The 57,671-nt window shown below is 55.0% G+C and carries 47 protein-coding genes (1 of these 47 running past the window's edge); 20 read left to right on the plus strand and 27 right to left on the minus strand.

The features are described from left to right. Nucleotides 1-337: 337 nt before the first annotated feature. The 3 genes from M3089_RS10295 to M3089_RS10305 are packed head-to-tail and all read right to left on the minus strand — an operon-like array spanning nucleotide 338 to nucleotide 2,972. Complete coding sequence (locus M3089_RS10295) at nucleotides 338-1,099, minus strand: MBL fold metallo-hydrolase (protein WP_249083917.1); 762 nt, start codon at nucleotides 1,097-1,099, stop codon at nucleotides 338-340. Further along, nucleotides 1,096-2,109 (minus strand): UDP-N-acetylmuramate dehydrogenase, encoded by a 1,014-nt coding sequence (murB, locus tag M3089_RS10300; RefSeq protein WP_249083918.1) that lies wholly within the window; start codon nucleotides 2,107-2,109, stop codon nucleotides 1,096-1,098. Before murB ends, M3089_RS10295 begins: the two co-directional genes overlap by 4 nt. A 17-nt stretch (nucleotides 2,110-2,126) precedes the next feature. Continuing rightward, complete coding sequence (locus tag M3089_RS10305; RefSeq protein WP_249083919.1) at nucleotides 2,127-2,972, minus strand: DUF4348 domain-containing protein; 846 nt, start codon at nucleotides 2,970-2,972, stop codon at nucleotides 2,127-2,129. 234 nt (nucleotides 2,973-3,206) lie between these two features. On the opposite strand from M3089_RS10305, the gene pheS reads away from it, so the two are divergent. The 5 genes from pheS to M3089_RS10330 all read left to right on the plus strand — a co-directional run bounded on the left by pheS (nucleotide 3,207) and on the right by M3089_RS10330 (nucleotide 7,962). Next, on the plus strand, nucleotides 3,207-4,244 hold the full coding sequence (gene pheS, locus M3089_RS10310; RefSeq protein WP_249083921.1) for a phenylalanine--tRNA ligase subunit alpha: 1,038 nt from the start codon (nucleotides 3,207-3,209) through the stop codon (nucleotides 4,242-4,244). Between the two features lie 97 nt (nucleotides 4,245-4,341). Beyond that, nucleotides 4,342-5,595 carry an MFS transporter gene (locus M3089_RS10315; protein WP_249083923.1) on the plus strand — a complete coding sequence of 418 codons (1,254 nt, stop codon included), beginning with the start codon at nucleotides 4,342-4,344 and terminating at the stop codon, nucleotides 5,593-5,595. 9 nt (nucleotides 5,596-5,604) lie between these two features. Further along, nucleotides 5,605-6,048, plus strand: coding sequence for a (deoxy)nucleoside triphosphate pyrophosphohydrolase (locus M3089_RS10320; RefSeq protein WP_249083924.1), 444 nt, complete (start codon nucleotides 5,605-5,607; stop codon nucleotides 6,046-6,048). A gap of 548 nt (nucleotides 6,049-6,596) precedes the next feature. After that, nucleotides 6,597-7,271, plus strand: a complete 675-nt coding sequence (gene trmD, locus M3089_RS10325) for a tRNA (guanosine(37)-N1)-methyltransferase TrmD (protein ID WP_249083927.1) — start codon at nucleotides 6,597-6,599, stop codon at nucleotides 7,269-7,271. A gap of 130 nt (nucleotides 7,272-7,401) precedes the next feature. Then, nucleotides 7,402-7,962 (plus strand): DUF805 domain-containing protein, encoded by a 561-nt coding sequence (locus tag M3089_RS10330; RefSeq protein WP_249083929.1) that lies wholly within the window; start codon nucleotides 7,402-7,404, stop codon nucleotides 7,960-7,962. A gap of 3 nt (nucleotides 7,963-7,965) precedes the next feature. Here M3089_RS10330 and M3089_RS10335 read toward each other — a convergent pair whose 3' ends face one another. Further along, nucleotides 7,966-8,814, minus strand: a complete 849-nt coding sequence (locus tag M3089_RS10335; RefSeq protein ID WP_205109867.1) for a patatin-like phospholipase family protein — start codon at nucleotides 8,812-8,814, stop codon at nucleotides 7,966-7,968. Between the two features lie 111 nt (nucleotides 8,815-8,925). Here M3089_RS10335 and M3089_RS10340 point away from each other — a divergent pair, with 111 nt between their 5' ends. From M3089_RS10340 to M3089_RS10350, 3 genes are all read left to right on the plus strand, one after another. After that, nucleotides 8,926-10,317, plus strand: a complete 1,392-nt coding sequence (locus M3089_RS10340; protein WP_249083932.1) for an aminopeptidase P family protein — start codon at nucleotides 8,926-8,928, stop codon at nucleotides 10,315-10,317. Nucleotides 10,318-10,367: 50 nt separating this feature from the next. Beyond that, a complete protein-coding gene (locus M3089_RS10345; RefSeq protein ID WP_205109871.1) occupies nucleotides 10,368-11,570 on the plus strand; it encodes a C1 family peptidase in 1,203 nt (400 codons plus the stop codon). Nucleotides 11,571-12,374: 804 nt separating this feature from the next. Next, nucleotides 12,375-14,216, plus strand: a complete 1,842-nt coding sequence (locus M3089_RS10350; RefSeq protein ID WP_249083933.1) for a rhamnogalacturonan lyase family protein — start codon at nucleotides 12,375-12,377, stop codon at nucleotides 14,214-14,216. Nucleotides 14,217-14,357: 141 nt separating this feature from the next. Here the strand turns inward: M3089_RS10350 and ilvC are convergent, their stop codons facing one another. The 5 genes from ilvC to ilvD form a co-directional block, all read right to left on the minus strand. Then, on the minus strand, nucleotides 14,358-15,407 hold the full coding sequence (gene ilvC, locus M3089_RS10355) for a ketol-acid reductoisomerase (RefSeq protein WP_205109875.1): 1,050 nt from the start codon (nucleotides 15,405-15,407) through the stop codon (nucleotides 14,358-14,360). A 117-nt stretch (nucleotides 15,408-15,524) separates the two neighbouring features. Further along, nucleotides 15,525-16,286 carry an acyl-[acyl-carrier-protein] thioesterase gene (locus M3089_RS10360; RefSeq protein WP_249083934.1) on the minus strand — a complete coding sequence of 254 codons (762 nt, stop codon included), beginning with the start codon at nucleotides 16,284-16,286 and terminating at the stop codon, nucleotides 15,525-15,527. 163 nt (nucleotides 16,287-16,449) lie between these two features. Beyond that, complete coding sequence (gene ilvN / locus M3089_RS10365; protein WP_205109879.1) at nucleotides 16,450-17,013, minus strand: acetolactate synthase small subunit; 564 nt, start codon at nucleotides 17,011-17,013, stop codon at nucleotides 16,450-16,452. A gap of 6 nt (nucleotides 17,014-17,019) precedes the next feature. Then, entirely contained in the window at nucleotides 17,020-18,732 is a 1,713-nt protein-coding gene (gene ilvB / locus M3089_RS10370) for a biosynthetic-type acetolactate synthase large subunit (RefSeq protein ID WP_249083935.1), read from the minus strand. Between the two features lie 192 nt (nucleotides 18,733-18,924). Further along, nucleotides 18,925-20,730, minus strand: a complete 1,806-nt coding sequence (gene ilvD, locus M3089_RS10375; protein WP_205109883.1) for a dihydroxy-acid dehydratase — start codon at nucleotides 20,728-20,730, stop codon at nucleotides 18,925-18,927. A 973-nt stretch (nucleotides 20,731-21,703) separates the two neighbouring features. On the opposite strand from ilvD, the gene M3089_RS10380 reads away from it, so the two are divergent. The 5 genes from M3089_RS10380 to M3089_RS10400 all read left to right on the plus strand — a co-directional run bounded on the left by M3089_RS10380 (nucleotide 21,704) and on the right by M3089_RS10400 (nucleotide 30,051). Continuing rightward, on the plus strand, nucleotides 21,704-23,596 hold the full coding sequence (locus M3089_RS10380) for a TlpA family protein disulfide reductase (RefSeq protein ID WP_249083936.1): 1,893 nt from the start codon (nucleotides 21,704-21,706) through the stop codon (nucleotides 23,594-23,596). A 501-nt stretch (nucleotides 23,597-24,097) separates the two neighbouring features. After that, nucleotides 24,098-24,601 carry an RNA polymerase sigma factor gene (locus M3089_RS10385; protein ID WP_249083937.1) on the plus strand — a complete coding sequence of 168 codons (504 nt, stop codon included), beginning with the start codon at nucleotides 24,098-24,100 and terminating at the stop codon, nucleotides 24,599-24,601. Next, on the plus strand, nucleotides 24,598-25,320 hold the full coding sequence (locus M3089_RS10390) for a hypothetical protein (RefSeq protein ID WP_249083938.1): 723 nt from the start codon (nucleotides 24,598-24,600) through the stop codon (nucleotides 25,318-25,320). The genes M3089_RS10385 and M3089_RS10390 overlap by 4 nt, the downstream gene beginning before the upstream one ends. Next, nucleotides 25,317-27,419, plus strand: coding sequence for a TlpA family protein disulfide reductase (locus M3089_RS10395; protein WP_249083939.1), 2,103 nt, complete (start codon nucleotides 25,317-25,319; stop codon nucleotides 27,417-27,419). Before M3089_RS10390 ends, M3089_RS10395 begins: the two co-directional genes overlap by 4 nt. 220 nt (nucleotides 27,420-27,639) lie before the next feature. Beyond that, nucleotides 27,640-30,051, plus strand: coding sequence for a glycoside hydrolase family 2 TIM barrel-domain containing protein (locus M3089_RS10400; RefSeq protein WP_249083944.1), 2,412 nt, complete (start codon nucleotides 27,640-27,642; stop codon nucleotides 30,049-30,051). Between the two features lie 127 nt (nucleotides 30,052-30,178). Here M3089_RS10400 and M3089_RS10405 read toward each other — a convergent pair whose 3' ends face one another. Together M3089_RS10405 and M3089_RS10410 are read right to left on the minus strand one after the other, a co-directional pair. Then, on the minus strand, nucleotides 30,179-30,349 hold the full coding sequence (locus tag M3089_RS10405) for a hypothetical protein (RefSeq protein ID WP_205109893.1): 171 nt from the start codon (nucleotides 30,347-30,349) through the stop codon (nucleotides 30,179-30,181). A gap of 349 nt (nucleotides 30,350-30,698) precedes the next feature. Beyond that, the gene (locus M3089_RS10410; RefSeq protein ID WP_249083946.1) at nucleotides 30,699-31,847 is read right to left on the minus strand and encodes an OmpA family protein; all 1,149 of its coding nucleotides are present in this window, start codon (nucleotides 31,845-31,847) and stop codon (nucleotides 30,699-30,701) included. A 201-nt stretch (nucleotides 31,848-32,048) separates the two neighbouring features. On the opposite strand from M3089_RS10410, the gene cobU reads away from it, so the two are divergent. The 4 genes from cobU to cobC all read left to right on the plus strand — a co-directional run bounded on the left by cobU (nucleotide 32,049) and on the right by cobC (nucleotide 35,012). Further along, the gene (cobU, locus tag M3089_RS10415; RefSeq protein ID WP_249083948.1) at nucleotides 32,049-32,576 is read left to right on the plus strand and encodes a bifunctional adenosylcobinamide kinase/adenosylcobinamide-phosphate guanylyltransferase; all 528 of its coding nucleotides are present in this window, start codon (nucleotides 32,049-32,051) and stop codon (nucleotides 32,574-32,576) included. 63 nt (nucleotides 32,577-32,639) lie between these two features. Continuing rightward, a complete protein-coding gene (cobT, locus tag M3089_RS10420; protein WP_205109900.1) occupies nucleotides 32,640-33,686 on the plus strand; it encodes a nicotinate-nucleotide--dimethylbenzimidazole phosphoribosyltransferase in 1,047 nt (348 codons plus the stop codon). Continuing rightward, the gene (locus tag M3089_RS10425) at nucleotides 33,661-34,458 is read left to right on the plus strand and encodes an adenosylcobinamide-GDP ribazoletransferase (RefSeq protein ID WP_205109902.1); all 798 of its coding nucleotides are present in this window, start codon (nucleotides 33,661-33,663) and stop codon (nucleotides 34,456-34,458) included. The genes cobT and M3089_RS10425 overlap by 26 nt, the downstream gene beginning before the upstream one ends. A 23-nt stretch (nucleotides 34,459-34,481) precedes the next feature. Further along, entirely contained in the window at nucleotides 34,482-35,012 is a 531-nt protein-coding gene (gene cobC / locus M3089_RS10430) for an alpha-ribazole phosphatase (protein WP_205109904.1), read from the plus strand. Nucleotides 35,013-35,648: 636 nt separating this feature from the next. Here the strand turns inward: cobC and M3089_RS10435 are convergent. From M3089_RS10435 to ffh, 9 genes are all read right to left on the minus strand, one after another. Beyond that, the gene (locus M3089_RS10435) at nucleotides 35,649-37,040 is read right to left on the minus strand and encodes an aldo/keto reductase (protein WP_249083950.1); all 1,392 of its coding nucleotides are present in this window, start codon (nucleotides 37,038-37,040) and stop codon (nucleotides 35,649-35,651) included. A 12-nt stretch (nucleotides 37,041-37,052) separates the two neighbouring features. Continuing rightward, nucleotides 37,053-37,961, minus strand: coding sequence for a helix-turn-helix domain-containing protein (locus M3089_RS10440; protein ID WP_249083952.1), 909 nt, complete (start codon nucleotides 37,959-37,961; stop codon nucleotides 37,053-37,055). Nucleotides 37,962-38,995: 1,034 nt separating this feature from the next. Continuing rightward, entirely contained in the window at nucleotides 38,996-39,538 is a 543-nt protein-coding gene (locus M3089_RS10445) for a 2-oxoacid:acceptor oxidoreductase family protein (protein WP_249083953.1), read from the minus strand. Nucleotides 39,539-39,586: 48 nt separating this feature from the next. Beyond that, complete coding sequence (locus M3089_RS10450) at nucleotides 39,587-40,345, minus strand: thiamine pyrophosphate-dependent enzyme (protein WP_249083954.1); 759 nt, start codon at nucleotides 40,343-40,345, stop codon at nucleotides 39,587-39,589. 12 nt (nucleotides 40,346-40,357) lie between these two features. Further along, on the minus strand, nucleotides 40,358-41,440 hold the full coding sequence (locus M3089_RS10455; protein ID WP_205109982.1) for a 3-methyl-2-oxobutanoate dehydrogenase subunit VorB: 1,083 nt from the start codon (nucleotides 41,438-41,440) through the stop codon (nucleotides 40,358-40,360). 5 nt (nucleotides 41,441-41,445) lie between these two features. Beyond that, nucleotides 41,446-41,676, minus strand: a complete 231-nt coding sequence (locus tag M3089_RS10460; protein ID WP_205109914.1) for a 4Fe-4S dicluster domain-containing protein — start codon at nucleotides 41,674-41,676, stop codon at nucleotides 41,446-41,448. A gap of 40 nt (nucleotides 41,677-41,716) precedes the next feature. Continuing rightward, nucleotides 41,717-41,896: a tetratricopeptide repeat protein gene (locus M3089_RS10465; RefSeq protein WP_205109916.1), complete on the minus strand. Its 180-nt coding sequence runs from the start codon at nucleotides 41,894-41,896 to the stop codon at nucleotides 41,717-41,719. Between the two features lie 13 nt (nucleotides 41,897-41,909). Continuing rightward, nucleotides 41,910-42,788 (minus strand): bifunctional methylenetetrahydrofolate dehydrogenase/methenyltetrahydrofolate cyclohydrolase FolD, encoded by an 879-nt coding sequence (gene folD / locus M3089_RS10470; protein WP_205109918.1) that lies wholly within the window; start codon nucleotides 42,786-42,788, stop codon nucleotides 41,910-41,912. Between the two features lie 14 nt (nucleotides 42,789-42,802). Then, nucleotides 42,803-44,149 (minus strand): signal recognition particle protein, encoded by a 1,347-nt coding sequence (ffh, locus tag M3089_RS10475; protein ID WP_249083957.1) that lies wholly within the window; start codon nucleotides 44,147-44,149, stop codon nucleotides 42,803-42,805. Nucleotides 44,150-44,833: 684 nt separating this feature from the next. On the opposite strand from ffh, the gene M3089_RS10480 reads away from it, so the two are divergent. After that, nucleotides 44,834-48,283: a DUF5689 domain-containing protein gene (locus M3089_RS10480; protein WP_249083959.1), complete on the plus strand. Its 3,450-nt coding sequence runs from the start codon at nucleotides 44,834-44,836 to the stop codon at nucleotides 48,281-48,283. 453 nt (nucleotides 48,284-48,736) lie between these two features. Here the strand turns inward: M3089_RS10480 and M3089_RS10485 are convergent, their stop codons facing one another. From M3089_RS10485 to M3089_RS10515, 7 genes are all read right to left on the minus strand, one after another. Next, entirely contained in the window at nucleotides 48,737-49,525 is a 789-nt protein-coding gene (locus M3089_RS10485) for a DnaJ domain-containing protein (RefSeq protein ID WP_249083960.1), read from the minus strand. A gap of 51 nt (nucleotides 49,526-49,576) precedes the next feature. Continuing rightward, nucleotides 49,577-50,368: a prephenate dehydrogenase/arogenate dehydrogenase family protein gene (locus tag M3089_RS10490; protein WP_249083962.1), complete on the minus strand. Its 792-nt coding sequence runs from the start codon at nucleotides 50,366-50,368 to the stop codon at nucleotides 49,577-49,579. A 136-nt stretch (nucleotides 50,369-50,504) separates the two neighbouring features. Beyond that, on the minus strand, nucleotides 50,505-51,569 hold the full coding sequence (locus M3089_RS10495) for a bifunctional 3-deoxy-7-phosphoheptulonate synthase/chorismate mutase type II (protein ID WP_249083963.1): 1,065 nt from the start codon (nucleotides 51,567-51,569) through the stop codon (nucleotides 50,505-50,507). Between the two features lie 97 nt (nucleotides 51,570-51,666). Continuing rightward, nucleotides 51,667-52,863: a pyridoxal phosphate-dependent aminotransferase gene (locus M3089_RS10500; protein WP_205109930.1), complete on the minus strand. Its 1,197-nt coding sequence runs from the start codon at nucleotides 52,861-52,863 to the stop codon at nucleotides 51,667-51,669. Continuing rightward, nucleotides 52,844-53,686: a prephenate dehydratase gene (locus M3089_RS10505; RefSeq protein ID WP_205109932.1), complete on the minus strand. Its 843-nt coding sequence runs from the start codon at nucleotides 53,684-53,686 to the stop codon at nucleotides 52,844-52,846. The genes M3089_RS10500 and M3089_RS10505 overlap by 20 nt, the downstream gene beginning before the upstream one ends. 913 nt (nucleotides 53,687-54,599) lie before the next feature. Continuing rightward, complete coding sequence (gene aroC, locus M3089_RS10510) at nucleotides 54,600-55,676, minus strand: chorismate synthase (RefSeq protein ID WP_249083964.1); 1,077 nt, start codon at nucleotides 55,674-55,676, stop codon at nucleotides 54,600-54,602. Between the two features lie 154 nt (nucleotides 55,677-55,830). Continuing rightward, the gene (locus M3089_RS10515; protein ID WP_249083966.1) at nucleotides 55,831-56,457 is read right to left on the minus strand and encodes an FKBP-type peptidyl-prolyl cis-trans isomerase; all 627 of its coding nucleotides are present in this window, start codon (nucleotides 56,455-56,457) and stop codon (nucleotides 55,831-55,833) included. Nucleotides 56,458-56,746: 289 nt separating this feature from the next. Here M3089_RS10515 and M3089_RS10520 point away from each other — a divergent pair, with 289 nt between their 5' ends. Both M3089_RS10520 and M3089_RS10525 read left to right on the plus strand, forming a co-directional pair. After that, a complete protein-coding gene (locus tag M3089_RS10520; protein WP_249083967.1) occupies nucleotides 56,747-57,154 on the plus strand; it encodes a hypothetical protein in 408 nt (135 codons plus the stop codon). Nucleotides 57,155-57,283: 129 nt separating this feature from the next. Continuing rightward, nucleotides 57,284-57,671, plus strand: partial view of a S8 family serine peptidase gene (locus M3089_RS10525; protein ID WP_249083969.1) — the beginning only. The gene runs 1,820 nt beyond the window's last position; 388 of the gene's 2,208 nt are visible here — the first part of the coding sequence; the start codon lies at nucleotides 57,284-57,286; the stop codon falls past the right edge of the window.

A 57,671-nucleotide genomic window follows, 5' to 3' on the forward strand; every position in this document is an offset into this window, starting at 1 on the left:
AAACGGCAAGCATTGCAACTCGCTGACACACATTCGGTTGTATACAACAGCCAAGGAAACAAAAGTATTCAACAAACAATAATCCATTAAGTTACATATTTCTACAGCCTGACGCATTTTAACAAAGCTGCTTACAACAAACCGCATTATGTTGTATCAGCACAGCAACACAGCCTCAACAACGACAAGGCACAAAAAAAGGAGTACCGCTGTACTCCCAACCATTTGTTAACCTTAAATCTAATACTATGAAAAACACAGTGCAAAGATAAGAATATTATTGCAATGCACAATATTTTATGATGCAAAGGCACAAAAGATTTATCATTATTTAACTTTAAATGTCGATTACTTGGCCGTCATACGCCATCTCAAAGCCTTCCGGCAACAAGTGACAGACCTCATCATGCAGGCCGATATGGTGGCAAGAGTGCATGAAATAAGTGTGGCGGGCACCGATACGGCGCGCAAAACATATTGCATCGTCAACCAACTGGTGTGAGTGATGCGGGCGTTCAAAACGCAAAGCATTGACAACCAGCACATCCACCCCGTCGAGATAGGCAAGCTCACCATCTCCAATGGTCTTCATGTCTGTTATATACGCCATCCGGCCGAAGCGGTAGCCAAGTATCGGCAGCTTGTCGTGCATCACTTCAACCGGCATTATGTCAATGTCGCCAATGCGCATCGGCTTGTGCGGCTCTATCACAATGAGGTTTATGTTTGGCACCCCGGGATACTTCTCCTTGTCGAAGCAATATGGTATAGCCCTCTTCAGGTTGGCAGCTGTGATGCGGTCTGCGTATATGTCTATGTCACCAAACTTGCAGAAAGGCCGCAAATCGTCTATCCCACCTACGTGATCATAGTGCGAATGCGTTAGCAGCACGCCGTCTATCTTCCTGAAAGGCATGTTCAGTGCCTGCTGCCTGAAGTCCGGCCCGCAGTCGATGAGCAGCCTCGTGGTATCGGATTCTACCAGCGCCGAGCTCCGCAGGCGGTGGTCTTTGGGGTTGTTGCTCCTGCACACTGCGCACTGGCACCCTATCATTGGCGTGCCGAAACTGCCTCCTGTACCAAGAAACGTAAGCCTCATCTGATGTTCACCTCCGGTTTAAGCATAATGCCAAACTTCTCGTTAACGTCGTGGCGTATGGTCTCGCACAACCTGACGACATCTAAGCCTGACGCCCCGCCAAGGTTGACGAGCACCAGTGCCTGCCTGCCATGCACGCCTGCCCTGCCCAAGGCCTTGCCTTTCCATCCGCACTGCTCTATCAGCCAGCCTGCAGGAATCTTTTCGTGGTTGCTGTCCACGGTGTAATGAGGCATGCCGGGGTATAGTGCCGCAAGCCCGTCATAGCACTGGCGGTCTACCACGGGGTTCATGAAGAAGCTGCCGGCATTGCCTGTCACCTTCGGGTCGGGCAGCTTTGCATTGCGTATGTCTATAACTACCTGCCGCAGTTGCCCGGCTGTTGGCACAACGATGCCTCGCTTTTGCAGTTCCGCCCTGATGTTGCCATAATCAAGGTGGGGCCTGAACTGCTTGCCCAAACGGTAGGTGACATGGGTTATGACATACCGTCCGGCCCACTCGCCCTTAAAGCGGCTGTGCCTGTAGGCATACTCGCAATCGGCATTATTGAAGCGTTCGAGGCTGCCGTCGGCCAACGACACAGCCTCAACCTCATAAATCAAGTCTTTCGCTTCGACGCCGTATGCCCCGATATTCTGCACAGCGCTTGCCCCAACTTCGCCCGGGATGAGCGACAGGTTCTCGGCCCCGTACCATCCGTTGGCCACGCATGTGCCGACAAATCCATCCCAGTCTTCGCCACTGCCTACCCTCACGAGCACGCTGTCACCGTCGTCCGACGGCACAACGCCCCTGATGGCAGAATGCAACACCGTACCGGGGTAGTCGGCCGTAAGCAGCAGATTGCTCCCGCCGCCAAGCACAAGCAACGGGTCGTCGGCCTTGGTTAGGCCGGCAATTACATCCCGCAGCTCGTCGACAGAGCCGAACTCGACAAACCGGCTGCACGAGGCTTTTATCCCAAATGTGTTGTGTGGCGTTAAGTCGTAGTTTCTTATATCCTTCATCTCAAGTCAAACGTTTATCATGTTGAGAGCTCAACCAACAGCCATTTGCCGCCCTTGCGCTCGAAAGTCATCTCAACCTCGAGGCCGTTGGATATGCCCCTGATAACAAATATCTTGTGGTCGCTCTCTGTATATGTCTGCCCGTAAATGATGTTATAAATCATTTTAGACGGCATTTCAGAAGCGAACGCGGGCCAGGTGTCCGCAGTTATCACTCCCTCAATCTGGCTGAAGTCGTCGTCGGGGTCGGGTCCTGTGAACTTGACCGGGTCTTTCAGGCTCGCAATCTGGAACGCCGAGTCGCGCGAGAAACGCTGGTAGAACTTCAGGAACGAAGCGTTGGTGTTCTCATACAGAGGCTTGTATTGTATGGAACAGAGCATCCACAATCCCCCCACCCTGTCGAATACATACTGCTTGACCTGCTTCTTGGGGAAGAACACCTTCTCGACAACCACATGATCGATAGAAGTGTCCTTCACAACAGCCATCTGCTTCATGTTGTCGAAGATGAGAGTATAGTACCCTTGGCGCATAAAGAAATGCTCCATCCGCCAATCCTCTTTCTGGATGTAGTCTGTCTGGTCGCCTTTTATCACCGGCAACGGAAACTTGATGCGCCCCATCTGCAGCTTTCGATTGGCTGCGAAATTGAAGAAAAAATCATCAAACAACTCGTCGGCTGCCTTTGGCATGGGTGTCTCGGATATCAGTTGCTCCATCGTGTCCACCGGAACGGTGTCCACAACGAAGCTGTCTGAAGAATCAGGCACCACCTCATCGGCATCCTTGGCAGTCTTGTTTCCTTTACAGGAAAACATCAACAAGACCATTGCGAAAACCGCAATCAAAAACCTTTTCATCTATAAACCGGAATATATCCGCCTCTCAAATTTCGGCAAAAGTACAACTTTATTTTGATATCTTGCTCTGTTTTGACACAAAAATATTACCTTTGCAGCAAAAATTAGCCCGAAACGGTCATGCCAAGTGGCTGCCACAGGCCGGCGGGCTGATGTTGGCCACGCTACGGCCGGGCCATACCAGCCTTAAGCCATGGCTCACAAAGCAAAACCAAGTGACAAACATATACCATCATGATACTTGAAAAGATTGAGCAACTTCTAAACGAAGTGAAAGGCATCAGCGCCAGCAACGCTGGCGAAATAGAAGCACTGAGGCTGAAATACCTCAGCAAGAAAGGCGAAATCAATGCCTTAATGGCAGACTTCCGCAATGTGCCCGCCGACCAGAAGAAGGAAGTGGGCATGAAACTTAACGAACTCAAGCAAACAGCCACTGAGCGCATCAACGCCCTCAAGGAGCAGTTCAGCCAGGAAGACGGCCTGAACGACGACGTAGACCTGACGCGCTCGCCCTATCCGATAAGCCTCGGCACACGCCATCCGCTTACAATCGTGACCAACGAGATTATCGACATATTCTCGCGAATGGGTTTCATCCTGGCCGACGGGCCCGAAGTGGAGGACGACCTGCATGTGTTCACCAAGATGAACTTTGCCGCCGACCACCCCGCTCGCGACATGCAAGACACCTTTTTCGTTGAGCAGAACCCCAACGACGTAACGAATAACATCATACTGCGAAGCCACACGAGCTCTGTGCAGGCACGTGTGATGGAGACCACCGAGCCCCCCATACGCGTGATATGCCCCGGGCGTGTTTACCGGAACGAGGCCATCACCGCCCGCGCCCACTGTTTCTTCCATCAGGTAGAAGGACTTTACATCGACAAAAACGTTTCCTTCACCGACCTTAAGCAAGTGTTGCTGACGTTTGCGCGCGAGATGTTCGGGGCAGACACGAAGATACGCCTGCGCCCAAGCTACTTCCCGTTCACCGAGCCAAGCGCCGAGATGGACATATCGTGCCACATCTGCGGCGGCAAGGGATGCGGATTCTGCAAGCACACGGGCTGGGTTGAGATACTCGGATGCGGCATGGTAGACCCCAACGTGCTGGAACAGTGCGGCATCGACAGCAAGGTGTACAGCGGATACGCCTTCGGCATGGGAGTGGAGCGCGTCACCAACCTGAAATATCAGGTGAGCGACCTGCGCATGTTCTCTGAGAACGACGTGCGATTCCTCAAAGAATTCGAATCGGCAAACTAAATTGCCGACACACAAACGGGAGCGATGCGGAAGGCATGCCGGCAGTGCAGCCTTGCGTGTCGCTCCCGATTGTTTTACACAACAAACAGACCAAGGCATGAAACGAGACAAACTGTTCACCCGAAGCTATATATGCATCCTTGCAGCCAACTTCCTGCTGTTCTTCGGTTTCTGGCTGCTCATACCTATACTGCCCTTCTACCTCCAGGAGAATTACCACTGCCCGGAAGCCATGCTCGGCCTCATTCTGAGCTGCTATACGGTGAGTGGGCTGTGCATACGCCCCTTCTCGGGCTTCCTGATGGACAAGTTCCCGCGCAAGCCGATATACATACTGTGCTATTTCACGTGTGTCTGCATGTTCCTGGGCTACATGCTGGCAGCCACCCTGGCGTGGTTCGTCTTGCTCCGAGCACTCCATGGTGTGGCGTTTGGCAGCGTCACCGTAGGCGGCAACACGCTCTGCGTCGACATAATGCCAAGCAGCAGGCGCGGCGAAGGGCTGGGATACTACGGCCTGACCAACAACACGGCCATGGCCCTGGGCCCAATGACGGGCCTGTTCATGCACAGCCACATCAGCTACACGGGCATTTTCCTCACAGCCATGATAGTAAGCTTGTGCGGACTGATGTGCGCATGCGCCGTCAAGGCACGCATGCCGGAGTCTATGCGCAAGCGCATGGAGGCTGAGAAATCGGGCGAGCCCTTGCCCGAAAGCATGTCGGCACCAAAGAGAAAGGTGTCGCTCGACCGCTTCATACTGCTGAAAGGCATACCCGTGAGCATATCGTTGCTGCTGCTGTCGATACCTTACGGCGCCACAACCAACTTTGTTGCCATGTATGCCGGCGAGATACACATAACTGCCCCGAGCGGTTTCTTCTTCACGCTCATGGCCATCGGCATGGGCGTGTCGCGCCTGTTTGCCGGCCGGCTGGTCGACAAAGGCTACATAACGCAGTGCATCCACTACGGATACTACCCTGTGATAGTGGCATTCTTCTGCCTCGGCTCGTGCCGGTTCATGGCCATGGCCGACATGACCCTGGCCACGGCAGTGTTCTTCACCGTGCCGGTGATGCTCGGCATTGGCTTCGGCGTGATGTTCCCGGCCATGAACTCGCTATACGTCAACCTGGCCCCAAACAACCAGAGGGCCACTGCCACGAGCACATACCTCACCGCATGGGACGTAGGCATAGGCATAGGCATACTGTCGAGCGGATTCATCGCACATGCGTTCACGTTCTACATGGTCTACCTTTCGGGGGCTGTGCTATGCGTGATATCCATGGTTTTCTTCGTGAAAAAGGTAACACCCCACTACAACATGAACAAACTTAGATAAACAACCGACATGAAACAGGCAACAGAAATGAAGCACTCGCGCGTGGTGGCTGCCGTGGTGAAGCGCGGCGACCGCTACCTCTGTATGAGAAGGTGCAGGAGCAAGTATGCATATATATCTGAGAAATGGGAGTTTCCGGGCGGGAAGGTAGAGCCGGACGAATCAGACCGCGATGCGCTGAGGCGCGAAATAAAGGAGGAAATGGATTGGGACGTTTGCGCAGGCGAGGCCTTGGCAACGGTTGAATACTCTTACCCCGACTTCAGTCTCACCCTGGTTGCCTACCTGTGTGAGGCCCCGGCCGACGACTCTTTCAAACTGCTTGAGCACACAGACTACTGCTGGCTGAAAGCCGACAAGCTGCTGTCGCTCGACTGGACGGCTGCCGACGCCGAACTGATAAGGCTGGCATGGCCTGAAGTGGCGGCAGAGTGGCATGGACAAAAGGCATGAAAATTAATTACAACAAGCCTCGTGAGAATCGCGTATTTGCCGATGCGGACAATGCCGGCGGCAAATACGCGATTCTCATTTGAAACATACAACACGCTGATTTGCTTATCATTACACGCCGGGCGGGCCACATCGGCATCGCCAGTAGATGGATTCACTCTCACCATACGGCCCATTTCACCCCACCAAAGGGCACAAACAGCTATGCGAAAAGGGCCTTTTGAAAACACAAAACAGCACATACCGCCCGGCCAAACGGCCCATTCGGCCGCCAATCCACCGCCAAAGGCGTCTACGACCGTGGCCGAAACAGCCCTCAGAACCATACTTACTGCCATGACGGCGCTATAGCGGAACATCACGGCGAGGCCTTTTCCGACCAAAAAGATTTACGCCGTAATCACCTGTCCATCGGCCTGCCGCAACTCAGCCTAACGCCCTGGGGCCTACGACAACGCGCGTACGACAATCAGCAGAGCATCGTTGTTTTTCATTTTATTAACCATAATAACCTCTACATTTTAACAAAATTCAGTAATTTTGTAGCCATGAGAATAGACATTATCACCGTATTGCCCGAGATGCTCGAGGGCTTTGTCAACGAATCGATACTGGCACGGGCCCAGAAAAAAGGCCTTGCCGAAATACACCTCCATAACCTTCGCGACTACACCACCGACAAATGGCGCCGTGTGGACGACTATCCCTATGGCGGCTTCGCCGGAATGGTGATGCAGTGCGAGCCTATCGACCGGGCCATATCAGCGCTGAAGGCCGAGCGAACATACGACGAAGTGATATTCACCTCGCCCGACGGCGAGCAGTTTAACCAGCATGTGGCCAACGACTTGTCGATGCTTGAGAACATAATCATACTCTGCGGCCACTACAAAGGCATAGACCAGCGTGTGCGCGACCACCTGATAACGCGCGAGATAAGCATAGGCGACTATGTGCTCACGGGCGGCGAACTGGCCGCGGCGGTCATGGCCGACGCCATCGTGCGCGTGGTGCCGGGGGTGATCGGCGACGAGCAGAGCGCGCTCTCCGACTGTTTCCAGGACGATATGCTCTCTGCACCCATCTACACACGGCCGGCCGACTACAAGGGATGGAAGGTGCCCGACATCCTGTTGAGCGGAAACGAAGCCAAGATAAAGGAATGGGAGATGGACCAGGCAATGGAACGGACACGCCGCCTGCGCCCCGACCTTCTCAAATAAAGCTGGCACAGCATGGCGACAGCATACGCAAAGAAAACCTAAAAACGGCTTTGCCGATGTGGGCAAAAGGGCTCGCCACGACTGCAAAAGCCAGAATCAAGACCAAAGCCCTGACCAAAACCATACTTACATGAATGGAATAACGTATCTGCCACAACTCACACTCACTGAGGCATTGGAGGAGGCATGGAGAAAAATTGTACAAGTAAGAGGTCGCTCACGCCGGTCTGAATTCTGGTGGACATACCTTATACTGGCAATTATCAAGATGATATGCATGTTTATCCCCATAATCGGCAGCATAATATCATTGGCGATAAACGCCGCCACGATACCGCTCGTATTCAGAAGGCTGCACGACACCGGCCGCAGCGGATGGTGGTTTGGTGGCTACATCATCCTGAGTGTCATCTTCGTTATCGTATTCCTGTCATGGCTTTACAACATGATACAAGGCAACGACTTCACCACAGCCGTGCAAGACTCCGAGTTTGCCACCCTGCTATTGAGGACACTACTCAGCCCCACGCTAATCACAATAGGCGCGCTCATGTTCGCATACGGAATAATAATGCTCATATTCCTCTGCCAAGACAGCCAGATTCACGAAAACAAATACGGCCCCTCGCCCAAATACAAGGTAGAAGAGCCGGAAGAAAACATACCGGAATACGTTCCCGAATGGAAGTAAGACTCAGGCAAACTCCCGTTCGCAGAACTCCTCACCCAACCGGAAGCCTTCTTCATAGAGGGCTTCCAGTTTTTTAATATCCTTCTCTATACGCCCCACTTCCATGGGTCTCTGCGGACGTATGCACACGATGGAGCCCTCGTCTTCCATCCTCTCCACCATCTCCAACTGTGCGTTGTATGCCTCGATGCGGTGGCTCAAAGCCACACGCAGGCGTGGATAGTTGCGGTAGATGAACCTCGGTATCTTGCGGTCGCGCCCGTTGTTGCGGAAGCCCCGGTTGCGCGTGGCCACCACCACGTTCTTCCTGAAGCCCATATCCACCGCCCTCATCACCGGAATGCTGTCTATTATGCCCCCGTCGAGCATCGGCACACCGTCAACATCCACTATCTTGCTCACATAAGGCAGGCTGCTGCTCGCCCTGACGATGTCGATCAGCCTCTTTCGGTCGCCGGAACGCTCGCTAAGATATTCCGACTTGCCGGTCAGGCAGTTGGTTGTCACCATTTCAAACGTGGCCGGATTGCTGAAATAAGTGTCATAATCGTAAGGCACAATCTCATTGGGAAAACGCTCGTAAAGCAGTTCCGGGTCGAAGATGCTGCCCTGGGTGAACAGGTGGCGCAGCCCTATGTAATCGTACTTGGCAAGCATGTCTATGTTCGAAATGCGCGCCCGACGGGGCTGTCGGCTCATGTACGACAAGCCGTTGCACGCCCCTGCCGAAACAGCCACAACGTAATTGAAATACAACTCGTGCTTCATAAAAGCATCAAGCACACCACTGGTAAAGACACCCCTCATGCCTCCACCCTCAAGTACAAGCCCCGTATTCCTGATGATTTGCATAGATATGTTTACCTTAAATACAATTTTTTATGCAAAGATACTTCTTTTCTATAAATAATTGTGTACCTTTGCATTAATAATGCAATACAAACAACAAAATTAAACAAAGCTATGTTTGGCAAAGAAACTTACATTAGGCGCCGAGCCGAGCTTAAAAAGCTGGTCGGAAATGGTGTGATTCTATTGTTTGGCAACAATGAAGCACCCGCCAACTACCCTGCCAACGCCTATTCACCTTTCAGGCAAGACTCATCGTTTCTTTACTTCTTCGGGCAACACCGAGACGGACTTGTCGGCGTAATCGACGTTGACAACGACACGGAGACTCTCATTGGCGATGACATTGACATTGAGGACATCGTGTGGTTTGGCTCCGTCGATAGTGTAAGCAACTTGGCCTCGCAAGTCGGGGTTGCCAAATCCGGCCCCATGAAGGAGCTGAAAAGCATTTGCAACGAGGCGCTGCGGCTGCACAGGAAAGTGCATTTCCTGCCACCATACCGCTTCGACACCATGATACAAATAATGGACCTGCTCGGCACCCACCCCAGTCAACAGAGGGAAGCAGCATCGTTGGAGCTCATCAAGGCTGTTGTCAAGATGCGCTCAACGAAAGAAGCCCAAGAGGTGGAAGCCATAGAGCGGGCATGCGAAGTGGGCTACCAGATGCACACCAAGGCCATGCTCACGGCCAAGCCCGGCGTTACCGAACGGTTCGTTGGCGGCATAGTGGACGGCACGGCCAGGTCGCTGGCATCCAAGGTAAGCTTCGCAACCATCTTCAGCCAGCACGGCGAGATAATGCACGGATGCCCTTCGGCAGCGCCGCTCGAAGCCGGACGCCTCGCGCTATGCGACGCCGGATGCGAGCTCGACGACTATTGCTCTGACCACACGCGCACATATCCCGTGACCGGCAAGTTCACCCAACGGCAGCTCGACATATACAAGATTGTGGAAGAGTGCCACGATTACGCGCTCAAGGTGGCAAGGCCCGGGGTCAGATGGTATGATGTGCACATGGACATCTGTCGCCTCATGACCGAAAGGCTCAAGGAATTAGGGCTCATGAAGGGCGACACCGAAGAGGCAGTAAGGGCCGGTGCCCACGCCATGTTCCTGCCCCACGGCCTCGGCCACATGATGGGCATGGACGTACACGACATGGAGGGGCTCGGACAACAGTACGTTGGCTTCGACGAAGAGACGCAACCCTCGACGCAGTTTGGCACCAACTGCCTGCGGCTGGGCCGCCGCCTGGAAGAGAACTTTGTCGTGACAGACGAGCCAGGCATCTATTTCATACCCGCGTTGATAGACGACTGGCGCTCGAAAGGCCATTGCAAGGAATACCTCAACTTCGAACTGCTCGACACTTACAAGGATTTCGGAGGCATACGGATAGAAGACGACCTGCTCATAACCAAGGACGGATGCCGCTTCCTGGGCAAGAACAGGATACCATACCATCCTGCCGACGTAGAGGAGTTCATGGCAAAGTGAAGCCACAAGTGACAGACAGACCAGAAATTAAATCACAACATCAACATCACATGAAGCATTTATTGACCTTAGCGCTTGCTGCCGTGGTTGTAGCGGGCGCACACGCAGAGGAAAAGAAAGACTCTGTGAACAAGAACAAACCGGTGTTCACCGTTGTTAAAGAGAACAAAATAACCAGTATCAAGGACCAAAGCCGCAGCGGCACGTGCTGGGCTTACTCCACGCTGTCGTTCTTCGAGAGCGAGATTCTGAGGAATACAGGCAAGACATACGACCTGTGCGAGAACTTCGTGGCAAGCAAGACTTACATGGACAGGGCCATCGCCGCTGTCAGAATGCACGGAGACATATCGTTCTCACAGGGCGGTTCGTCGTATGACCCGCTCTACTGCGCCATCAACTACGGCCTCTGCCCCGAGAACGCAATGCCCGCCCCGGGCACGCCACAGGGCGATTCGCTCAACAACTTCAACGAGTTTTTCAGCGTAATGACCCCTTACGTTGAAGGAATTGCCAAGAGCAACGCCAAGAAACTGACCCCGGCGTGGAAGAAGGGACTGCAAGGCATACTCGATGCTTACCTTGGCGAATGCCCGAAAGAGTTCACTTACGAGGGCAAAAAGTACACACCGCAGTCGTTCGCGCAGAGTCTCGGCCTCAATTGGGACGACTATGTAAGCATTAGCAGCTTCACACACCACCCCTTCTGGAAGACTTTCGTGGTTGAGGTGCAGGACAACTGGCGCTGGAAGCCCAGCTACAACGTACCGATGGACGACATGATGCGCATCATTGACAACGCAATCAACGAAGGTTACACCATCATGTGGGGTGGCGACGTGTCGGAAGACGGATTCACACGCAAGGGCCTTGGCATTGCTTACGACACAAAGAAAGTGCAAAACATGGCCGGCAGCGACGCTGCAAGATGGCTTAAGCTGACCACGGCACAGAAAAACGAGAAGTTCGACTCGCTCGGTGTAAACGCCCCCGAGATTGTTCCGACACAGGAAATGCGCCAGCAGGCTTACGACAACTGGGAGACCACCGACGACCACGGCATGCACATCTACGGCATTGCAAAGGACCAGAACGGCAAGGAATACTATATGGTGAAAAACTCTTGGGGAGAATTCGGCGACTACAAAGGCACATGGTATATGACCAAGGCATTTGTTGCCTACAAGACCATGGACTTCATGGTAAACAAGAACGCCATACCTAAAGACATACGCAAGAAGCTCGGAATCTGAAACGATGCCGTGCAATGATGCACAAGCCCCGCAACGATGCACCAACGCTCGTTGCGGGGCTTTTCGTTTTGCCGGCAGCAGCATGCAAGATGGCGGCCCACCAATGGCGGGAGGCCATGCCGGATGGCCGACAGAACTTACCGGCAAGGGCATAACACAGCCCAATGACTGGCAGACATGGGCATAAAACATTGGCATAGTGCCAACACGGCAGGCAAATCGAGGCATCATGGCCTACGTCCGAAGCACTTCGGGCTACCGTACAGCAAGGTTCTGCTGTCAACATGCAACACTGCCGGCATACACATTGTGTAAAACAATATCCAGACATTAGCCATGACCTGCAACACCCTGGACGGCAGCGGGTTACAAAACGGCTTGTTTTACATTGCAAAACGGGGCATATCACGCCACCGAACGGCCCGTTTTCAAATGCAGTAAAGGCCGTATGGGCGCCACGAACACAATATCCGGAAGCGCAGCTAACATATTGTAAACAAACATTATCAACGGAAACACACGGGCATCATCACTACCCTCAGCAATGATTCTGAAAGAAAATAATGGCAGACGGGTGTATTTTTAATTTAAAACCTGAATGACTGATAGAATTATTCACTATCTTTGCACAAGCAAAAGCTACAATCGGGAATGCTCAAGCAAACTTGCAATCCACCCGCTTGCGCCATATTTACATCGGTAAACGAAACACACCTATGCACTGCGTGAATGGCACAAAAGCACAAGCAGGAGGCGGGCCAAGAAAGAAACTCAACCTGAAACAAAACAAAAACAAAAGAATCGATGGACAAAAGACTTTTTTCTCTGCTGCTGATGGGGTGTGCCGCATGCGCAACTTACGCACAAGACCCACGTGAGAGTCATTATTACTACGAAGTGCTCGACCCTCGCCATGAAGCGAAACCATTAACCGAAGGCTTCGCAACAGAACGCGTCACTGAACGGCTGAACCGCGGGCTAACCGCCACACCGGCGACTGACGGCAAAAGCGTCTACCTGAGCTGGCGCCTGCTCGACACCGACGCCCCCACAGTGTCCTTCAATGTATACCGCGAATCATCAGGCAAGACAAAGCGGCTCAACCGAAAGCCCATCACTAAGACATGTGATTTCACCGACAAGTCGCCTGCAGGCGAAGCCACTTACTGGGTGGAGGCCACCGGCAGCGAAGGCACCACAAACGGCAAAGCCACATCAAACCGCGTAAAGGCGAGCGCCAACGGAATGAAACAATACACCTCGATACCTATTGCCGACGGCGAGACACCTGGCAAACTGGCCATAGCCGACTTGGACGGAGACGGCACATACGACTTCATTGTGCGCACGCCAAATTCAAACGTCGACCCGGGAATGCCCGGCGACAAGACCGGAAAGACATACCGCATATCGGCATACCTCAGCACCGGACGCCACCTGTGGACAATCGACCTTGGGCAGGGCATCGAGCCGGGGGTGTGGTATTCGCCCTTCGTGGCATTCGACTTCAATGGCGACGGAAAGGCCGAGGTGGCCTTCAAAAGCTCCGGCGATGACTATGTAAAGAACGAACAAGGGCGCGTGTGTGGCGGCAGCGAATACCTGACCGTGGTAGACGGCATGACCGGCAAGACCATCGACCGCGTTGACTGGCCGGAGCGCAACGACAGGTATGGCAACCTTGTGCGGCAAAACCGCAACCAAATGGGAGTTGCCTACCTCGATGGCAAGACGCCGTTTCTGCTGGCTGCACGCGGCACATACAAGCTAATGGTGGTCGACGCGTGGATGCTCAAAGACGGAAAGCTCGTGCGCGCCTGGCGCTGGGACGGCGATGAGGAGAACCCCGTGATAAGAAGCATGGGGGCACACAGCATGGTTTCCGGCGATGTCGATGCCGACGGGCGCGACGAGATACTGCTCGGCTCGTGCATGCTCGACGACAATGGCACAGCACTGTGGTCGTCGGGACTCGGCCACAGCGACAAGGCTTATCTCTGCCGGCTGCGCGCCGACCTACCCCTGCAGGTCTACATGGTGAGCGAACCGAAGAAAGAAGACGGCCGCGGGGTGTCGGTTGTCGACGCCGCCACAGGCAAGCTGCAATGGGGCATCGGCCAAACCACTTACCACGTGGGCAATGGCATGGTAGTAGATTTCGACCCGGATCACCCCGGACTGGAATGCATTGCATCAGAAGACCGCAAGGGCGGTAGCACCGACAAATACCTGCTCACGGCCGACGGCAAGCGGATATATGTGCCGCAGGGCGACATTCCCGGTTGCAACAACTGGATATGGTGGGACGGCGACTTGCTTCGCGAAACCATGAGATACCGGCCGAAGGCCGTCAACGCCGCAGGCCCGCGGCGCAGGAGAATGGAGATGGGTGTTTGCAAATGGCAGGGCGAGACACTGACCGACGGGATTGAAGGCGGTGTGATTGCCGTGGCCGACATCGAAGGCGACTGGCGCGAAGAACTGATAACCGCCATGCCGGGCGAGCTACGCATCTACCATACAAACATACCGGCCAAAGACCGCCGTGTGACATTGATGCAAGACAGGCTTTACCGCAGCTACATTGCCCACGCGAGCATGGGATACCCACAAGCCCCGGTGCCATCTTTCTATCTCGGCGAATGACAAGCTGGCCGGCTGCCGCGACGCATCAGCCAGGCATGCATGCACAATAAAGAGGCTCGTTCCGCGTGGAAAAAACCACAAGGAACGAGCCTTCACAGTTTATTCACAACAGTGCCGCAAGACAAGTCACGGCACATAACATCAACATTCGCCGTTTTCTGGGCGCAACTTGCGCACAGTCTCGGCCGCACGCCACATCTCCATGTTGCGCATTGCCTCAAGTTCTTTGTTCAATCCGTCACGGTAGTCGGGCTTCGAATTGCTGTCGATAGATATCTGGGCCTCGTTTCCGGTCTTCACGGAATAGTAAAGCCACTGCATCACAGGCTTGATGGCATCGCGGAACCGTGGCGCCCAGTCGAGCGCACCACGCTGGGCCGTGGTCGAACAATTGGCATACATCCAGTCCATTCCTTTCTGTGCAAACAGTGGCATAAGGCTCTGTGTAAGCTCTTCGACGGTCTCGTTAAATGCCTCCGAAGGCGAATGGCCGTTCTCACGGAGCACCTCATACTGCGCCTCGAGCAATCCCTCGATGGCTCCCATCAGCGAACCCCGCTCGCCGGTAAGGTCGCTCGTGGCCTCGCGCTGGAACGTGGTCTTGAACAGATAGCCCGCCCCGATGCCTATGCCGAAGGCTATCGTCTTCTCCTCGGCCTTGCCGCTGGCATCCTGATAGACAGCGTATGAGCAGTTGAGTCCGCGCCCTTCGAGGAACATCGTGCGCAAAGAGGTGCCCGAACCCTTGGGGGCCACCATTATGACATCGATGTCTGACGGAGGAACAACACCCGTACGGTCGTTCCAAGTAATGGCAAAGCCATGAGAATAATAGAGGGTCTTGCCGGCCGTAAGGTATTTCTTGATTGTTGGCCACACCTGTATCTGGCCTGCGTCTGAAAGCAGCATGCATATGATAGTGCCTTTCTCTGCAGCTTCCTCGATAGAGAATAGCGTCTGACCCGGAACCCATCCGTCGGCAACAGCCTTGTCGTAGGTCTTGCCTTCACGCTGTCCAACAATGACGTTGAATCCATTGTCACGCAAGTTGCATGCCTGTCCGGGGCCCTGGATGCCGTAGCCGATGACGGCTATTGTCTCGTCCTTCAATACTTCACGTGCCTTCTCCAACGAAAATTCCTTGTTTGTGACAACCGTTTCGATAACGCCACCAAAATTCATTTCTGCCATAGTATAAAACGTTTTTGTGCGCAGCTCATCATAAGCCGCTGGTTATTATGATTTGATATATTGCTTATCTTTGGTCTGCAAAAGTATAAAATTAAAACGAAACCACCAAGAATAGTTTCACATATTTACAAATTTAACTTTGCTTCTGCATACTTCGACATCCCCCGAGGCGTCGGCCGGTGATTTCACGATGCGCACGCAAAACTCACCTTCTGCTGTTTCCTCGCGGTAAAACGACAGTTTGTCGCCCCCGTGGCTTTCCGCCACGTATGCTATCTCGAAGCGTTTCAGCCTGTGGGTTCTGTGCCATTCTATGTCAAACAGGTCTAAAACGTGCTCTATGTACTTCACCGAGTTGACGTGACCGTTTACGTCTACGTCGCTGTAACCGGTATCGATGGTACGCACAATCGACGCCTCGGCAGACATCTTGACGCGTGAACTCTTTTCAATGGGGCACTCCTTGCCTGTCTCTATCCATCCTTTTATCGCCCCGTCGTGTATCGCCAGTATGTCCTGGGGCTGCCTTGTGTCGGTGTCTATCATAGCCCACACACTGCGGCCATAGCCAAACACGCGCCTGTCTTCGCCCACAACGCGGAAGTTTCTGTTCGTAAAATACTTCATGGCACCCTCAACCCAGGTCTCAACGAAGAACTTGGTGTACTGCATCGGCATCTCTTCCATCTCCACGGCAAGGCGCGATAGCACCCACGTCTTGTGTATCGGGTTGAGGTAAGTCATGCCGAAGCCACGTTCAGTTGAATGGAAATCCGCTGCATTCAGCATGTGATTGCCAAGGTGAGACATAAAAAGGCGGTGCGAAAAGTCACAATGGAACGGCTCCGCCAAAAAGAGATACTTGCCTATTTTATCCATATCAATATAGTCAATGTTGTATAATCATGTCATTGTAATAATCAAGCTGTGCCGTGGCCGCCCAACCCCAGCGCCAGCGTTGCAGCCGCCCCACCCGCTGACAGCTACGTGCTGCCAGTGGCGTAAAGGGCCTCATCAACCGTCAACAGCGCCGGGCCGGACGTCAGGCACCGGCATTGTTGCCGGCCCCACGCCTCAGTTCGCGCTCCTCGAGGTATGTGCTCACCTCCTCCTGGGTGCTGCGTGTCACGGCGATGCGCCCCGAGCGGGTGTACTGCAACACACACCCGAAATCGTTGAGAGCGTGAAACAAGCTCATGATGTCTTCGGTCATGCCGTTCAACATCACAATAACGTAAGTAGGATTCACCTCAGCTATGTTTGCCCCATGCTTGCGTATGGTGCGCGAAACGTCCGGGTTTCCGAGCACGGTATCCGTAGACAGCTTGTACAAACCGGTCTCCCTGATAAACAACTCGTCGTCGGTGTAGTACTTAGCCTTTACTACATCAATCTTCTTTTCTATCTGTTTGGTTATCTTCTCTATCTGATCTTGGTCGCTCCATGCGGTTATCGTGTACTTATGCAGGCCCTCGATGCTCGATGCCGAGACGTTAAGGCTCTCTATGTTCACCTGCCTTCGCGTGAAGACAGCCGTTATCTGGTTAAGTATACCGGCAATGTTTTCAGAGTAGACCAGCAATGTATACAGTTTCTTTCCTTCCATATCTCATCATTTTATTTCCAACAACATCTCGTCAACACTCTTTCCCGGAGGCGTCATCGGCAGCACGTTGTCTTCTTCCTTTATTGCGCATTCAAGCAGATATGGGCCAGGCGTGGCAAGCATCCTGGCCACCTCGCCGTCCAATGCGGCCCTGTCTGTCACCAGCGAATATGCTATGCCGTAAGCATCGGCCACTTTTTCGTATACAGGGTTGAGCATCTTGGTGAACGACCTCTTCCCTTCGAAGAACATATCCTGCCACTGCCGCACGTTGCCAAGGTAATTGTTGTTCATCAATATCATCTTCACCGGCACCCGATTCTCCATGATCGTGCCCAGTTCCTGTATGCTCATCTGGAACCCTCCGTCGCCTGTGAACACACAAACGGTGCGTTCCGGTGCCCCGAAAGCAGCCCCCACGGCAGCCGGCAGCCCGAATCCCATGGTGCCGAGTCCGCCGCTCGTTACAATGGAGCGCTTACGGTTGTACCGGAAATACCGGCTTGCAAACATCTGGTTCTGCCCAACGTCGGTCACCAGCACGGCATCGCCGCCCGTAGCCTCGGCCACCGCGTTGACCACTTCGCCCATGAGCAGAGGGCCGTCAGCCGGGTGTATGGCCTTGCTTATCACCTTCTCATACTCCATGTCGTAGAGCCGGTCGAACGACTCGCGCCATGCGTGGTGGTCGTTTTTCTTGAGCAATCTCGTTATGGCAGGCAGTGTGACCTTGCAGTCGCCTATCACAGCCACGTCGGTCTTGACACATTTGTCTATTTCCGAGCTGTCGATGTCGAGGTGAATCACCTTTGCCTGCCTGGCATAAGTAGACGTCAGTCCTGTCACCCTGTCGCTGAAGCGCATGCCAATGGCAATAAGCACATCACACTCCTGCTCTTTCACGTTTGGCGCATAGTTGCCGTGCATGCCAAGCATGCCCACATTGAGCGGATGGCCCGTGGGCAACGCCGACAAGCCGAGCAGCGTACGGGCTGCCGGTATGCCCGCTTTCTCGATAAACTCAAGCAGTTCGTTATGGGCGTTGCCCAGCTCTACGCCCTGCCCCACCAATGCCAACGGTCGCTCGGCAGCATTGATCAATGCAGCCGCCTCGGCTATGGCGTGTTCGTCGGGCGTTGGGTAAGGCACATAGCTTCTCACAAAATCCACGTGTGCCGGTTTCCATTCGGCCATGTCAACCTGTGCATTCTTTGGGAAGTCGAGCACCACCGGGCCGGGCCGTCCCGACCGTGCGATATAGAAAGCGCGGCTCACTGCCCACGCAATGTCTTCCGGACGCCTTATCTGATAGCTCCATTTTGATATTGGCTGCGCCAAGCCCACGAGGTCAACCTCCTGGAAAGCATCAGTGCCAAGGGCCGCAATGCTCACCTGTCCGGCAATTACCACCATCGGTGTTGAGTCGAGCATGGCGTCAGCCACGCCGGTGAGCGTATTTGTTGCGCCCGGCCCGCTTGTCACTATGCACACCCCTACTTCGCCGCTCACCCTGGCAAAGCCTTCGGCGGCATGCGTTGCAGCCTGTTCGTGGCGCACCAGGATATGGTCGAATGCCTTGTTCTCTCCTCGTGTGTAATCATAGAGCACGTCGAACACAGGCATGATAGACCCTCCGGGATAACCAAAGATGGTCTTCACGCCCTCTTCCCTGAGCGCCCTAATCATTATTTCCGCACCTGATATAATTTCGTTTTGCATAATCCTTTTATTTAGAAATCAGACAAAGAAAACAGCCGATGGCTGCCTGTTGAAGCCACGACGGGCATGCGCCCGGCCGGTTCTGCCCAACAATGGCAATGCGCCCGGCCACAGCCACGGCGCATCACTCACTGCTGCACGGCCCAGGCCAACAGCCACGGCCGCCCAGCCATGAACCGGCCATTGCCGTTTTCAATCTTCGATAATCCTCACTCCGCCCTTGTCGGCCGAGCTGACGCTCTGCGCATAAGCCTTCAGGGCCTTCGACACCGTGCGCCGGCGCGTCATGGGGCGCTGCGGCCTTGCGGCCAGCTCTGCCTCGGTAAGCCTTACGTTGATGCTTCGGTTGGGGATGTCGATGTCGATGATGTCGCCGTCTACAATCTTGCCGATGTTGCCGCCGGCGGCAGCCTCGGGCGAGATATGGCCTATGCTGAGGCCGCTGGTGCCGCCCGAGAAGCGCCCGTCGGTAATGAGCGCACACTCAGTGCCCAGGTGCATGCTCTTGATATACGACGTTGGATAGAGCATTTCCTGCATGCCCGGGCCGCCCTTGGGCCCTTCGTGGGTGATGACCACGCAGTCGCCGCTCTTCACCCGCCCACCGAGTATTCCCTCGCAGGCATCTTCCTGTGAGTCGAACACGCGGGCCGGGCCCGAGAACCGCCATATCTTCTCGTCGACGCCGGCGGTCTTCACCACGCAGCCATCCTGCGCGATATTGCCGAAAAGCACTGCCAGTCCGCCGTCCTTTGTATATGCATGCTCTATGTCGCGAATGCAACCGCAGGCCCGGTCGGCATCCAACGACTCCCAGCGGGCGTCTTGGCTGCCCATGACCGTAGAGAACCTGTGCCCCGGGGCGCTGCCGTAGATGCGCTCTGCCTCGGCGTCGGGCGTGCCGTTGGTGATGTCGTAACGTTTCATCTGCTCGCCAAGTGTGTGTCTGTCAACGCGGTTTACATTGCCGTCTATCAGTCCTCCCTTGGCCAGTTCGTTCATTATGCCGAGTATGCCGCCCGCGCGGCCACACTCCTGCACACTGTATTTCTGGGTGTTGGGCGCCAACTTGCAAAGGCAAGGCACTCGGCGGCTAAGCTCGTCGATGTCGGTCATGGTGAAGTCGGCGCCGGCCTCTTGCGCCACGGCCAGCAGATGGAGCACTGTGTTGGTGCTTCCGCCCATGGCTATGTCGAGCGACATGGCATTGAGGAACGCCTGCCTCGTGGCTATGTTGCGCGGCAACACGCTCTCGTCACCATCCTCGTAGTATGCCATGGCGTTTTTTACAACCTGCCGGGCGGCGTCGCGGAACAGCTGAATCCTGTTTTTATGGGTGGCCAGTATGGTGCCGTTGCCGGGCAGGGCCAGTCCGATGGCCTCGGTGAGCGAGTTCATTGAGTTGGCGGTGAACATGCCCGAGCAACTGCCGCAGCCCGGACAGGCGCAACCCTCAAGCTCGGCCACCTCATCGTCGCTAACAGACGGGTCGGCGCCTTTCACCATTGCCGTTATCAGGTCGGCATTCTCGCCGCGCCAGCGCCCGGCCTCCATGGGGCCGCCCGAACAGAACACGGTGGGTATGTTGAGCCTCATCGCAGCCATGAGCATGCCCGGCGTCACCTTGTCGCAGTTGGAGATGCAAATCATCGCATCCGCTTTATGGGCGTTGACCATATACTCCACTGAATCGGCTATGATGTCGCGGCTGGGCAATGAGTACAGCATGCCGTCGTGGCCCATGGCTATCCCGTCGTCGATGGCTATCGTGTTGAACTCGGCGGCGTAGCATCCCATGGACTCAATCTCGCTTTTTACTATCTGGCCTATCTCGTGCAAATGCGTATGACCGGGCACAAACTGCGTGAATGAGTTGACTATGGCTATGATGGGACGCCCGAACTGCTCGCGCTTCATGCCCGAAGCCACCCACAGGGCACGCGCGCCGGCCATGCGGCGACCCTCGGTACACACTGCGCTTCTCAACTTATGCTTCATATTTCGTGTATGTTTTTAATTTCTACCGTAGTTTGATGCAAAGTTAGCCTTTTATATTTTAATATGCAAAAAAATATTCAATTAAATGCCATATTACTGCAAATTTATAACCATATACCGCATATTGATAACAAAATGCAACCATACTACATCTTCTAATATATAAAATAAGAGAAGGGGGAAGTAAGAATTAAATATTAAGTATTAAGAATTAAGGAGGAAGATTCAAGGGAATGGGAAGACAATGGGGCAAAAGAAGAACATTCAAGAATTAAAAATTATGAGTTAAAAATTAAAGCACGGGGAAACGACGTTGGCAAGTTCGCTCGGCCGGATGGATGAGGGCAAGCATGCAGGGGGATGAACCGGAAACTTAAGACTACGTATCGTGAGTGCTACATTTTTTTGAATGCATGACAAAACAAATCGGGCAAACAGACTGGAAACCATGGCCGGAAAGGTGACGGCAACCACCGAAAAGAGCAAAACCGCAGGGAAATCTTTATGAAACGGCATGTTCGGCATTGCAATACGTGCCATACTGCATTGCTTAACCACATGTCTTGAACTGTCATCCGGCTTGTTTTGCATGCCTGAATGCGACAAATAGTTGAGTTTACATCCATGTTTCGACCAACAACAAAATTCGCATCTGGACTTGTCGGCACTCAAAGCGAAGCATTACAACTGATTTACAGGCACTTACATTTATGCGACCAATACTCGCGCATTTGCGCGAAACAAAGCCGCCAATACATAAACGTTGCTCACGCAGGTGTTAATACTGCCCCGGGCATACCGCATTAGGGGTGGGCTATGCCCAAAAAAACTCATCATCAGACGTGGATTTTATGATAAAAGAAGTATATTTGCAACATCAAAAGCAAACAACAAAAACATGGGCATCCCACCAACACACAACGACGAGGCCCCTAAAGCGAACCAATAGCGCGCAACTTAAAACAAACGAACAATGAAATCAAACTACTTCTACAAGACAATGGCCGTGGCGGCGGCCGCTCTCTGCACACTCTCAGCCATGGCAAAGAGGCCACGGGTGATAGATAATCCTGAGTGCATGGCAAACAGCACCGACAACACACTTACCGTGACGCGCATCGAACTGAGCGACACGGCCACCGTGGTTTCGTTTCACGCCAAATACAAACCGGGCTGGTGGATTCGCCTGTCGCGCTCTACGGTGCTGGTAGACGACGCGGGGCGGCGGTATGCCACGCGCTGCGGAATAGGCATCGGGCTAAGCAAGAGGTTCACGATGCCCAAGTCTGGCGAGGCCGACTTCAAGGTTTCGTTCGAGCCGCTGCCTCTGTCCACACGCTACATCGACATGATAGAGGGGCCTAACGACTATAAGATATGGGGCATACACGAGCGGGGAGAGAAGCCGCTGGGCAAGGATGCCACTGCCATAACGCCCGACACCGCCCTGCAGATTGCCGACGAGGCTGCTTTTTTCCGCCGCGGCACGGGCGTTGTGCGCGGCCGCTTCGCCGGCAAGCACCCCACCATAATAAACCACTACGGCTACAACGCCATCATGCACACGGAGACGCCGAAGGTGTTTGAAGTGGCCTACGACGGCACGTTTACGGCCACGCTGCCGGTAGAATGCCCAACGCTCGACTATCTGAACAATGACAACAGCAAATACTACTTCTACCTCTGCGCAGGCGACACCATCGACGTGACCATCAACGAGGACAACACCGTGAGCTATGCCGACGGCACGCGCCACCAGAGGCTGCTCACCCTGCTGTCAAACTACAGCCCCGACATGTCGCTCGACTACCACCACATGAATACATTGGCCGACTCGCTGACCTTTGCCGACTATTCAAAAGCCATCGTAAGCGGCACGGAGCAACGGATGGCCTTTGCCAACTACCTGATTGGCAAATACGGCCTCGACACGGAAGAGGCTCACCTGCTGCGCACGATTACGCGCATGAGGTGCTGCATGTTCATATCTTGGTTTAAGGAGAACGACACGGACACCACCGCCACAAGCGACATGAACCCGGCCAACTATGCCTTCATGCGCTATATGGGGCTGGAAGATCTCACCTGTTTCTCGCTGCCATTTGAACTCTATTTCCTGCAAAACCGTTACGAATACTGCAAACCAATAGCATACAAACGCATCCCGGGCAAACCCGCCAACAGGCTGGAATGGGCAGACGACAGCAGGCGCATGGCCATAGATGAAGCCATATTCGGTCTCGGCCACCCATCGAAGCTGCTCCAACTAATATGGCTCAACGAGGAATATTACACAAGGGCTGTGTATGACAAAGACCCGGAGCGAGGCTCAACGCTCATAGACAGCCGCAGGCAACTGCTCGTTTCGCCATTTCTTAGGGCGCGGCTCGACAGTCTGCAGCGCCGGCTGGACAGTAGGGCCAAGGCCACATACGCCCTGCCCAAAGGCCGCGCCTCCGACGCGTTCAACGCCATAGTGAAGCCATATCGAGGCAAAACGGTCATTGTCGACTTCTGGGCCACCACGTGCGGGCCGTGCGTTGCCGAGATAGAAGCATCCCGGAAGCTTCGCGACTCCATAGCGGCCATGCCCGGCGTAGAGCTGGTGTTCATCACCAACGAGCGCCAGACATCCGACAAGTCTTACAAGGAGTTCACAGCAAAATACCTGAACGGCGAAGAATCTTACCGCATACCCTACGACGACTGGCTACGGCTCATGGCACTGTTCAAGTTCAACGGCATACCTCACAAGGAAATAGTGACCCCCGACGGACGCATCGCCAACATGGAGCCGCCACAATTATATCACGGGGAGCATGCCCTGCGGGAAATCAAGAGAATGGCACGCAAACTCAGAAAATGAACACGCCGGGATGCAGGCGGATGGACTTTCTGCCACCATCGACCTCTTTCCTGCGTGAAGAATGGGCCGCCATTGGCCGCCACAAGAGGGCAATCCGCCGCTCAGGTCTTACATAAATCACACTCATACCCACTTGCGGCAATCAAGGGAAAAGGGCGCCGACTGCCCACCTACACCTTTGCCGACACGCCGACAGCCACAATGACATATTCCGAATGCCTTAAACCAAAATCGGCCATCAGACAGCCGGCGGCATGCTTTTGATGCTTTTCCCGGCCTTAAATGTGCATTCGTCGTGCTATCGGCATTTTGCCGGCCGCTTTGGCCCAGCGTTGCCCGCCACGCCTTAGGCAAAGGCGGCTGCCCATCTGCACGGCATCATAACAAAATCCCCTCGGCCTCCATTGACTGCTTCAGGGTTAACTACGTCCTAAACGCCCGGTAGAAAAATCCGTCGCCATTTTACTTAACATCTACGAGAGCCATGCGTATATAATACAGATGACAACTGAGGAGTTCGAACATACGGCAATACTGTTGCGCCCACGCCTGGTAAGCATAGGGCGCGACTTCTTCGGCCACGGCAACGAGGCCGAGGACGTGGCGCAGGAGACGCTTGCCCGGCTGTGGGTTATGCGCGGCAGGCTTGGCTCCCGGCCCGGCATCGAACGCCTCGCCGTGCGCATGGCCAGGAACATCTGCGTGAGCGAGTGGCGCAAACAGAAAGTAAGGCGCACCGCCGACATCAGCGTGGCCGCATCGGCAAGAGCCGAACAACATGCAGCAATGGACGAAGCCGACGGCCAACGCCTGCTTGCCGAAGCGGTTAACCTGCTTTCGCCAACTGAGAAAAAGCTGTTCAGGATGCGCCAGGAGCTCGGCATGGACTTGTCGCAAATGGCCATTGTGACCGGCATAAAGCCCCGCTCGATAAGCGCAATGCTGAGCGCGGCCAGGCAGAAGGTGTTCAGATACATAAAAAGACATGGAGGAACAGACCTATGAACGACATCCACCAACTTGCACAACGGTTTCTCGACGGGCTGACAACGACCGAAGAGGAACGGCGGCTGCACGAACTGCTACGGCAAGACGATGCCCCCGATGAACTGCGCGCCCTGCTGCCCATGCTCGAGAAGCCCAACCTCGGCCACTATGCCGACCTCTGGCTGACTGAAGACGAGACCGAGACATACCGCGACATAGTAAGGCAACGCAAGCTGCGCAAGGCACTGCGGTGGGCAACGGCAGCTGCGGCAATGGCCGTGGTTGCCATAATGCTGACCGGAAAGCCCGGCAACGGCCACGAAAAGGTGTTCACCCATACCGACACCGTGGGCATGCAACTGATGAAACCAACACATGCCATGGCACTGACCAAACCAGACGGCACGTCAGCAGACAAAGCCATACACCACGCAGACCCACGGGGCACCGGGCCGAAAAGTGCCCGACAATACGCCCGAAAGCCGTCGGCAACAGTCGACAGCACGCCCAAAGGCACACAGAATGCAGACAGCCTGGACTACTATCTCGCCCGGCTTGAGAAGGAACTCGACCGCGTGGGCGATTCTGTCTATACGGCCCAAGTGGAGAAGATGATACGCACCGACGCCCGCTTGCAGGAAATCATCAACAGGAAACTGCTCGACTATTTGCTTGCACCCGACAATGACAATGCCAAAAACAACATGACAACAACCAGAAACGACACGGAACAATGAAAGCAAAGATCTGCATGACAATGGCACTGGCCGCCGTTTGCACCATGGGCGCAGCCCAGACACAACGCGCCATCGACGACATAGACAAGGAAATAGCAAGGCTTGAACGCTCGGACGAACTGCAGACGCGCCGGGCCGACAACGCCAATGCCTTCTTCAATGCCAAGCTCTATAATCAGCAAAAGGCCGGCAACCGCCAGGCTCCGCACATTCAAGACTGCAAAACGCTTTATTTTAAATATCTTTACAAAGTGGGCGACACTGCTGCCGCCCCATTGTTGCCGAATTGCATCGGGCGCCTGGAACGGGCATTGAAACGAAATGCCGGCCTTGCGTCGCAGACGTTGATTCACGATGCCGACCCTTCGGGCATCAGCTCGAGTGAGATTGATGGATTGACCTACGCCTACTCTGACAGCATTGGCGGGGTGACGGCATATTCATATCCGCTCGACAATCTGTGCAACTATGCCACAATGACTTTCTGCGGCAGCGACAGCGTGCGCACCAACTATATGTTTGCCTGGAAACCGCAGCTCTTCACAGACATGGAGTCGAGGCGTTTCTGCACCATCGACGGCTATATTGCCAAACTGGCCGGAAAAGACTGGCAGGCAAACAGCTATATCGACTTCAACGAAAGCGGCTCGGAACAAAAGGTATACGACGTGGATGAAACGGAGAGGATAGACACCATGACCGGCGACATTGCCGTAAGCCAGGTGAAGATGCTGGCAGAGAAGTTCCGAAAAAGCATGGCCAAAGGCAACTACAAGCAGTGTGATGCCATAGCGTTCGTGATGAGGAGGCTCGCCGAAAAGTTTGACGGCACGCTTACAACCGAACAATATGACTCGATAAAGCGAAATGTTTGGTCGATGGAAGAAACCGGCAACAGTCAGAGAAACAAGGCTCTTATGAGAACAGTGTCGGCCTTCAGAAGGAAGACGGAGCAAAAAACGGAGAAGCCATACAGGTCGCAAAGCTCTGACCTCGCAATGTCCACGCGCTCAAGGCTTGGCAAAAGGTTATGCCCGCCGGAAGAGTTTATGGTTGTCTCCGAGTTCATGGGATACCCGCAAATGTGCAATGATGAACCCACAATCGCCGTCAGAATCATCGGAACTGCGGCTGATGAGGACTCAAAGATATTCGTTGGCGGATTGGCACCCGACAAGACTTTCGCCGTGCCAACCGATAAGCGAGGGTTCCGTTTCTGCAAGGACAGGGTGAGAAACTCGCTCGTCTGCATCACCGACGGCAGCAATACTTACTATGCTTTTGCCGACACCGTGACGATAAACGTAGACATGAGGCGCGGCATAACATCTGCCTCTGAGACCAACATGAAACTGATGGCGGTGCAAGACTCGCTGAAAGCATTCGACACCGAGGCCATGAAATACTCCACAACCATAGACGGCAGGTTGACAGTGACCGACAGTGCGGGCTTTGCCCGACTGATGCGGCGGCTCGACAAGTATGTAATGGCAACAATAAAGGCCAACAGCGACAATGCCGTACACCTGTTCCTGCTGTACAATTATTATTTCAGGATGAGCCAAGACGAGCTGGCACCCTATGTAGATTCGACCGGGCGCTACGCCTCAAACCTGCTTATGCAGCCGGCAGCGAAATACTTTAATGACAACGAAAAGCTGAAACCCGGCACAAAACTGGCCGACACCGAATGCTGGGACACCGACGGCAACAAACGCAACACGGCTGAATTTCGCGGCGACGGGTATACTTTGCTTTACCTGTACTATCCCCAAAACAGGGACGGACGGCGCGGAGCAGAGATCGTCAGGCAGCTTTACGACCGCTATGGCGGCAAGGGCCTGGACATAGTGTGCCATGCCTTCACGTTCGGGTTCAATGGCGACTTATGGCGGTGGTACATAAGACGCAACGGCATGGAGCGCTTGACCAACATCTTCGGGGGCAACTTTGCGGCTCTGAACCACGTGAACGCAATGCCGACAGCGATAATATTAGACAACGAAGGGCGCATAGTTGACAGCTGCCACTACGGCCCCGGACTGGTGGAAAAGGTGAACCGGATTATGGAAAACCGCCCAACGGCCCAACGACCATGACCTAATGCCGTTGCGCAAGCCGTGCCCCGCCACTGCCGCTACCATGGCATTGGGGGCCACCTGGGCCCACCATGGCCTGCAGCCACAAGGCTGCGGGCTCGCCCGCCACCCATTTTCGACTGCCACCACCATTATGAAAGCTTTTTCACACACACAATACCAAAGGTTAGATTTTTATTAGTAACTTTGCAAAATAGAACATTCTAATAATCAAAACATAATGAGAGACAAGATTCTGACCATTGCGCTGGCCGTGGCAACAGCCGCCGTAGCGCAGACGCGGAGGGAGATTACGCTGACCGATGGATGGCAGTTCTCACGCGACAAGGCCGAGTGGCAAACCGTTAGCGTGCCCCACGACTGGGCCATCAGCGGCCCGTTCGACAAGAAATGGGACTTGCAGACGGTGGCAATTGAGCAAAACAACGAGAAGGTGGCAACGGAGAAGTCGGGCCGGTCGGGCGCGCTGCCGTGGATTGGCGAAGGCCATTACAAGCGCACACTGGCCATACCCGAGGGCTACAGCAAGGCCGAGCTGGTGTTCGACGGGGCGATGGCCGAGCCGACAGTGACCATCAACGGACAGAAAGCCGGCTTTTGGCCGTATGGATATAATGCGTTCAAGATTGACATAACGCCATACATCAAGGCCGGCGACAACCAAATGGAGGTCGACCTGAACAACCTTGAGGAGAGCAGCCGATGGTATCCCGGGGGTGGAATCTACCGTCCTGTCACACTGATACTGACCGGCAAGGAGCGGATTGCCACCTGGGCAACGTTCGCAAGGACTGCCAAGATAGACGGAAAGAAGGCATACATAGACGTAGACACAAAGGTTGAAGGCATCGACGCCACCGACAAAGCCGGGGTGGAGATAACACTTTACGACCGCAAAGGCTACGTGGCAGCTGCAAGCAGATGCGACATCGAGGCCGACGGAACGGTGAAGACCCAGCTGGACGTGGACAAACCGGAGCTGTGGTCGCCCGAATCGCCATACCTCTACAAGCTCACCACGCGCCTGTATAAAGGCAACATACTGATGGACGAGCAGACAATGAACTTCGGTATACGCACCGTGAGCGTAACAAAGGAAGGCGGATTCCAACTCAACGGGCAGACACGGAAAATAAAGGGAGTGTGCCTGCACCACGACTTGGGCCCGCTCGGTGCCGCAATAAACAAGGCCGCGCTGATAAGACAGATAAAAATGATGAAGGAAATGGGCTGCGACGCAATACGTACGGCACACAACATGCCTTCGACAATGCAGATGGACGTGTGCGACTCGCTCGGGATGATGGTCATGGCCGAGAGCTTCGACATGTGGAAATACCCCAAGTGCAAGAATGGCTACTGCCGCTTCTTCGACGAATGGGCCGAGAAAGACATTACCAACCTTATCCTCAACCATCGCAACCACCCGTCTATCATAATGTGGAGCATTGGCAACGAAATACCCGAACAGGGCATGAGGGGAGGTGCCGAGACGGCCAAGAGGTTGCAGGACCTGTGCCACAAGCTCGACCCCACGCGCACGGTGACGCAGGGAATGGACCGTGTGGACAACGCAATGAAGACTGGTTTCGCCGGGGTGATGGACGTTCCGGGATTCAACTACCGCCTTCACAAGTATGAAAAAGGACTGAAAGAGTTGCCGCAGGGCTTCCTGCTCGGCTCTGAGACGGCGTCGACGGTAAGCTCGCGGGGCGTCTACAAGTTCCCCGTTGACATTGCCGCAGGCAAGAAGTACGCCGACGGGCAATGCTCGGGCTACGACGTTGAGCACTGCTCATGGAGCAACCTGCCCGACGACGACTGGCGTTGGCAAGACGATTATGACCAAGTCATCGGCGAGTTTGTGTGGACAGGATACGACTATCTGGGCGAACCTACGCCCTATGACGAGTATTGGCCCAGCCGCAGCAGCTACTTCGGGATATGCGACTTGGCCGGACTGCCCAAAGACCGTTACTATCTCTACCGCAGCAAATGGAACAAGGAGGAGCACACAACGCATCTGCTGCCCCATTGGACGTGGCCCGGCCGCGAGGGAAAAGTGACGCCGGTATACTGCTACACCGACGGCGTGGAGGGCGAACTGTTTGTCAACGGCAAGAGCCAGGGGCGCATTAGGAAGAACAAGGAAGGCCGCCTTGACCGCTACCGCCTGCGCTGGAACAACGTGAAATATGAGCCGGGAGAAATCAAAGTCGTCACTTACGACGCCAACGGAAACAAAATAGGAGAGCAAAGCCGACGTACCGCCGGAAAGCCGGCGCAGCTATTGCTGAGCGCCGAATGCCAGACGGCAAGCCAAACGCCAACACTCAAGGCAGACGGAGAAGACATGGCATTCGTCACTGTCACCATGGCTGACAAGGAGGGGACGCCATGTCCGACGTCCGACAGCCAACTGACGTTCACCGTCGAAGGCGATGGCGCGTTCCAGGCAGCCTGCAATGGCGACGCAACATCGCTCGAGCCGTTCACCAAACCGCAGATGAAGCTCTTCAACGGACAGCTGGTGGTCATCGTGCGCAGCACAAAACAGGCCGGGAAATTGACACTTACAGTGACCGACAAGAAGCATAACATAACCAAATCGATAGACATCAAGACTATCTGACGGCAAAGCCTGCCAAGCCAAGACACCTCGACAGGCAACCAACACCCAAAGGAACATCCCGCTCACCGAGTCAATTGACCGTGTAAGCGGGATGTTTTAATTCAAAACAGAATGACGACCAACATGGTCATGCGTACCATCCGGAGATGTTGACCATGGACTGATAACGCTCGTCGAAATCCTCGTTGTAGTGATTGTCCAGCTCATAGAACTCTTCATTGTACGATTTTCTTCTTGGCTTCATAGTCTGTTCCTCCATCAGGCCCTCCGTCTCTATCGGACCCTGTTTAGTTAACACTGCAGATGCGAGACCACATCCTCATTGGCAAATATAGTCATTTTATGGTTTAAGACGCGCATCTGATAGCATTATTTCACGCTCATTAATCCTTATTACGATTTATGCAGTTCTGCAATGTCCCACCAAACGCAACATGGCAGCAAAGCAATTGGCAGGTGAAACGGCACGCCTGCATCGACCGAAGAGAGCAAACCGCCCTACACTCCCCACAGCCACTAAGTCCCAAACGCCCAAAACGGGCATGAAAAACCCCGCCGGCCATCAGGCCGACGGGGGCGTATCCCAAAACAAAAATTTACCCTTTTCTTTATTCGGCGGACAAAACTATTTGCCGCTACGGCTCTAACTATTGCTTGCTAATATCCGTAAAAGTAACCACTCTGTTGAAATCTACCTCGTCGAATAGCTCGTCTGTGGCTCCCATGCCCCTTACGCTGATGCGTGAGGCAGCCACGCCGTAACGCTTGACAAGCGCATCCTTGACAGCATTTGCACGTGCTTCAGAGAGCTTCTGGTTCAGTTCCTTGCTGCCTTCCGGCGAAGCATATCCCTTGATAAGTATCCTTGCGTCCTTGTGGTTCTTCATATATGTAGCCACCATCGACACACTTGCGTATTGTGCGGCATCGATATTGCTCTTTCCCTGGCGGAAAATGACAGTAGGCTGGAGCACGTTCTCGTCTTTCTTCACAACCACCGTAGGCTTCTGCTGCTTGGCTGCTGCGAGCTGAGCCTGCAGGTCTGCTATGGTGTTGCGGTCGTTGGCGATGACGCCTTCCTTCTCTTCATTGGCGGCGCGCAACCTGTTTATCCTGTCGTTCAGACCGTCAATCTCAGCCTGGTCGCGCAATTCTGCAATCTTGAAATTATGTGTCCCGTTGCTGTTGGCAAACTTGTAGTTCACTCCCACGAGCACTCCCAAGGCAGAACGGTCTACATTGAACTGTGTCTTCGTGCCGTTATCAAGCGCATAAGTGATGTTCGGCTCAATGTAAACCTGCCAGTCCTTGCGTGCACCGAGATTGAAGGCGAAGTCCAATCCCAGCTTTGAGGTGAACGCATTGCGCTCGTAGACGTCGGCACTCTCTGTGCTGAAGACGTGGCCCCAGCCCAGTCCATAGACACCGATAACCTCAAACAAGCGCGGCTCGCCGGTGTAACCGCCAAACCAATTGCTGAAGTTTGTGGTTCCCAACAACGACACATTGGTGCCCTTGACAAACGTCCCGAGAGGGCGCTGCATGCTCGCTTTATTGTTGAAATAAGCCTCGCCTTCGATTGCAAAACCAAATACCGGCGTAAAATAGCGCCCTATGCGCAAACCGGCCGAAGGGTTGAGGTTCTTGAATATGGCCGTGTGTGTGGTCTTAGCGTTTAGACCTGTGTTGACTCCCAAATACCAATTGTCAAAAAACTTGCTGTCTTCGACTGTCTGAGCAGATGTAGTTTGTGCAGCCAATGCGACTGCAGCAAACATTAATAATAACTTTTTCATACCTATAATTTTTATCTATTAATGCAGGGTATTGTATCCCTTGCTACATGCAATATTAGTTTAAAAAGTCGATTGCGCCAAATGTTTAGGCCCCAAAAAATCCGTTTTAAGACAAATACCACCATTTAGAACTATTTATAAGCCATATCGATGGTTGGCAATTCGGCCCTTTCGGATTTTTATTGTAACTTTGCCTACGCAATGACTAAGATTATAATGATAACCGGAGGGCAGCGTTCCGGCAAGAGCCGATATGCCGAAAGCCTGGCGCTGAGCCTCAGCCCGACGCCCGTTTACATGGCGACGGCGCACATCTGGGACGACGAGTTCCGCCAGAGGGTGGCCAAACACAAGCAGAGGCGCGGCCCGGAATGGACCAACATTGAGGAAGAGAAGCACCTGAGCCGCCACGACCTCAGCGGCAGGGTGGCCGTGGTAGACTGCATCACGCTGTGGTGCACCAACTTCTTTTTCCGCCGCGACAGGGCCGAATGGGAGCAACCGTCGGTCGACGAGGCCCTGGGCGCCCTGAAAGACGAGTTTGACCGGCTCACGCGGCAAGACGCGACGTTTATCTTCGTGACCAACGAGATTGGCTGGGGCGGCGTGAGCGAGAACGCCATACAGCGGCGTTTCACCGACCTGGAGGGCTGGATGAACCAGTATGTCGCGTCGAAAGCCGACGAAGTGGTGCTCATGGTGAGCGGCATACCGGTAAGGATAAAATGAGAGCAAGGCGCGCCAAACAAGTTTGCGCGGCCGGCAAGTCAATGCAAAAAAACATATACAGACATGAGAAAGTTTAACATCGAGAGGCCTGACAGGCGCATTGAAGACTCCATACGCCACAAGATTGACAACCTGAACAAGCCCAAAGGCTCGCTTGGCAGGCTGGAAAGCATTGCCATGCAGATATGCCTGATAGAGCAAACGCTGCACCCCACACTGCACAAACCGCAACACATACTGCTCGGCGCCGACCATGGCATAGAGCGCGAAGGCGTGAGCGTGTCGCCGCGCGAGGTGACATGGCAGCAGATGGTCAACTTCACCAAGGGCGGCGGAGGCGTTAACATGTTTTGCAGGCAGCACGGGTTCAAACTGCACATTGTAGACATGGGCGTCGACCATGACCTCGGAGGATACCCCGCGATAACCGACAGGAAGATTGCCCGCGGCACGGCCGATTTCCTTTACGGCCCGGCCATGAGCTTGGAACAGATGGACAAGGCCGTCGAAACCGGTGACGAACTGGCCGCAATGTGCCTTGACGAGGGCTCCGACATCATCTGCATAGGCGAGATGGGGATAGGCAACACTTCGGCATCGAGCGTATGGATGAGCGAGCTCGGGGGCGTTGCGCTCGACGAATGCATAGGGGCCGGGGCCGGACTCGACAGCCCCGGACTGGCGCACAAGCGCAAAGTGCTGGCCGAGGCCACCGGGCGCTACCACCGATGGAAACCCGACGCCGGCGTGACCGACTGCATTCGATACTTCGGAGGCTTCGAGATGGTTGCCGCCGTGGGGCTCATGCTCGGCGCCGCCGAACGCCGCCTGGTTGTGATGGTCGACGGATTCATAATGTCGGCCTGCGCCCTTGCCGCCACAAAACTGGTTCCGGAAGCCCGCGACTACATGATATTCGGGCACCAGGGCGACGAGAACGGCCATCGCAGGCTGCTGCAGCTGCTGCACGCCGAGCCCCTGCTGCAGCTCGGCATGAGGCTCGGCGAAGGCACAGGGGCGCTCTGCGCTTTCCCGATAATAGACAGTGCGGTTAGAATGATGAACGAAATGAACGACTTTGAACATGCAAATATCACTAAATACTTCTAAATGGTACGACAACCTTTGGGCTGCCTTGATCTTCTTCACGCGCCTGCCGCTGTGGCGAATCCACCAGCCTCCGCGCCAGTGCTACCGCGCCGTGGTTGAGTACTGGCCATTGGTGGGGTGGCTCACCGGCGGCATCACGGCTGCCGTCATATTCTTCGGTCACCATGCAATGCCGTATTCCGTGGCAATATTGCTGGCCGTGGCCATACGGCTGCTGCTTACAGGCGCGCTGCACGAAGACGGGTTGTGTGACTTTTTCGACGGTTTCGGCGGCGGAGGCACCGATCGCAACCGCATACTCGCCATAATGAAAGACTCGCGGACAGGCACTTACGGTGTGGTGGGCCTGGTGGTCTACGAACTGTTGCTTGTGGCCTCGCTCCTCTCATTGCCACCCATGGTGGCGGCGCTCACGGTATTCGCTGCCGACCCTTTTGCCAAGATGGTGGCCGGGCAGGTGATAATGATGATGCCTTACGCACGCACCGAAGAAGAGTCGAAGGCCAAGACCGTATACCGGCGCCCCGGCATCAAGGCCGGAGTGGGCATGGCCCTGCAGGGATTGCTGCCCATGGCGGCATTCATCTACCTAACCAGGGGCTACACCGACTGGCAGTATGTGATATTCATGCCGTGCCTGGTGATGTACGCTCTCTACCTGCTTATATGGCACCGACTGCGCGGATACACCGGCGATTGCTGCGGGGCGATGTTCCTTCTCGTAGAACTGACGGTATACATCACCGTGAGCTGCTGCTACAGCCAATACTGAACAACATAACATAGAACCGACAGATGGAAGTGATACTAATCAGGCACACCCACGTGGGTGTGGAAAAAGGCACGTGCTACGGATGGACCGACGTGCCCGTGGCCGACACTTTTGAAGAAGAGGCCGCCGTGACAAAGGCCAACCTCGCAAGGTTTGAACCGTTCGACCGGGCATACTCGTCGCCGCTGACGCGCGCCACCAAACTGGCGGCTTACTGCGGCCACGCCGACGCCACCACCGACCCGCGCCTAAAGGAAATGAACATGGGCGAATGGGAGATGCAGAAGTTTGACGAGATAAAAGACGAAAACCTGCAAAAATGGTATGATGACTACATGCACTTGGCACCGACCGGGGGCGAAAGCTTTCCTGAACTGTACAGCCGAGTGGCCGACTTCCTCGACGAACTGCGCCGCAAAGACTACAGCAGGGTGGCTGTGTTTGCACACGGCGGGGTGCTGATTTGCGCCGGCATCTACGGCGGACTGTTCCCTGCCGAAGGCTGCTTCGAGCATCTTGTAGACTGCGGCGGCATAGAGCGCATAGAGATTTAGCCAAAGGGCACGGCCGGGTGAAGGCCGGGCTACCGCACTATCGATTTATTTACAAAACGCCATGGCGAGGCAATACAGGCCGTTCGGCATTCCCGAACGGCCTGTATTGTTGGCCAAAACGGCACATATTGCACGCCCAAACGGCACAAATTGAGACGGCAGACTGCTGTAGCGGGCCAACCAACTGAACCTCAACGGATTGCGCAACGTGGCAAACTCAGAGACAAATCATTACAAAACAATCGTCCGTGGCGGCTGCCGCGCATGGCTTTTCTATGGTCAAGAGCCTTGCAAATGGGCAGGATACGCCTCCGACCAGCAGCAGACAGGCTTGCAAGCGTCATAGGCCGGCTGCACTACGATGGCCCGCGAAAAGCATTTACGCCACATTCCAAACGCGGCAAAGGCCGCAATATGCGGCGTAGTTGGGCAGACCAAAGCCGTCAAACGGCGGGGCATTGCCCTGTCGGATTGGGGCTGTGAAGAGGCACCACCATAATTTTCCAACACGAAAGACCAACCGAAGACATCGACTAAACATATTGGCCGACTTCTGTCCACGGCCGCCAAGCCTGACAATGGCCCGACCGCCCACGGCTGAGACTGTGCATCCGGCCGACTAACCAACGCCACACCTCATGGCTCATCCCGCCGCAGCCTCTCTACAAACCTGTCGACAGACTGCATCTGCGACGGTATGTCGATGCCCTGCGGGCATTTAGAGGCACACCGGCCGCAGCCGATGCAATGGGCGGCCTGGCGTAGGCGGGGCACACTGCGGTCGTAGCCAATGAGGAAAGCGCGGCGTGCCTGCCCATATCCGTCGTGCCGGCTGCTCTCGGGCAGCATCCCGTTGTTGACGCATTTGTTGTAATGCAGGAATATAGCCGGTATGTCTATGCCGTAAGGACAGGGCATGCAATACTTGCAATCGGTGCATGGTATGTAACGGTTTCCGGCCATCCGCACCGCAACATCCTCTAAAAAGCCCTGCTCTTCTACCGATAGCGGCTCGAGAGGCGAACAGGTAGACAGGTTGTCTTTTAGGTGTTCCATGTATGTCATGCCGCTCAATACGGTCAGGACGCCCGGCAGCGAACCTGCAAAGCGCATTGCCCACGAAGCGGCGGTGTGCCCGGGGCGCTTTTGTTTCATGTCGGCCAGCACGTCCTGGTCTACATTTGCCAGCCTGCCCCCGAGCAAAGGTTCCATCACAAAGACCGGTATGTTGCGCCGGGCCAGCTCGCCATACAAATACTCAGCGTTGGCGTTGTCGCCCAAAGCAGCCTGCCAGTCGGAGTTGTATGCCGCCGCATGCCGCCAGTCGACATAGTTTAGCTGTATCTGAACAAAGTCCCAATGAATGGTGTCGTGCATGTCCAACACCCGTTTGAACACGTCGATATCGCCGTGAAACGACCACCCGAGATGTCGGATGCGCCCATGCTCGCGCTCTGCCAGCAGAAAGTCGAGCATGCCGTTGGCCACAAAGCGCCGTTCGAACATGTCCATGCCCACGCCACCAATGGCGTGCAAAAGGTAATAGTCGATGTAGTCAACCTGCAGGTCGGCAAGAGAACGGCGGTACATTGCCGTCATGTTCTCTGGCGAAAGGTCGTCAGAGGCATACATCTTGGTGGCCACGAGATAGCTGTCGCGCGGATGGCGCTTCAACGCAATGCCCGTTACCCGCTCCGACCACCCCTGGCAATAGATGGGAGCCGTGTCGAAATAGTTGACGCCATGCCCCATGGCATAGTCCACAAGGCGGTTTACAGTGTCTTGGTCTATGGGGCAACCGTCGGCCGAAGGCTCGGCAGCGGGCGGCCACCTCATGCATCCATATCCCAAAACAGATACAGCCCGTCCGGTCTTTGGGTCTGTCCGGCAAGTCATAGGGCCGTGGCCAGGCCTGTCGCCATCACCCTTCCGCACACACGAGGGGGCTCCTGCCAATACCCCCGCCAGCCCCAGCTGCTTCAGGAACGTGCGACGTGAAATGCGCCCATTTGTCTCGATGTTTGTCATAGCCGTATGTTTTCATGTAAGTTTCCTGTATTCCGAAGGCGTTATACCGGTCTTCCTCTTGAACAGCCGGTTGAAGTGCTGCGAGTATTCAAAGCCCAACCTATATGCCACCTCGCTCACCGACAACTGCGTGTTGGCCAGCAACACCTTGGCGCAATCAACCAAATAAGCATGAATGTGCTGCTTGGTGTTCATCCCCGTCTGGCTTCTCAACAGGTCGCTGAGGTAATGGGGCGACATGTTGAGTTCGCTGGCGACGGCGCTGACGGACAGGAACTCGCCACGACGCTCGTCGAGATGCTGCCGAAACATGCGCTGCACACGCACCAGTATGTCGGGTTCGGCGTTGCTGCGCATACGGAACTGGCGGTCGTAGAAGCGCTCGGCATAGCAGAACAGCACGTCGAGCTGCGCAACTATGATGTCCTGCGTGTGCCGGTCTACGCCTTGCAGGTATTCGCCTTCAATGCCATCCATGATGCCTTCCACCGTTTTCCGCTCACTGTCAGAGATGTGCAACGTCTCGTCCACTTCGTAAGAGAAATACCTCAAGCGAAGTATCTTTTCACCCAACGGATATTTCCGCACGAAGTCGGGATGGAATGCCAGCAGCCACCCCCACCTGCCGGAGTTGGCGGTCGGTTCGTCCCAACAGTGCATCTGGCCCGGGGCAAAGAAGTTGATTGCCCCGCTGGAAAAGTCGTAGCTGCGCCACCCGTAACGTGCATTGCAGGTTGTGCCGTCCTTTATCGCTACAGAATAAAGGTTCAACCGTATAGGTTTGCCTACCGGGACGTAATCCCTGACCTCCGACAATCGGCATGTGCAGAACAGGGGATGCCGCGCCTGAGGGCAACCAAACAGGTCGGCATATTCTCCGACGGTGTTTACCGTAATTATATCGTCGCTTTTTGCTTGCATGATGTTTCACGTTTTAAAACATGGCGGCAGCAACGCCCACACTATGCGGGCGTGAAACTGTAAGCCTGTGCAAAAGTAATTCAATTTCGGCTGCTGCCCATTAACCAAAAAAGAAAAAATGTTATACGAATCGGAACACTGCATTTATGATTGCGAACGCATACGCATTCAGGCCAAGTCGACCCCAGCCTGCGCAGCAAGAATGTGGCGTGGCTGGCCCACCCCGCCACTTTCCGCAACGCAGGCTATGCCGTTGAACCGAATCACATACAGTGTGGCATCCTATCGGAAACGCTTTGCGGTGAGGGGGAAAATAAGTTTCGGGAAACAATACAAAACGACATGGTTGCGAAACACAGGCCGTTTGGCAACACAAAACAGGCCGTATGGCAATGCAAGACAGGCCATACTGCATTGCGAAACAGCCCATTCGGCACCATCGACGGCATGGTGCCGGCAAGCCACTGTGGCTCAGCCGGTTGCGCCACAAGGCCGATAAGGAAACAACATTTACAGAAACATCCGCCATCACCGTGGCATGGAGGTTGCGGGGCGGCACCTATACAACGGCTGCTACGCCAAGAGTAATGACCGCCGCCCGGACGTTAAACGCCCGAACGGCATGGCGGCGACGGCCGACGGGGTGGGATGGCATAGGCTGGCTGCCGCACCAACGGCAAGGGCAAGACAGGGAAAACCGGGCAAACACACCATACCACAATAAGCCCACAGACCGCTGGGTGGCTGTCTGCATATTTATATCATGCCATGCAAATGCTCAATGCCTGAACGCGGCATCTTCCCTACCTGTTCATCTCGACGCAAGCCGCCACACCAAAGCCAAATACAGCAACCAACTCGCAGGCCTATCGGGTGTGACCACGGTGGGCGCCAACCACCGAATTGGGTAAAAGAATACGGCCGCAAGCGCTTCAATGAGCACTTGCGGCCGCGGTATTGTGCATTAAATCAATGCCGGCAAGCAACCATGCAACAGTCTGTGCAGGCTGAATGACAGCCATATTGAGTCATCGTCACATCTGCCTTATAATCTTGCCACCCTCGTCGAGAGCCTGCATGTTAAGCGGAATGAGACCGTGGTGACGCTCGGGCAGAGTCTTCTTCAAGGCCTTCTCTATACCATCATTGCTGATGATGGGGCACACCTTTAGGAATCCGCCCAACACAATCATGTTGAATATCTTGGCATTCTTCATCTCGGCAGCCTTGTCCATGGCGTCAATCCTGTACACGGTGATGTCTTTCCGCGTCGGCGGATTGATGATGCCATAACCGTCGTATATCAGTATTCCACCGGGCTTCAGCTTCGGTTCAAACTTCTCGAGCGACGGTTGGTTGAGCACAATGGCAACATCGTAAGTGCTCAATATAGGCGACGAAATCTTGTCGTCGCTCACAATGACCGTCACATTGGCTGTGCCACCGCGTTGCTCCGGACCGTATGCCGGCATCCACGTAACCTCCTTGTCCTCCATCAGGCCCGAATAAGCAAGGATTTTACCCATCGACAGCACGCCCTGTCCGCCAAAGCCCGATATTATAATCTCTTTCTTCATAATAAGTCTGCTTTAAAAAACATTGATAATAGTTAGGAGCAAACACCATCAGATAGTATCCTTGAGGTCGCCTTTCTGGTAGAACGGGAACATATTCTCTTCCATCCACTTGTTGGCCTGCACCGGGGTGAGCTTCCAACCGCTGTTACATGTAGCGACAATTTCAACAAGACAGCTTCCCTTTCCTTCCATCGAGGCCTGGAAAGCCTTGCGTATCGCTTTTTTCGCCTTGCGTATTGAAGCCACCGTATCCACGCTCTGGCGGGTCACATAGCATGTCCCTTCCATCAGCGCAGCCATCTCGGTGATTTTCAACGGATAGCCATGCAGCGACGCCTCACGCCCGTATGGGCAGGTGCTGGTCTTCTGGCCGAGCAGCGTTGTGGGCGCCATCTGGCCTCCGGTCATGCCGTATATGGCATTGTTTATGAATATTATGGTGATGTTCTCGCCACGGTTCAGCGCGTGCACCGTCTCGGCTGTGCCTATGCAGGCAAGGTCGCCGTCGCCCTGGTATGTAAACACCAGACGGTCGGGCCACAGCCTCTTGATGCCTGTCGCTACGGCTGGAGCACGCCCGTGGGCAGCCTCCTGCCAGTCAATGTCAATGTAGCGATAGGCAAACACAGCACACCCCACAGGGCTGACGCCAATGGCCTTGTCGCTCATGCCCATCTCTTCTATCACTTCAGCCACCAGCTTGTGAACCACACCGTGGCTGCATCCCGGGCAATAATGCATCGGGACATCGTTCATCAACGTCGGTTTCTTATAGACAAGATTGTCAGGCGAAATTATATTTTCCATCTTATAGCCTCCTTACATAAGTTTTGTCTTCAGTGCATTCACTATCTCATCCGGATCGGGCACAATGCCGCCCAAGCGTCCGAAATGCTCAACGGGCTCTTTGCCGTTTATGGCCAGGCGCACGTCCTCTACCATCTGGCCGGCATTTATCTCGGCCACGAGCACGCCCTTCTTGCCCCTTGCCACGGCATCTACCTGCTCTGACGGGAAAGGCCACAGCGTTATCGGGCGGAAAAGACCAACCTTTATACCCTCTTCGCGGGCAATCTCGATGGCCTTCTGGGCTATGCGGGCCGCGCTGCCGAACGCCACGATTATGTAGTCTGCGTCATCGCACTGCTGTGTCTCATAGCGAACTTCTGTCCGGCGTATCTCATCATACTTCTTCTGCAGGTGGATGTTGTGGGCCTCCATTGCTTCGGGCTGCAGCTCCAAAGACGTTATTATGTTAGGCTTCCTGCCACCTATGCAGCCAAACGTGGCCCATGGGCACTCCTTCATTATTTCCTCTTCCGTGCGGCGGGGCTTGAACGGAGGCAGCACAACCTTCTCCATCATCTGCCCAATGACGCCGTCGCTAAGTATCATTGCCGGTATACGGTACTTGAAAGCAAGCTCAAAGGCAAGGTCAACGAAGTCGGCCATCTCCTGAACAGAGTTCGGTGCAAGCACTATCACATAGTAGTCACCGTTGCCACCGCCACGTGTGGCCTGGAAATAGTCGCTCTGCGATGGCTGGATGGTGCCGAGGCCGGGGCCTCCGCGCTGTACGTTGACTATGACGCCGGGAAGCTCAGCACCTGCCATGTAGGCAATGCCCTCCTGCATCAGGGCCACACCTGGGCTTGACGACGACGTCATGGCCCGCTTGCCGGCACCGGCGGCGCCGTATAACATGTTGATTGACGCCACCTCGCTCTCTGCCTGCAGCACCACCATGCCGGTGGTCTCCCAGGGCTTTTCGAGAGCCAGTGTCTCGATGACCTCACTCTGCGGTGTGATAGGATAGCCGAAATATCCGTCAACTCCACAACGAATAGCGGCACGGGCTATCGCCTCGTTGCCTTTCATCAGTGTCACTTCTCTGTCTGCCATAGCTTTCATTCCTCCATTTTTTTCCTGTAAACAGTGATGCATCCGTCAGGACATACTATGGCGCATGACGCGCATCCTATACAAGCATCGCCTTTCACTACCTCCACAAAAGGGTATCCGTGGACGTTAACTCTCTTTCCTCGCGCAATGACATCCTGCGGACAGGATTCCACACAGAGCCCGCATCCCTTGCATCTGTCTGTGTTTACTACAATAGCGCCTCTGATTTTACCCATAAAGTATTCTCCTTTCTTTAATCTGGTTTAAGCTATCTGACTAAGGATTATAGGCATCCTTATTGTAAAAGTTCAATATGTCGTCGAGCATTCTCTTTGCTTCGGCGGCCGGACTTTCGGGATCCTGCTCCACGGCGGCCACGTAATTGTTGATGGCCAGTTGCCAGTTGCCCTCCTGCCGGTAGCGATTGCCGAGCTTGTAATATTCTTCTGCGGTCATGTTTAGGTTCTCCTTATTTATAGTATTCTTTCTTTCCTGCGGCCAATGTGTTCTTCATGAGCGAGCAAATCGTCATCGGCCCCACCCCACCGGGCACCGGAGTGATGAACGAGCACTTAGGCGCCACCTCGCTGAACTTGACGTCGCCATTGAGGCGGAAGCCGCTCTTGCGTGTCGGGTCGGGCACACGCGTGGTGCCAACGTCAATGACTACGGCGCCGTCTTTCACCATGTCGGCCGTGACGAAGTCTGGGCGGCCTATTGCGGCTATTATAATGTCGGCCTCGCGGCACTCATCCTTCAGGTTGGCCGAATGGCTGTGGCACACCGTCACGGTGGCGTCGCCATACTGCTTCTGCATCATCAGCTGCGCCATAGGCTTGCCAACGATGTTGCTCCGCCCCAGAATGACGCACTTCTTGCCGCTGGTCTCGATGTCATAACGGCGCAAGAGTGTCAATATTCCGAGCGGTGTGGCAGAGATGAAACACGGCAACCCGATGGCCATGCGCCCCACGTTGATTGGATGGAAGCCATCGACGTCCTTGCGATAGTCGATTGCTTCGATAATCTTCTGCTCGTCGATGTGCTTCGGCAGGGGCAATTGCACTATGAAGCCGTCAACGTCCGGGTCGGCATTGAGCCCCGCCACACACTCCAGCAGCTCCGCTTCCGTCACGCTGTCCTCAAAGCGTATGAGCGACGACTTGAACCCGCAAGCCTCGCAAGCTATGACCTTGTTCTTGACATAAGTCTCCGAACCGCCGTCGTGCCCCACGAGTACGGCCGCGAGATGCGGGCGCTTTCCGCCGTTGGCGACGATGCGGGCGACCTCTTCTGCTATCTCTTCCTTAATCTTGGCTGCAGTAGCCTTTCCGTCAATTAGTTGCATATCGTTTTGGGTTATCATAGTTTTCCTTTCATCTGACGCATGGCGTTGGCCATCTGCATCATCTTGCTGTTAGACGTGCCGGTGACGAGCTTCATCATCGTGCGCATCTGGTCGAACTGCTTCATGAGCCTGTTGACGTCCTGCAATGTTGTGCCCGACCCCTTGGCTATGCGCATCCTGCGGCTTTGGTTGATGATTTTCGGGTTTGAGCGCTCCTTTGGCGTCATGCTGTTGATTATGGCCTCGATGCTCTTGAGCACACTGTCGTCGATGTCGATGTCCTTTATCTTCGAGCCGAGACCGGGTATCATGGCTGCCAAGTCCTTAAGGTTGCCCATCTTCTTTATTTGCTGTATCTGGTTGAGGAAGTCGCTGAAGTCAAACTGGTTCTTGCGTATCTTCTTCTCAAGTTCCTTGGCCTGCTTCTCGTCGAACTGCTCCTGGGCACGCTCAACAAGGCTCACGATGTCGCCCATGCCAAGTATGCGGTCGGCCATTCTGTCGGGATGGAACACATCAATGGCCTCCATCTTCTCGCCGGTACCCACAAACTTGATTGGCTTCGTCACCACGGTGCGTATCGACAGTGCAGCTCCGCCCCTGGTGTCGCCGTCGAGCTTGGTGAGCACCACGCCGTCGAAGTCGAGCCTGTCGTTGAATTCCTTGGCTGTGTTCACCGCATCCTGTCCGGTCATCGCGTCTACCACGAAGAGCGTCTCGTCGGGGTTTACGGCCTGCTTGAGCGCAGCTATCTCGTCCATCATCTGCTCATCGATGGCCAGACGGCCCGCGGTGTCGATGATTACCACGTCGTTGCCCTTGGCCCGCGCCTCGCGGATGGCATTGTTGGCAATGGCCACCACATCCTTGTTTCCGGGCTCCGAATACACCGGCACGCCCACTGTCTGCCCCACGACACCCAGCTGTTCGATGGCTGCCGGACGGTAAACGTCGCATGCCACGAGCAATGGGTTCTTGCGGTTCTTTGCCTTCAGCATGTTGGCCAGCTTGCCGCTGAAAGTTGTCTTGCCCGAGCCCTGCAGTCCGGACATGAGTATTATTGCCGGTTTGCCATCGAGGTGCAAGTCAGAGGCCTTGCCTCCCATGAGCTCGGCCAGTTCGTCGTGGACTATCTTAACCATGAGCTGGCCAGGCTTCACGGCCGTCAGCACGTTCATGCCGAGAGCCTTCTGCTTGACGGTGTCGGTAAATGTCTTTGCAACCTTATAGTTTACGTCAGCATCGAGCAGTGCGCGGCGAACATCCTTCAGTGTTTCCGCCACGTTGATTTCGGTTATCTTCCCTTCGCCCTTCAGTATCTTGAATGAGCGTTCAAGTCTGTCGCTTAAGTTCTCAAACATATTATGATTATGTATAATCTGTTGTCTTAATGCATTATGCCCTGCAATTATCGCGCAAACGGCTGCAATGTCTGGATGTCAGTGCACGCCGAACGCAACCTATCTTATGCAAAGATAATCTATATTATCAAGAAAAGCAAACTTGGAAAAGATGTTTTAAAGTATTTTAAAACGCCGGGGAGCCAAATTGCGCACAAACATTTGAGGTGTGCAACACGGCGGAGCCGACCCGCAAGCCGATTGCCCGGGTGGGAGCGGCGGGCGGGGCGGCTCCGCTGTCTCGCACGGCAAAGGCGGCCACGGGTGAGCGGCAACATAACAGCTTGGCTGTCAACGCATTACAAAACGGCCTGTTTCATGTTGCAAAACAGGCCATTTTGCATGGCGAAACGACCTGTTTTGCGATGCTAAACGACTGATATTGACAGACAAAGACAAAGCCGGCCCGCCCCAACGGCGCCGTGGCGGCACAGGCATTGACGGCCTGCAAAATCTACGTGCGCCAACAACGGCCGTGGCGGCACAGTCAACACGAAACGCAGGCACAATTGTATAAAACATGAGAAAATGATTCATTTTATACTCAAAATATTTGTTTTCATATCATAAAATCACTATATTTGCAAACGAGACTTCATGGTGAGAGGTCTCCTTCTTACTTATCTTTCATTTTAAAACTAGTTTATGAGAAAACTAAACAAAACGTTAGCTTATGCCACACTGCTACTGACCATGCTGTTTGCAGTGCCCGCCGACGTCGGTGCACAGCTATCGTGGCAAGACAATTTCAACTACCCGGTGGGGGCGCTTTACGGCCAAGGCCCATGGGTAAAGTATGGAACCAACCCCGACTCGCCGATACAAGTTGTAGACAAGACGCTCGACTACGCCGGTTACCCGGGCGGTGTGAAGGGCAAGAGCATTCAGCTCGGGCCGGAGAAAACGGCAGAAGACCTCGTGGCACGCTTCGACCCGAACGACGACGGCGTCAAGGAGGGCAACCTGTACTACTCGGCGCTCATCAACGTGTCGAAGGAACCAACCGGCCCGATTTACGTCATGTCGCTCGTGGTACGCACGAAAAGCTCTCCCGTGGCCGACGGAAAGACCGGTACCGAGCTCGGAAGGCTCTATATAGACAAGGCCGACGAAGAAGGCAAATACCGCCTCGGAGTGGAGCGCGGAGCCGCCGACCCGACATTTGCCGGGCAAACTTTCAGCACAGGGCAGACTTACCTAATTGTGGTAAAGTATGAGATTGGGGCTGCAGGCGAGCGGCAAGACGGTGTGTCGCTGTTTGTCAACCCGGCCAGCTACACCGAAGAGCCGGCCCAGGCCGACGCCGCCATCGACCCGAACAAGTCGGGCTCGGGCGTGTCCAATTACGGACTGCAGGGCATTGAGCTCCGCCAGGGAACGTCGTCGAAAGGCACAGCGCCCACGCTTCTGGTCGGTGCATTGCGCGTGGCCGACACTTACGCCGGCCTGTTCACCGGCAACGACGAGCCCGACGACGACGCTCCGTCAATAACACTGAGCGAGAGCGCGCTCAACTTCAGCTATGTCTACAGCGGCGACCCGCAGACAGCTGTAGTCAACGTCAGGGGTGAAAAGCTGCAGGGCGACATAACCATCGCCGTAACGGGCGACGAACTGAAGCCGTCTGTCACCACTGTAACAGCCACAGAGGCCCAGACCGAGCAGGGAAAGGACGTGACGTTCACGCTGACGCCGGTGACAGAGAACGGCAAGGCCACCATAACCTTCAGCACACCGGGCCGTGATGCCGTAGAGATGGAAGCCACATGGATTACCATGCCCGTAAAGCCAATAGCCACACTGAGTGAGTTTGCCGCCGAAAACCCCGACGACTACCTCACCTACCGCTACACCGGCGAGGCCGTGATTACCTTCGTCAACAAGGGCAACGGCATGCCGGAGTATTACCTCCAGGACGCAACGGGAGGCATGCTCGTAAGAGACGACTACCAGTATCTGCAGGCTACATATAAGGAGGGCGACAAGCTCACCGGGTTCATCGGCAACATCACGTCGGTGTTCGGCGCCATGTCGTTCATCCCCACATCAGCCACGCTGGGCCAGGTTGTGTCCGAAGGCAACACGGCCGAGCCCACAACAGTCACCCTGGCTGCGCTCAAAGTCAGCCCGAAGGATTACGTCAACAGGCTCGTGAGGGTGGAGAACGCCACCATAACCGGCGTGGACGAAGGCGCAACCTTTGAAGAAGGAATGGCGCAACCTACCGTTACCGACGCTACCGGCGAAGGCAAGATACGCATATTCGACGGCACTTCGCTAATAGGCACGCCCGTGCCTACAGGCACTGTCAACATAACGGGCCTGTCTACGTCGACCGGTGCCGTGCTCATAGCGCCGCGAAGCGCAGCCGACATAACACCCGCCGTGGTTGCCGAACCCTCGCTCACGGTGTCGCCCAACAAGTTTGACATGGCGGCCGGCTTCATCGGAAAGTCCACTGTGGTTGGCACTGTACACATCAGCGCCGTCAACATGCCGGCACCTACCACCCTTGAGATAACCGGCACCGACCGCAAGCTGTTCAGCCTGTCTGAAACAACGATACCGGCAGGCACGAGCGAGACCGACGTAGTGGTTTCCTACAACCCCGTTGCCATAGGCAAGCACAGCGCAAGGCTGCTCATCGACTGTCCGCAGATGCCCGACGTTTACCAGGCCATCAGCCTTTCGGCCTATGCCACCGACGAGCAGAACCCGCCAAGGGTCACTGTCGAGCCGGCCGAGGTGCCACAGTTTGAAGCCAAGGTTGGCGAAAGGCAAGAACAGACTATAACGGTCACCACTGCCTACCTGCCCGACTATGCATACCTCAAGATGAAAGACGCTGGCTCGTTCATACTCGGCACGTCGATGCTAATGAAAGACGGAAAGGCCGAAGTGAAGGTTACTTTCGCCCCGAAAGCCGTCGGCGACTATGAGAACGAGATTGTGATATACAGCCTCGCCATAGACACCGTGCGCGTGAAGCTCAAGGGCAAGGCCGTGGAAAGCACCGAGCCAGAACCCGGCAAAGAGGGCGACGACCTGCCGCTCGACGCTTCCAACCCCGTAAAACTGCTCAATGAGCAATTCGACGGAGTGACCAAGAACAAGCCGCTGTCAATCAGCGGATGGAAGAACCTGGCCATGAAGGGCAAGCGTGCATGGTGGGGCTATGAGTTCCCGGCAGAGGATGAGTCGGCCGGAGAGCGCGCCGCAAAGGTAACAGCCTACGACAGCAACGTGCTCGAAGGCAACGAGGAAGACTGCGAGATGATGCTTGTCACACCGCCGCTCGACTTCGCCAACTCTGCAACCAAGATGTTCACGTTCAGGGTCAGGGGCGACTATCTGAGAGACAACCAGACAGACCAGCTCGAGCTATGCTACATCGACCTTGCCGATGGCGACATGTATGTGGGTCCGGTAGACGGGTTCAACATGCCTTACCTGGCCGACCAAAGCGGCGAGTGGCAAGAGTTCCACATCGACCTGACCGGGCAGAACATAGCCGACGAGTTCTTCATGGCCTTCCGCTTCAAGAGCACGCGCGGGCGTAACAACTCTGCCACCTATTACATAGACGACGTTAGCTATGGCCGAACCGACCTCGGCACCATCAGGACTTCGATGCAAAACCTGGCCTTTGTGGCCGTACAAGGCGAAGACGCCGTGTCCGACGCTGTGGAAGTGACGGCAACCAACCTCGTGGAGCCTATCAAGCTGACTGTTGGAGGCCCCAACAAGAGCAAGTTCAAGGTGTCTACGGCCACCCTGCCTGCAACTGGCGGCTCGTTCACAGTGTCGTTCAACTCTAAAGACGTAGGCGTGCATGAGGCTTATGTCAAGCTGGCTTCTCGCGGCGCAGCAGACATATATGTGCCCTTAACGGTCAACAACACCATTGCAGACGGCATTGGAAGCATAGGCACAGAGCCGGGAGACATCGAGATTTTCGACATCAACGGACGACTGGTACGCAGCAAGGCCAACGTGACACCGGCCGAAGCTGCCAACGGACTGCCGGCAGGCATATACGTAATCAAGCGCACTGCCCAGACTGGCATCACCGTCAACAAGGTGAAGATTGACTAAAACATACGCTTGCTGCCTTCGGTCGTGAAGATTGAAGGCCACGGGTCAAACAACGCTCCCGGTGTGACAGCATGGTCACACCGGGAGTTTTTGTTTCCAAACGTCCCCGCTCCATCCGGCAAGCCCACACTAACCGCAACAGCATGACGGCCGCTTTGGCGTTAACATTATTATGTTAAAGGCAACAGCAACGCCGCCCCTGCATAACCTTCTGGCATCCAACGTGTTGCAACATCGGCCGTTCCTGGTTGCCAAACGTGCCGTTTCAGACTGTGAAACGACCCGTCTTGCAGCGCAAAACGAGCCAAACGGCAATGCAGAACGACACATGCCGCAAACCGGCGGCGGCCACAGCACTTTTTAGTCAGTTATATTCAAGTACATGCAAAATGCATTCTCCCATTGCAAAACAACAGCCCCCATGGGCACGGGGCAACAAAAAAGACCCGGGGGTTACATCCCCCGAGCCTTGTATATGCGCTCTTTGGCTTCATTGATTTCCTGGAATTTCTTTTCAGCGGCCCTCCTGATGTCTTCGCCCAAGGCCGCCACGCGGTCGGGATGATGCTCAAGGGCCAGCTTGCGATAGGCCTTGCGCACCTCGTCGTCGGTGGCTGTGGGCGGCACCCCGAGCACCTTGTAGGCTGCCTCAAGGCTGTCGCCGCCGAGGTTGAGCATGGAGTCTACATCCGAAGAGGCCATGCGCAGCCACGCGGCACACTCCCTGATGGCCTCTACCTCCTCGCCCACCACATTGCCGTCGGCCTTTGCCAGCAGCACGAGCAGGTTCAGAAGCTGGAGCCTCTGGGCGTAGTCCATGTTGGCAGACATCTGAGCACAGCAGTCGGCCACGGTGTTGCGGAAAGCCACGTTGCCCACCCGCTTATGCTCTTCAAACAGTTTTCCGAGTATCTCCTCGCCCTGCCTGAGCGCCCCTTCGCCGAAGTTGCTGCGCAAGAAGCGCCTCACAAACTCCATCTCCGAATGCATCACGCGCCCGTCGGCCTTGATTACATAAGACACGAGCACCAACATGGCAAACAGGAAACTGTTGCGCTGGCCCTCGTAAACGCGCCCGCTGCCATACGGTGAGCCGCCCGTGGCACTGCCTCCCGTATCGGGCGTGTTTACGGAATCCATGCCGTAATCAAACATTGCCCCTATCACCAGGCCCGCCAATGCTCCGAGCGGGCCGCCAGCCATCCATCCAAGGAAGCTGCCAATCCATTTACCTGCTGCCATATATGTTCTTTTTCATCTTACAATACAAAATCCATGCCAACGGCATTGCGGTCAATTCAGGTCTAAATCCTTTTTCACATTATTACGAATCTTTGTGAGATAGGCCTTCATAGCCTTGGCATCCTTGTGCTCGATGATGCCCAGCAGCTCGCGCATCTCATCCATTATCCGCTCCACCTGGCAACCGGTGTATGGGTTGAACAGTATTTCCTGCAACAGATAGTCGTCCTCGCCGAGCACGCCTTTGGCTATCTTCATGTGGCGCTTGAACGTCGTTCCCGGCGCGTCCTGGTGCTTCATGACGGCAGCAAAGACGAATGTGCTCACAAATGGTATGCTCAGCGAATAGGCAACGGTACGGTCGTGTTCATCGAAAGTGTATTCATAGACACTCAGGTCGAGCCTCCTGTACAGGTCTTTGAAGAAGATGCGGCCCATGTAGTCGCCCTCGCTGATCACGATGGCGTTCTCTTCGCTCAGCTGCTGCAGGTTGGCAAAGGTGGGACCGAACATCGGGTGGGTTGAGACATAAGGGTGGCCACACTGCTGGTAAAACTCCTTCAGCCCGGTCTTCACCGAGGCTATGTCGCTCACGATGCAGTCGTCGGGCAGATACGGCATCACTTCCTTGAAGGCAGAAATGGTGTATTTCACCGTCACGGCATTTATCAAGAGCTCCGGGCGAAACTCCTTTACCTCGTCCAACGACGTAAACCTGCGGCAGTTGTAAGTAAACCGCATCCTAACCGGGTCTTTTTCATACACCGCCATCTCGTGGTCGAAGCTCAGCAAATCAAGGAAAAAGCTCCCCATCTTGCCGGCTCCCATAACCAGAATCCTCATATTACTTATATATTAATGATTGATGCAACGCCACAATACAGCCCCCGGCATGGCCCGGGCGCGCACCGGCGCGATAACAGCCACGCCACGGTGCACCACCGGAACACACCAACCGGAGCCCCTGCATGGGCGCTGCCTACTTGTTAATTATCTCCATCTGCTGCCTTACCGACTCGCCATGGATAAGCTCAAACACATTTGTTGCAAACTCGGGGCTCATGCCGCACAGCGAGCCCTGTGCCCCGCGCTTGTCAAGAATCTCGCTATAGCGTGCCGACTGAAGCACCGTCATGTTGTGCTCTTTCTTATACTGGCCTATCTCGCGGCACACACGCATGCGCTTGGCAAGCAGTTCCATGAGCTGGTTGTCTATCTCGTCAATCTGCTTACGCAGCACAGCGATGCCCTCTGTCGTGTTTGTCTCGCTGCGAACGACAAGCAGGCTGAGTATGTAGTCGAGCACATCGGGCGTCACCTGCTGCTTGGCGTCGCTCCAAGCCTTGTCGGGATCGCAGTGGCTTTCGATGAGAAGGCCGTCGAAACCGAGGTCGAGAGCCTGCTGGCACAGCGGCGCTATCAACTCGCGGCGGCCGCCTATGTGGCTCGGGTCGCATATCATGGGCAGCTCAGGTATGCGCCGGTGCAGTTCGATGGGAATCTGCCACATGGGCAGGTTGCGGTATATCTTCTTGTCATAGCTCGAAAATCCGCGGTGAACAGCGGCCATCCGCTTTATCCCGGCTTGGTTGATGCGCTCCATCGCGCCTATCCACAGCTCCAGGTCGGGGTTTACCGGGTTCTTCACAAATACGGGTATGTCCACTCCCTTGAGCACGTCGGCCATGGCCTGCATGGCAAACGGGTTTGCCGAAGTGCGCGCCCCGACCCACAGTATGTCTATCCCGTACTTCAAGGCAAGCTCGATATGCTCCGGCGTAGCCACTTCGGTGGCCACGAGCATGCCCGTCTCCTGCTTTACGCGCACGAGCCACGGCAGGGCCTTCTCGCCGTTGCCTTCAAACCCTCCGGGCTTTGTGCGGGGCTTCCACACCCCCGCCCTAAACATGCGGCATCCCTTCATGGCCAGCAGCCTGGCCGTTTCCATCACTTGTTCTTCTGTCTCCGCCGAACACGGGCCGGCAATGACGAAGGGCCGCTCGGTGTCGCTGGGGAGTCTCAACGGTTCTAATTCAAGTTCCATAGTCGTTATTTCATTTTATTGTTCGTTTTATCCTTTTCGGCACTGCCGCCCGGGCCATGCCGCATCCATGCGCCCATCGCCCTGTTGCGGTGCCGGCTCAGCGTGGCCGCCCGGCCACCATCTGCTCTATTCTGCACAGCGCTTCCTGCAGCTTCTCGTCTTTGGCGCAAAGCGATATGCGTATGTACCGCCTTCCGTTTGAGCCGAATATGAAGCCGGGCGTGATGAACACACGCGCCTCATGCAGCACCATCTCAGTTAGCTCCTCGGCATCCTGGTACACATCGGGTATGCGCCCCCACAGGAACATGCCCACCTGCGAACTGTCGAACGTGCATCCCAGCGCCGCCATTATCTTCTCGGCATACACCCGGCGGCGCCTGTAAGTCTCGACGTTAGCCTGCCTGTGCCACTCGGCATCGTTGGCGTAAGCCTCGGCGGCGGCCAGCTGGATGCCCCTGAACGTTCCGCTGTCGATGTTGCTCTTCACCTTCAGGATCCAGCTTATGAACGTTGCGTTCGACGAGCACTGCCCCACGCGCCACCCGGGCATGTTGTGGCTCTTCGACATAGAGTTGAACTCGATGCAGCATTCCTTTGCCCCCGGCACCTGCAGAAGCGACATGGGGTGGTCGTTGAGTATGAAGGAATACGGGTTGTCGTTGACCACGACAATCGAATGCTCGCGTGCGAACCTCACGAGCCGCTCGTATGTCTGCATGCGGGCGTTGCCCCCGGTGGGCATGTTGGGATAGTTTGTCCACATGAGCCTTACCCGGCTGAGGTCCATGCGCTCCAGACTGTCGAAGTCGGGCTGCCACCCGTCGGCCTCGTTGAGGTCGTAATTCACCACCTTCGCCCCGAGAATCTTGCTCAGCGAGGTGTAAGTGGGATAGCCGGGGTTGGGCACAAGCACCTCGTCGCCGGGGTTGACGAAGGCCAGTGTAACGTGGAGTATGCCCTCCTTGCTGCCTATCAGCGGCAGTATTTCGGTCTCGGGGTCGAGCTCCACGCCATACCAGCGGCGGTAGAAGCCCGCCATGGCCCGCCGGAGCTCGGGCGTACCCATCGTGGGCTGGTAGCCGTGGGCGCCCGGCTGGCGCGCCACCTCGCACAGCTTGGCCACCGTCTGCTCCGACGGAGGCATGTCGGGGCTGCCTATCGCGAGGCTTATTATGTCTTTCCCCTCGGCGTTGAGGCGTGCCACTTCTTTCAACTTGCGGCTGAAATAATATTCGCTTACGTGCCCGAGCCGCTCGGCCGGCTGTATGCCTTTATGCTGATTGCTTTCCATCTTGATACTCTCCCAATATTTTTAGTTCCCTTGTCAACGGCGTTATCGCATCGATGCTCTGCCTGTATCGCGTCAGGTTATCATACGTGACATCCACGTAGAAAAGATATTCCCATTCGTGCCCGATGATGGGAAGCGACTGAATCTTGGTCAGGTTTATCTTGTAGAACGACAAGATGCTAAGCACCTGCGACAGCGAACCTTCCTCGTGGGGCAGCGCAAAGACAAGGCTGGCCTTGTTGGCCTTCTCGAGCGGGCGCAGGAAATCGGCCTTGCCGGGATTGCACGACACGAGGAAGCGCGTGAAGTTGTGCTTGTTGTCCTCGATATGGTCTTCCAACACCTTCATGCCATAGATGTGGGCAGCCGACGAACTGCATATAGCGGCACACCCGCGACGTGCTGCCACGGCGATGTCCTTGGCCGCGCCGGCCGTGTCTTCACACTCAACCACCTTCAGGTCGGCATGGCCCGACAGGAACTGGCGGCATTGCATGAGGGCCACCGGGTGCGAGTGGACCTCGCTTATCGTCTCCCACGAGTCGTCGGGCAGGCAACAGATGCAGTGCGAGATGTGCAGCTTGTGCTCGCCAACCACCGTTAGCCCTGATTCGCGCAACAGCTCGTAGTTGTGCAGCAGGCTGCCGGCGATGGTGTTTTCTATTGCCGTCATGCCAATCATCGTGGGGTCTTTGGCCAAGTTATCAAACACTTCTTCGAACGTTGCGCAGCAAACAAGCTGCAGTTGTTCGCCGTTGAAGTACTGATGAGCCGCTATGTCGTGGAACGACCCTACGAATCCTTGTATTGCTACTCTCTTCATTTTGTGTCTATGATGTTTTGTTTCATTACGTATCTTACGAGAAATCCCGCCTCATCGTCGATGGAGCGGGATTCTGACTGTAAACCTTCATTGGTTTTATCTTGCCATAAGTTGAAATTTACACGCAACTTCCCGCTTCACAATTCCTTGCAAAGTAAAAATAAAAAAAGTAGTAAAAAGATGCGTTCAACTTACTCATGACTATTCGTTTGTAGTTTATCTGCCTGCAAAAGTATAACATTTTTGCGAACTATACAAATAAATCGAAAGTTTTTTATTGTCGACTTCACATTTTATCAGACGCCATGCCAAAGGCAGCCTTCACCGCCGGGGCATGCTGCAACAACAGTGGCAGGCAATGGGGCTGCCCCTTGCTGCCTACGCACTTTTGTAATAAAGCATTACCGCCATTGCCCTGCCGCCCAACCACCTGAGCGCCAGCGGCTTGCAATCCGGGCCGTATCGAGGTGCCGAACGGCCCGTTTCACAATGCAATACGGGCCTTTTGGCAATACGGAACGGCCTGTTTCGCAACGGTGTTCAATGCAGCTGCCTCAGCCAAACGGAATATGTAAAACAATGTTACGGTAAACTTTCAGGGCCGGCAACGCGCCCGGAGGCATGGGACGGGGCTGCCGCCATGCCGCAGAAAACGCCACACAAAAAATGAGGGCAGCCCTTCCGACCGCCCTCAACCAACACAAAAACTAAACTAGACTTAACTAATGTCGTATCTGGATTTTCCCAAATCCATGATATTACGTATGCAAAGATACGAACGTTTTGCGAAATTAGCAAGCATTTTGCTATGTTTTTTGAATCAAAATTCGGTGTACGCCCACAACGGCAAGCGCCCCTGCACAAATGGCTACGGCCCATTCCTCACGGGCCTGAGGCCCACCTCAAGCCGAGGCTACAGCCTCACTGTCTTGGCCATGAGGTAATAGTCGAGCAGCGTCATGGCCGCCATGGCCTCGACCACGGGCACCGCACGCGGCACAACACACGAGTCGTGGCGCCCGCGGGCCGTGAACCGCGTAGGCTCGCCGCCCATGTCTACGGTCTGCTGCTCCATCAGCACCGTGGCCACAGGCTTGAACGCCACCCTGAAGTAAATGTCCTCGCCATTGCTTATGCCGCCCTGTATGCCGCCGCTGTGATTGGTTGCCGTGGCAATGCGCCCGCCGCGGTTGACAAACACGTCGTTCTGCTGCGAGCCTCTCGCCGTAACACCGGCAAAACCTTCGCCATATTCAAAGCCTTTCACGGCATTGATGCTAAGCATGGCCGCCCCGAGCGCCGCGTGGAGCTTGCCAAACTCGGGTTCGCCCAGGCCCGGCGGACAGCCTTTGATGACGCAGGTGACAACGCCGCCGATGGTGTCGCCGACGGCCTTCACCTTCCTTATGAGCTGCTCCATCTGCGCGGCCGCCTCGCTGTCGGGGCAGCGCACGGGATTGGTCTCGGCGGCGGCAATGTCGTAACGGCGGTAGTCGGGGTCTGTGCAGATGTCGCCCACCTGCGACGTATAGGCAGCAATGCTCACTCCCACCTGCCGCAGCGCCAGCTTGGCCAGGGCTCCGCCCACGCAGCGGCTTATGGTTATGCGGGCCGACGAACGCCCCCCGCCACGATGGTCACGCAGCCCATACTTATTATAATATGTGTAATCGGCATGCGACGGCCTAAACAGGCATCGCAAGTTCTCATAGTCTTGCGAGTGGTGATTGGTGTTCCTGACCACGAAACCGATGGGGGCGCCGGTCGACTTGCCCTCAAACACCCCGCTGAGCAGCTCGACTTGGTCTGGCTCTTTGCGGCTCGTTGTCAGGGCGCTCTGCCCCGGGCGGCGGCGCTCAAGCTCATGCTGGATAAACTCTTTGTCTATCTCTATGCCGGCAGGCATGCCGTCTATCACACCGCCCACGGCCTCGCCATGGCTTTCGCCGAATGATGTCAGCGTGAAAACATTGCCAAAAGTATTGCGCATCATAGTAATGTTTAAAAGTGAAATGTAAGATACTGAGGGCAGCCGGGGGTGGATGCTGGCCGTCACTCACGGCAAGAGGGCCTGCCTAAAGGCCGGCCTCGCCATGCAGTGGCCGCCGACGGCCACCCCCGTCACATTCGTCCAAGCCCTTGGCTCATGAGTGGCAGTGGCCTCCGCAGCAACCGCCATTGTCGCCATGATGGTGATGGCCGTGCTCGCCGCAGCCGTCGCCACAGCCGTCTCCGCAGTCTCCGCCACAGCTGCCGCAGCCACAACCGCATCCCTCACCGCTCAGGCGGTTGATCATGGCCTGTATCTCGTCGTTGGTTGCCTCGCGGCTTTCGAGCACACGGCCCTTGAACTGCAGCGTCTGACCGGCCAGCGGGTGGTTCAGATCCATCTTCACCTTGTCGTCGCTGATGTCGAGCACGCGCCCGAAAAAGCGGTTGCCGTCGGCATTCTGCAGCGGAACTACTGCATCCTTGAATATATGCTCGTGGTCAAAATGGCCGTTGATGCAAAACATCTCGCGGTCCAAGTCGAGCACGTGGGCCTCTTCGTAGTCGCCGTATGCCTCGTCCTTGGTCAGCTCAAAGTCAAACTCGGCTCCCGGCTCCAGCCCGGCTATCTCTTTCTCAAAGGCATCGAGGGTTACCCCGAAACCGCTGATAAACTGGAAGGGGCGCTCTTCGGTTGCCTCTTCCACCAAATTGCTCTCTCCGTTTTCTGCCGTGTAAAGCTTGTAAGCAACGGCAATGTACTTGTTCTGTGGTTTGTCCATTATCTTGATATGTGGTTTGATACTGCTTGCAAAGTTACTCATTTTATTTCGAAAACAAACGCATAAGGCCATTGTTAATGCGAAACCATTAAAAAACCGTTATCCTTTCACTTATTTGACTTGTATCAATTAAAACGGCTGTTTGCGCACACAACAAGCAAATTCCATTGCTTTGACCGTATTTCGGCGTATCTTTGCGGTGGAAAATCGATAAAGAGAGAACACAGAAAACTGACCGGCCAGAGTTTAAGTAAGTAGTAATTTAAGTAAAAAAGAAAGGGTAACAAAGATGAAAAGATTGTATTTAACAGTCGTGGCACTGCTCAGCATGACCATGACATTTGCAGGAGACAAGAACGGAATGGACGCAGCCGGAGCCAACACAGCCGCAACGAGCGCCACAACGGCCAAAGCCGACAGCACAGCCTCGTACGACATCAGCTACAACCTGCGCCGACTGGGCGAGACACTCGGGCTCACCCTCGACCAGATGAACAGCGTAGAGGCGCTCAACCGCATTTTCCGCGGCGACCTGAAGACGGCGGCCGAGGCCGACAAAGCCAACCGCAAGGCCCTCATGGACAGCGCCGTTGAGAAAGACATGAAGTACATGAGCTACGTCCTGACGCCCGAACAGTTTGACAAGTACCAAACATTGATCAACACAACACTGGCAAACCGCGGATTGGAAAAATAGGCCGCACAGTGAAAAGAAATAACGAAGAGAGCCGCCACAGCCTGGATTGTGGCGGCTCTTTTTTGCATTTTGCTTGCCTGTCTCAGCTTTTTTTGCTTCTTTTGCAGCAGCAACCACAAGATTACAAGCATGAGAAAGATATTCATCGCAATGCTTGCCGCATGGTGGGCAGCATTGCAGGCGGTGGCCATACAGGCTGTGACCGACAAGATGTCGGCCTATGTGAGGGAGGCGGCAGCCATGTCGAAAACAAAGAAAAAGGCTGCTCCGGGAGACGGCCAAATGCTCATGACGGCCTTTGTGAGCATAGACACCACTGCGGCCGACAGCATACTGGCAGCCAACGGTTGCCGTGTCTACGACAGGAGTGAAGACATTTACATCGTGACCGTGCCTGTCGGCCGGCTCGAGTCGCTTGCGTCGGCTGCCTGCGTAAGGCGCATCGAGGCTTCACGACCGTGCCGCGCGTCGATGGACACCACGGCAACGCTGGTCGGGGCCACGCCAGTATACGATG

The organism is Marseilla massiliensis, assembly GCF_023336985.1.
In the GTDB taxonomy this organism is placed as follows: domain Bacteria; phylum Bacteroidota; class Bacteroidia; order Bacteroidales; family Bacteroidaceae; genus Prevotella; species Prevotella intestinigallinarum.

Coding starts and splice junctions, on each gene's coding strand:
- M3089_RS10295 (WP_249083917.1), bottom strand. CDS start 1,099: ATGAGGCTTACGTTTCTTGGTACAGGAGGCAGTTTCGGCACGCCAATG.
- murB (WP_249083918.1), bottom strand. CDS start 2,109: ATGAAGGATATAAGAAACTACGACTTAACGCCACACAACACATTTGGG.
- M3089_RS10305 (WP_249083919.1), bottom strand. CDS start 2,972: ATGAAAAGGTTTTTGATTGCGGTTTTCGCAATGGTCTTGTTGATGTTT.
- pheS (WP_249083921.1), top strand. CDS start 3,207: ATGATACTTGAAAAGATTGAGCAACTTCTAAACGAAGTGAAAGGCATC.
- M3089_RS10315 (WP_249083923.1), top strand. CDS start 4,342: ATGAAACGAGACAAACTGTTCACCCGAAGCTATATATGCATCCTTGCA.
- M3089_RS10320 (WP_249083924.1), top strand. CDS start 5,605: ATGAAACAGGCAACAGAAATGAAGCACTCGCGCGTGGTGGCTGCCGTG.
- trmD (WP_249083927.1), top strand. CDS start 6,597: ATGAGAATAGACATTATCACCGTATTGCCCGAGATGCTCGAGGGCTTT.
- M3089_RS10330 (WP_249083929.1), top strand. CDS start 7,402: ATGAATGGAATAACGTATCTGCCACAACTCACACTCACTGAGGCATTG.
- M3089_RS10335 (WP_205109867.1), bottom strand. CDS start 8,814: ATGCAAATCATCAGGAATACGGGGCTTGTACTTGAGGGTGGAGGCATG.
- M3089_RS10340 (WP_249083932.1), top strand. CDS start 8,926: ATGTTTGGCAAAGAAACTTACATTAGGCGCCGAGCCGAGCTTAAAAAG.
- M3089_RS10345 (WP_205109871.1), top strand. CDS start 10,368: ATGAAGCATTTATTGACCTTAGCGCTTGCTGCCGTGGTTGTAGCGGGC.
- M3089_RS10350 (WP_249083933.1), top strand. CDS start 12,375: ATGGACAAAAGACTTTTTTCTCTGCTGCTGATGGGGTGTGCCGCATGC.
- ilvC (WP_205109875.1), bottom strand. CDS start 15,407: ATGGCAGAAATGAATTTTGGTGGCGTTATCGAAACGGTTGTCACAAAC.
- M3089_RS10360 (WP_249083934.1), bottom strand. CDS start 16,286: ATGGATAAAATAGGCAAGTATCTCTTTTTGGCGGAGCCGTTCCATTGT.
- ilvN (WP_205109879.1), bottom strand. CDS start 17,013: ATGGAAGGAAAGAAACTGTATACATTGCTGGTCTACTCTGAAAACATT.
- ilvB (WP_249083935.1), bottom strand. CDS start 18,732: ATGCAAAACGAAATTATATCAGGTGCGGAAATAATGATTAGGGCGCTC.
- ilvD (WP_205109883.1), bottom strand. CDS start 20,730: ATGAAGCATAAGTTGAGAAGCGCAGTGTGTACCGAGGGTCGCCGCATG.
- M3089_RS10380 (WP_249083936.1), top strand. CDS start 21,704: ATGAAATCAAACTACTTCTACAAGACAATGGCCGTGGCGGCGGCCGCT.
- M3089_RS10385 (WP_249083937.1), top strand. CDS start 24,098: ATGACAACTGAGGAGTTCGAACATACGGCAATACTGTTGCGCCCACGC.
- M3089_RS10390 (WP_249083938.1), top strand. CDS start 24,598: ATGAACGACATCCACCAACTTGCACAACGGTTTCTCGACGGGCTGACA.
- M3089_RS10395 (WP_249083939.1), top strand. CDS start 25,317: ATGAAAGCAAAGATCTGCATGACAATGGCACTGGCCGCCGTTTGCACC.
- M3089_RS10400 (WP_249083944.1), top strand. CDS start 27,640: ATGAGAGACAAGATTCTGACCATTGCGCTGGCCGTGGCAACAGCCGCC.
- M3089_RS10410 (WP_249083946.1), bottom strand. CDS start 31,847: ATGAAAAAGTTATTATTAATGTTTGCTGCAGTCGCATTGGCTGCACAA.
- cobU (WP_249083948.1), top strand. CDS start 32,049: ATGACTAAGATTATAATGATAACCGGAGGGCAGCGTTCCGGCAAGAGC.
- cobT (WP_205109900.1), top strand. CDS start 32,640: ATGAGAAAGTTTAACATCGAGAGGCCTGACAGGCGCATTGAAGACTCC.
- M3089_RS10425 (WP_205109902.1), top strand. CDS start 33,661: ATGCAAATATCACTAAATACTTCTAAATGGTACGACAACCTTTGGGCT.
- cobC (WP_205109904.1), top strand. CDS start 34,482: ATGGAAGTGATACTAATCAGGCACACCCACGTGGGTGTGGAAAAAGGC.
- M3089_RS10435 (WP_249083950.1), bottom strand. CDS start 37,040: ATGACAAACATCGAGACAAATGGGCGCATTTCACGTCGCACGTTCCTG.
- M3089_RS10440 (WP_249083952.1), bottom strand. CDS start 37,961: ATGCAAGCAAAAAGCGACGATATAATTACGGTAAACACCGTCGGAGAA.
- M3089_RS10445 (WP_249083953.1), bottom strand. CDS start 39,538: ATGAAGAAAGAGATTATAATATCGGGCTTTGGCGGACAGGGCGTGCTG.
- M3089_RS10450 (WP_249083954.1), bottom strand. CDS start 40,345: ATGGAAAATATAATTTCGCCTGACAATCTTGTCTATAAGAAACCGACG.
- M3089_RS10455 (WP_205109982.1), bottom strand. CDS start 41,440: ATGGCAGACAGAGAAGTGACACTGATGAAAGGCAACGAGGCGATAGCC.
- M3089_RS10460 (WP_205109914.1), bottom strand. CDS start 41,676: ATGGGTAAAATCAGAGGCGCTATTGTAGTAAACACAGACAGATGCAAG.
- M3089_RS10465 (WP_205109916.1), bottom strand. CDS start 41,896: ATGACCGCAGAAGAATATTACAAGCTCGGCAATCGCTACCGGCAGGAG.
- folD (WP_205109918.1), bottom strand. CDS start 42,788: ATGCAACTAATTGACGGAAAGGCTACTGCAGCCAAGATTAAGGAAGAG.
- ffh (WP_249083957.1), bottom strand. CDS start 44,149: ATGTTTGAGAACTTAAGCGACAGACTTGAACGCTCATTCAAGATACTG.
- M3089_RS10480 (WP_249083959.1), top strand. CDS start 44,834: ATGAGAAAACTAAACAAAACGTTAGCTTATGCCACACTGCTACTGACC.
- M3089_RS10485 (WP_249083960.1), bottom strand. CDS start 49,525: ATGGCAGCAGGTAAATGGATTGGCAGCTTCCTTGGATGGATGGCTGGC.
- M3089_RS10490 (WP_249083962.1), bottom strand. CDS start 50,368: ATGAGGATTCTGGTTATGGGAGCCGGCAAGATGGGGAGCTTTTTCCTT.
- M3089_RS10495 (WP_249083963.1), bottom strand. CDS start 51,569: ATGGAACTTGAATTAGAACCGTTGAGACTCCCCAGCGACACCGAGCGG.
- M3089_RS10500 (WP_205109930.1), bottom strand. CDS start 52,863: ATGGAAAGCAATCAGCATAAAGGCATACAGCCGGCCGAGCGGCTCGGG.
- M3089_RS10505 (WP_205109932.1), bottom strand. CDS start 53,686: ATGAAGAGAGTAGCAATACAAGGATTCGTAGGGTCGTTCCACGACATA.
- aroC (WP_249083964.1), bottom strand. CDS start 55,676: ATGCGCAATACTTTTGGCAATGTTTTCACGCTGACATCATTCGGCGAA.
- M3089_RS10515 (WP_249083966.1), bottom strand. CDS start 56,457: ATGGACAAACCACAGAACAAGTACATTGCCGTTGCTTACAAGCTTTAC.
- M3089_RS10520 (WP_249083967.1), top strand. CDS start 56,747: ATGAAAAGATTGTATTTAACAGTCGTGGCACTGCTCAGCATGACCATG.